This is a genomic window from Helicobacter pylori (assembly GCF_003636935.1).
Lineage (GTDB): Bacteria > Campylobacterota > Campylobacteria > Campylobacterales > Helicobacteraceae > Helicobacter > Helicobacter pylori_CH.
Genome location: NZ_MVVH01000011.1, coordinates 1 through 53,757, shown reverse-complemented (window position 1 = coordinate 53,757; position 53,757 = coordinate 1). Strand labels below are relative to the sequence as shown.

Genomic DNA, 53,757 nt, shown 5'->3' with positions numbered 1-53,757 from the left:
CTTTTTATTATTCCCTCTTTCATTAACCCTTTCATTAACCCACACCACATTTTTCAACCATTTGATTCCATAAGCCCCATTTTTAAATCAGTGGGGCTTACAGAGTTAAATTCAATACAAGGAGAAGTGATGGCAAAAGTAGAAGTGGAGTTAAAAAAACTCTATCAAATTTTAGTGGATGCTGAATATTTTTATCAGGTTCCCGATTACCAACGCCCTTATGTGTGGGATAAAGATCATTTAGGGGCTTTGATTGATGATTTGGTGGGCAGCTATACAAACAATAGAGAAGATGAGTATTTTTGCGGCTCTATTGTGATTGCTGAAAATCCAAAAGATAAAAGATGGGATGTTGTGGATGGCCAACAACGGTTAACGAGTTTTATCATTCTGGCTTGCACGATTTTAAGGCTTTATAAAGATAGTCTTGGACAAAAATCTAAAGCTTTTATTGAAGAGAGTATTTATGACAGATACGATAAAGAAAAAGAGCGTCTGAAATTCTTAACCGCTCAAAATTACAATAGTATTTTTGAAAACACGGTATTAAACCATTTGGAGTTTGAAGACAATATTAAAAAGAGCGAGTTGAATAAGAAATTTGAAGAAAACACTTATTTGCGTAACGCTTATTATTTCAAGGAGCTATTGAATGAGAGCATAAAAAATGGTTCAATAAGCGATATGGATGATTTTGTCAAGTGGTTTTATGAACACATTGTTGTAACCAGGATCATTTGTTTTGAGCAAGACAGCGCGATGCAAATCTTTCAAGTGTTAAACGACAGAGGTCAACCCTTAAGCCCTATTGATATTTTAAAATCCAGTTTAATGCAAGAAATCAAGCAAGATAGTGAAAAGCGTAAGGATTTTATAACCACTTGGGACAAATTGGTTGAAGCTTGCAAGAGCGTTGAGGGCGTGGATATTGATTTGGAAGACTTTTTTAACATGTATTTGGAATACGCCGATCCTAGCGCCTCTAAAAAGAGAGCCGATAAGGGATTAAAAAAGGTGTTCAAAGACAGCAAAAAAGACGCTTGCGGGTTCATCTATGAGATCAGCGAGTTCATGAAAGCCTATACCGCATTGCTAAAAAAACAAGATCGATACATTTATTTATTAAGATACCTTCCCTCTAGATTTTGGGCCAGTATTTTAACGACCTCCCTTTATGTCAAATACCCTGATTTTGACGCTTTGAAAAGGCTTTTAGTGTCTTATTATTACCAAACTTGGATTGCAGGAGGCACGATCACGCGCATCAAGCAAACGAGTATCAACATTATCAAAAACATTAAAAGCAATAAGAGCGTTGAAACCATCAAAGAGCTTGTATTGGATAATATAGAATCTTATAACACCTTTGACCAATACTTCTATAATTTGTGGGAGAGCTCTTCGGTTTATCTTAGCAAATGGGTGCGTCCTGTCTTAGCCCTCGCTAATTATTTCATGACGGATGAAGAGAAACCTCATTTTATCGCTATGGATGCCGAAACCCAAGTGGAGCATATTTTGCCCCAAAATCCCAAAAAAGGCAGTCAGTGGAACGCGGATTTTAACAAAGAAAAAAGAGAAGAATGGGTGAATAATATCGCGAATTTAACCCTTTTAAAGCGTAAAAAGAACGCAAAAGCCTTAAATGGGGATTTTGATGAAAAAAGAAAAATCTATGGCGGCAAAGACACAAGCAAAGCGATTAGCTGTTATGACATCACTAAAGAATTGTATAGCAGTTATAGAAAGTGGAATGAGAAGTCCCTCCCAAGAGCGATACGACTTTTTGTATGAAATTATCACGCCTGTTTTGCACATAGAAGGGCAAGAAGAGGAATATGAAGGGGAATATGAAGATGATTTTGATCTAGAATGATTGAAAATCATCAAGCATCAAAACAACAAAGGGGATAATCAATGCCTAAAAAAGAACCATTAAAGATAGCAAAGAAAAGGATTTTTAAAGACTTCTTAAAAGAAGCCAAACAACACCGCCCCATTGTTTTTTATACAGATAATGATTGTGATGGCATGTTAGCTGGCAGCGTTTTAATGTCTATGTGTTACAGACTGGGTATTAAAGATTTCTTTTTCTTTAGCCCCTTAAGGAATGCGCATGGCTATGGTTTCACCGATTTAGCTATAAATGATTTATTGTCTCAACCTTGTATCTTTAACCCTAAAACCAACCAATTAGTCCGCTTGGATTATATTAAAAACCAATTCCAAAAAGACCCCTTATTGTTTAGCGCTGATTTGGGGGCGGATTTAGTTTCTAACACAGAATTACAAAAAATCTTATTAGAACATTTTGAACAATGCGTTATTACAGACCACCATAAGAGTTTTGAAGTTGATTTGATGGATGGAAACAAAATCGCCTACATTAACCTGAATGATGGAAAAGACGCTAACTATTATAGTGGGGCTTTCACAAGCGCTTTAGCGTTTAGTCAAATCTTTCAAACGAAAACCACTCCTTTAGAAGAAGAATTGATCGCTATCACGCTTTTAAGCGATCGCATTGATTTGGATCATGGGGATAATTTGGATATGGTTTTGAATTTAGCGCCAGTTAAACATGAGCACATTCAATGCTTCTTCAAAGATAAAGATCTTTCTTTAGCCCAAGACGATTTGGATGGAATTTCTAACTTATACGGCTTTAATTGCATCAATTATATCAACGCTTTAAGCCGTTTGAGTGGGGCTAGAGAGTTTAAGGGTTGTTATGATAGCTATTTGCATTATCTGGTTTTAAAACATTTCAATCCCATAAGCGATCCGCGCTTAAGCACCTTTAACATTAAGGAATTCAAAAGATACAACGACATTAAAAAGAAAATGGTGAAAGAGAGCGAAGAAAACGCTCAAATTTTTTCTTGTAACAAAATATTAATGGCTGTCTTAGATGAAAGCTGTTCTATTAAAGTAGGTGTTAGCGGTTTAGTGGCTGATAACTTTTTAAAAAAATATTCTTTCAACCATTCTGTTTGTATCTATAAAGACAATAAAGACGGGTATAGCGGTAGCGCTAGAGGTGGTGGGAATTTTTTAAGCCAGATTAAAACCATTCCTTTAATACAAGCTGGCGGGCATGAGGAAGCTTTTGGGTTGAGCTTTGCAAAAGAGGATTTTAAAAAAGTGATCAAAAGCTTACAAGCCTTATAAAGTCAAATAACGCTAAGGCTGAATTTAAAAAAAGGACTTGACATGTTATTGGATTATGATTTTTTATTGTTATTGAATGATGAGAGCGGGAATCCAACCAGATACTACTATTTGTTACAAGATTTTGAAAAGGATTTTGTGGCTAGTAAAGTGGCTCAAAACAGAACGAAGCGATTCGTTAAGGAGATCATTGGGATAGAGAAAGCCTCTAAAGCTAAAAACAGCGCCATTGAAGTTTCTAACACGAAAGCTTCTGCTATTAAGAACGGAACGATTGGAAGCGGCGATCTTAAAAAGGTGTGTGAGAAAATCAAAAGCGGGCTACCCTTTGGGATCATCTCAGCCTTTAAACCCTTTAAAGACGCTTTTTACAGGGATTTCAATAATAATGAGCAAAAATTACTGATAGGTGCAGCTAAAAGCGGTTGCATTCAATCTAGCGCTGACAAACTGGCTCAGTTAAAAACACGCTTACTTTATTGGCAGGACAAATCCGTTAAAGTGGATTGGGATAAACCCATTGGGATTAAGGACTTCTTTAAAGGCAATAATTACCTCTATAGGAGGCTTTGTTTTTTATTGGGGAAGCATTTTATGGATAGATTTTTAAAGAATAACGCTAAGGCGAGCGTGAAAGACTTTATGTCTAGTAAGGAGTTTGTCGCTAAATACCGATACACCCCTAAGCAAAATACAGAAAGAGCGAAAAAGCTGCAATCGTATTTAGAGAATAAGCGTGATTTTATAGGGTTTATTCAAACATTTAATTCTTTAAAAGACAACCCGCAAGATCCTTTTTTACCCAATGAAGAAACGAGCTTTTTGGTGTTCGCTAATGAGCCTACTATCATCTTTAATTTAAGGGACTATTTATTGGTGTTAGCGCAAATATTCAACCAACAAGCGATCTGTTATTGTGAAAGCAAATGCCCTATAGAATTAATCAACGCTTCACCGGGTAAGGACTTTAACAAGACACAAGATAGCTTCCCAGACATCAAATTCTCAACACCCAATCAATTAGAACAATCCCTCAACGATCTTAAAAACAAGCTAAGCGCATTCTTTTCAAAACACCCTGATAAACATAACGGCATGGAGTTTAATGAAATAGCTAAAACTCAAATAGAAGCGCTTTATATGCCGCAATCTAGCGATAGTTTTGATGATTTTCGCGAGCATCTTGAAGATAGTATTAAAAGTTTTATCAGAGCGAAAAAAAATCGTTATGGTTTTCCTAAAATCTTTGATGTTACAGACATAGAACAAGAAGAGAGGGAAGTCATTGAATGGCGAGAAAAAAAGAGAGCGTCAAAACAAAGTTATAAACAAAACCTTCAAATCAACAAAATCGCTAACGATTTAAAGCGTGATAAGGTAGTGGATAAAAGAACGATTCTAAGCGTGATAGACGCTGATATGGAGCGTGGTTTTATCCCGCCTAAAGATTTGTTAAAGCAATTAGAAAAAATCAGCGCTTCTCTTTCTAAAGACATCGTAATAGCGATAAAGCAAGTAGAAAAATTAGAGCTTAACTACGCGCTAATAGACAATATCCAACACAACACGCTTGATGACACGCTTGATTTTACCTTTATTATTGGGGATTCTTTGAGCGTTCAGTCGCTTTATGTTACCTTTCATCTTGTGATTGACATGGATAAGCCTATGAGCGAGCAGTTCCTCAACCATATTGGGAAATTGGGGAGTTTTGAATCTAGAGAGCGAGCGTTAGAGGGGGTGCGATTAACACAAGCTAAACTGATCGTTGAAACGCCCAGAGAAGCACTAAAAAATGCGGAATTATCACAAATTGAAGAAATATTGACTGGCTGTATTTTTAATGGCGCTTACCGCTTACAAGACGATCTTAAAAAAATAAAGTTGGATTAAATTAAAGGAGTAAAACATGTTAAAAGGGCATAAAAAATTTTATTTTCCAAGGTATTCTAGTTTTGGTTATTCTTGCGAAATCAGACCCTTTGAAAGCCATAGAAAAGTGAAAGACTTTTTGAAGTCCTTTTACAATAAGGAATACGAAAAAATTGCCGAGCATTACCGCAAAGGCATAGGCGTTAAAAAGGATTTAAGAAAGGCTAAAAAATACTTTTTTAAAGACAAAGAACAAAAAGATTTTTTAGATAAAAAAGAGACAAAAGAGCGTGAAGAAAGCACTAAACTAAAAATTGCAACATTAAAAAACAAGCTTGAAAAAGAGCCGCACGATACAGAAATCCTTTTAGAGTTAGGGGAAATCTATGCTCGTGATCTAAAAGATTACAAACTGGCCATGGAGTGTTTCAAACAAGCTTTACCAATTTTAGAGAAAGAGCCAAAAGATGATTATAAACTCGCATGCGCTTATGAAACCGTGGCATCATATGGAGCAAAAAAGCTTAATACTAATGAGTGCGATAAAGAAAAACAACCTGATTTTAACAAACTCGCCCTAGAGCACTATCAAAAAGGGGCTGAACTCAATAATGCACCTTGCTGTGTGGCTTTAGCCAATCGTTATGAAAACACATTTTATTTTTGTGAGAACAAGCCAATCAGCGATGCGCTTAAAAAAGCCAAAAAAATGCTTTTTTACTACCATAAGGCTAGAGATTTAGGCTCTATTGAAGGGCTAAATGGTTTGATTGGCATCTATCGTTATGGCTTAATTTATGATGTTAGAAAAATAAAAAGTAAAGTTATCATTCCTAAAAATACCCCTAAAGCGATTGAATATCTTAAAGAAGCTCTTTCTCTCAGTGATAGCGAAAGAAAGGCCGATTATTACCACGCTTTAGGAAGCATCTATAGTTATAAGAAGAATAAGAAAATCCTGGATTATGACAAAGCGTTAGAATATTTTTATAAAGAATTAGAATACCGCCCTAAAACATTGCGTAGTTATTGGGATGCTTGTTTATTAGAAATCGCGCAAATCTATAGAAAAAAGGGGGATTTAAAGAAATTTTTAGAATTGAATTTAGAAGTGTTAGCTTTTTATAACACGCATCAATATTTTAAGATACTTGGAAGCAAGAGAAGGTATTTAGAAAGGTATTATTCGAACCAAAAGGGTTTTGCTAACCCACTAGGGCATACCATTAGCCTGTGCCACAAATTGGGTCAAAATACGGATACAGTCATTACTTATTTAGAGGGTGCGGCAAATCGTTTTGACTTTTTGTATCACAAGTTTTTAGGCGAGATTTTTGAATACGCTAAAGGCGTTGAAATGGATTTAAAAAAAGCGTTATTTTACTACCAACAAGGAATTAGAACGTTTTGCGAATTAAAAGAGAGAAAGAAATTACAAGCATGTGAAAAAAGGGTTCTAGAAAAAATCAAGCAATATAAAGGGCAATAGACATGAAAATTTTAAGCAAAATTGAAACCACAACAAGGAGGAACAAGCCATGCCAAAAAGATAAAAAACACTAAAAAAACATTGAACGACCGAAAGGAGCCAAAAAGGCAACGAAGCCTCATACGCTTTCAATAGCGAAAAGTTCTTAAAATGGTTTAAGGAAGTCCCTTTAAACGAAGTCGCTAAAACCCACGCTGAAAAAAGTGGAGATGACTTGTTAAAAGGGATTAAGGTTGTAACGAGCGGACCGAGTGTCAAGGAAAGGACTTCAACTCATAAAGAGAAAGAAAGTCGTTTCAAGTTGGACTTTGATTTCGCTGATGAAAACGAGGGAGGATTTCTCACTCTGGCGGAGTTTTATTCTAACGAAAAAAGGAATAAAAGACTTGGCGTGTTGTTTTCCCCTATGACTTATGGTGGTAATGGGTTTCAAGCGAGTTTAATTATCGTGCATGCTCTCTTTTATGGCTGATTTAAAGCACCATAGCGATGCGGAGTGGAATGCTATGATTGAAAATAGGGACACTGAAAATTGTTTCTTTGATACTTTTGATGATATGCAAGTCGGCGATGTTACTCTATTCTGTAAAGTGATAGAAACCTATGCTAAAAACTTAACAAGACCTGATGGTAAGAGTAGCGGTGTTACTTTGGAGGAGTGGGAGAGGTTTTTACCTAAAAACAAAAAAGAGGCGAAATTCGTTGCACAACTCTTATGCGATGGCGGTATCAATAAATACGATTTAACATGCGGAGATTTAACTGCTAATTTATTAGCCGATAATCTTTGATCTTATGGATTACGAGATGAGGATTATGATGATGAGGGTAATGTGATTAAGCCTGAAAACGAGGGAGAGGTTGAAAATTTAGAATAAACCCCCCTTTTGGGGGTCTCCTTTTTTTTTAATCTCTTTTCTTTCTCTTTTATTCTCTTATTTAATCGTGTTTCTTGCTTGTTTATTTTAGCTATAATCCATTTATAGCGTTCTTTTAAGAAATCGTGCGCAAATACCCATTTTCGCTCAGCATGACATACAAGCGCCCCATGATTTCTTTCTTTTCTTCCATGTCCAGTTGGTTGTTGTCTTCAATTTTTTGTTTTAAAAGGCGCTCAATTTCTTTAGTGTCATAGTCTAAATCGTCTAGCACGTCTAAAATCGTTTGGGCTTCGCAAATATCTTCCACTTCATAATCGCCTTTTTCATCAAAAACCACGCTAAATTCCGTAGGGTGCGTGAATAAATTGTGTTTCATGCCTAAAACTTCTTGATACGCTCCCACTAAAAAGAACGCTAGAAAGTATTCTTCTTCATCTATGTCTATATCATGCAAAAACAAGGGCTTCGTGGAATCAAAAGCGATTTCCCCATCGCTATCGCAAGTAATATCCCACAAGCTCGCGCTCCTAGTGGGCTTTTCATCTAATTTATTCAAGGGCATGACCGGGAAATTCTGTCTCAAACCCCAATAATCCGGCAAGCTTTGGAAAAACGAGCAATTCAATAAATAGCGCTCTTGGACCTGCTCTTGAATGCGTAAAATATCGTTGTGATCCTTAACATAAAGCAATTGCACCGCTTTTTTAACGATCAAATGGGCTAAAACTTCAGTATTGCTCCTGTCAATCAAATCAATATAGCCCAAATCAAAAAGCGTGAATAACGACTCGGTGTGATCAAAGCTGTCATGCAAGTATTCAATGGCGTTTTTTTCATTGATATTAGCGAGCAAGTCTAGCATTTCATCAATCAAAGGGGGGTTATTATTTTCTTTGATTTTTAGGGATTTTTCATTGTATTCATGCGAAAACAATTCTAACACCGGGGCCACTAAAACGGCATGGTTAGCGGAAATATAACGGCCTGATTCAATGAAAATATCCGGCTCTATTTCTTGCTTATTTTTCACAATTTCCCTCAATAAAAACACCACATCAGCGCTGAATTCTTCTAAAGTGTAGTTCTTGTCTTGGTGGTGTTTGTGTTGGGTGTATTCTACGGCTAACCCCCCTCCAATATTCACGCTATTAAGATTTTTAGCGCCCATTTTACGCAATTCTGCATACAAGTTACCCGCTTCTCTTAAGGCCTTTTTTAAGGGCGAAATATCGCTGATTTGAGAGCCTATGTGGAAATGTATCATGTGGAAATGCTCTAGTAAGTCGTTTTCTTCTAAAAGGCGCATCGCTTCTAACACTTCAGTGCTGCTAAGACCAAATTTAGAATTGATCCCCCCACTCTTTGCCCAAACGCCAGTGCCAGTGCTGTGCAAACGGATGCGAATGCCAATTTTAGGGCATGCTACAAAATCGTTTTGTTTAGCCACGGCGATAATGGTTTTCAACTCATTCAAACCCTCAATCGTTAAAGTGATTTCATGCTGCATGCTTTTAGCGATAAAGCCAAGTTCAATCATTTCTTTGTCTTTAAAGCCATTCACGGTGATAGGGGCTGTAGGGTTCGTGTAACTCATCGCAATGATAAGTTCGGATTTACTCCCAGCCTCTAAACCATAATCCAAGCCCTTAGCCCCTTGCACTAAAGGCAAAACAAACGAGGGCATTTGATTGACCTTTAAAGGGAAAACCGCCTTAAAAGCCCCGCTGTATTGATATTCTTTAATCGCTGAAGAAAACGCATCAAACAGGCTTTTGATTTGTTTTTGTACCAAATGGGGGAATCGCACCAACAAAGGCCCTCTATAGCCCTTATCGCGCACGCTTTGAACGATTTCTAAAAGCGAGGGGTTTTTGCCATGACAAACTTTAACCAAGCCTTTTTCTATCTTAAATTCGTTATTGCTCCAAAAATTAATCCCATAATCATGGACTTCTTGCATTTTTTATCCTTTATTACGATAAGGTTTTAAAGAGATGGGGGTTATTTTTAAAATCTCTGATCGCTTCTTCATAAACTTTTTCAATTTGAATGACTGAATTTTCTAAAGTGTAATTTAAAGCGCTTTTAGCGTATTCGTTTTGCATCCTTTCTCTTTCAAGCTTGTTTTCTAACCACCAGTCTATTTTAGCGCTCAAATCTTTAGCGTTATTGGGCTCAAATAATGATCGTTCATCTAGCGCGAATTGTCTGGTCGCGCTTAAAGGGCTATTAGCGATAACAGGCACAATCCCCACGCTAATGGCTTCCAAACACGCAATCGCTTCGCTTTCCACATTGGCTGTGTGCACATAAAGGGTGCAAGTTTTTAAAATCTCTAACAATTCATTGGAATTGACGAACCCAAACTCCGTTTTTACGCCTAGTTTTTGGGCTAGAAGTTTGATTTTTTTTTCATCAGGCCCTTTGCCTTTGAGCAATAATACAATGTCTTGTTTGTATCGGCTTAAAGCAACCGCTTTAATGAGAACGCTTTGATTTTTTTCATTAGAATAGCGCCCTACCATAGCGATTTTAAAGGGCGTGGTGTCAAAAAGGCTTTTTTGCGGGTGTTCAAATTTAAACATGGGATCAAAGCCGTTAGAGATAGCGTATTTTTTCCCTCCATAGTTGTATTTTTCTAATTCTTCTACAATGAATTTTGACGGGCAATGGATATGGTGGGTATAGCGGTAATGCGAAGATTTAAACCACGAAAAAAGCATCATGTTAAACCAAGAAAATTGCCCCAATTTCATGTTATAAGAAATATGCTCTGGCTGTAAATGGAAAGAGCCAATATAAGGCACTTGCATTTCTCGCGCGATTTTTACGGCTGTTTTTTCTAGCAAAAAAGGCAAATAAGTATGGATCATATCCGCTCCCTTAAAAGCCTTCCTTAAAATTTTTTTATCCGGTTTAGCAAAAAGAATGTGTTGTTTGTGTGAAATTTCTGTAACTAGGGGGATATAGCGCTCTTTAAGGTTGTAATACCCTTCTTCTTCACTCCCTAAATTATCCACATGAGGGGCAACCACTCTCATCACATGCCCTCTTTTTTTCAGCGCTTCAAAGAAACGAAACGCCGTCATAGAAGTGCCATTACTGGTGTCTTTAAAGCTATCCACGACTAAAACAATAACCATTTAACTACTCTTCTTTAAAATTGAATTTAAAAGGCTTTTTATCAAACACCACGATTTCTATCATTCCCTCTAAAACCTGAATGTCTAACACAAACGCCTCTATTTTTATTTCAGCTTTTTTCACGCCATCTTGAATGACTTGCGCTTTAATGAGCGCTTCTTGATTCAATTCTAAGGGAGCATAAAAATTAATGTTATTAGAAACTACTACACTGTGTCTTTTATTCAACGCGCACAAGGCCGCATAATTGCACGCAATAAGCACAAACCCAGCATGCACAAAATTTTCTTCATACACCATGCTTTCATTGCCCTTGAAACGCGCATGGGCTATATCTTTTTCTAAAACGACTAGTTCAGTGCCAACGCTTGGTTTGAAATTCTTACAAGTCTCTAAAGAGTCATAATCCACACGAACGACTGATTCTTGCACTATCTTAATCCTTTATTTAACGCTTGCTTGGTTTAAGCATTTTAAAATACCCTCTTAAAGGAGCGTCATATCCCTCTAAAGTTTTAGAGGAATCTGTTTTATCCAAAAAATCTTCTAAACTCTGCCCCAAAATAAAATCCGTTTTACGCTGTTCTTTAGGCGTGGTCTTTAAAACGCTAAGAATCTCAAAATTTTCAAACCCTACCCTTTCGCACCACCCTTTTAAAGCGCTAACGCTAGGGATAAAATAAACATTTTTCATTTTAGCATAAGTTTTTTTAGGGCAAAGGGCGATGTCTAGGGGCGAATCAATGATTAAGGTATCCAACACCAACTCTCCTCCTGTCTTTAAAGCATGATACAAGGCTTTTAAAGCCTCTAGCGGGCTTTTTCTGTGGTATAGCACTCCTAAGCAAAAAATGACATCAAAAGCGTTAGGGTATTTTTCATGCAAACCCTCTACCCCTAAAGACTCATAAATGATCTTTTTTTCTTTATCAAAAAAGGGGGCTAAAAATTCAAATTGTTTTTTGACTAAAACGCCCGGATCAAACCCCACCAAACTTTTAGGCCCATGTTCTAGCATTTTAAACAAGTAATAGCCGTTATTGCAACCCACATCAGCCACAACCTTATCTTTTAAAGGAGTGGCGTTTTTGACTAGATCCCATTTAATAGAGCTATCCCATTCGCTATCAATCTTAATTTGAGAAATTTCAAAAGGGCCTTTACGCCATGGCCTTAACGCCATGATTTCTTCTAAAAGGGTTTTTGGATTAATTTTATCGTTACAAATGAGCATGACTTACCATAGCGTAGGGGTTTTTTTAAAAAGGGGGGGGTTTAGAAGGGACTCTAAATGATGGGAGCTAATCCCATGAATAAAAGCGAAATTAAACGCTAAATTTTTTAATTGCTCTTTTAGGTTGTTTTGGGTGGTGTAAAAATAAGGGTTGGTTTTTTTAAAGAAAGCCGCGCTGTTTTTACGACAAAACACGACAATTTTCCCCCACGATAAAGTCTCAAGGGCTTTTTGAAGCATCATTTCAAACAATTCTTTTGAAGTCTCAGCGACAACCACCCTTGCCGTTGCGCCATAGGGGGCTATTTCTAAATTTTTATTCACAAAAAAGGGTTTGCAATGATCTAAAGGGTATTCTTTTTTGCCCAAAAGATTCAAATCAAACGCAATTTGTAATTTCTCGCACAATTGAATGACCCTTTTTAAAGGCTCTAAAAAGATGCATGGCATTTTTAATTCGTATTCTTGTTTTTCATAGACTAAAGCGTTGCAAAAAAAGGATTGGTTGAGAATGATTAAACGGCTTTCTTTCAAATCTTCCTTTAAATCTTCTCTCAAGCGCTCTTGCTTATAAAACAAATGGAGCCACTCCAATTTATCAAAAAAGGCTATTTTACACCCCTCCAAAATGAACAAATCTTCAAGGCTCTCTTTCAAGCACCACGCAAAACCGCTCACGATGATTTTAGAAGCGATCTCTAATTCTATAGGGCTTAACAGCACCCCGACCACACGCTCATTCAGTAAGCAAAATTTAAACAAATGATTCAAAGAATGCTCTATATCTTTAAGCTTGATCCATGCCACATCCTTATCGCTTAAAGGATACTCTCCTGTGTATAAAATCCCATAAGCCCCTAACTCTAAGGCTTTAGGAATGAGTGTGTGATCTTTAGCGACAAATAAAGAGCCTTTTTGGACTTTGTTTAAAGACAAAACAATGGAATTAAAATAGCTGATTGAGGGCGTGTTTTGCAATTCGCCCAAACTCAATTCTACGGCTTCATTCACCCCTAATCGCATTTAGCTGATCAAACTTCCTGCAATTTTTTCTTTAGTGGGGCTGATTAAAGCCAGATTATCGCTATCTCGCACCGCTAAAATCATGCCCTCACTCATTTCACCCATAAGCTTGGCGGGTTTTAAATTAGCCACCACGCACACCATTTGACCGATTAAATTTTCAGGCTCATAATCCAAAGCGATCCCTGAAATAATCTGCCTCAAACGACCTTCGCCTAAATCCACTTTCAAGCGCAGTAATTTATTGGATTTTTCAATCCTTTGAGCTTCTTTGATAAGCCCCACTTTAATCTCTACTTTTTTGAAATCCTCAATGCTGATGTAGTTTTCTTGTTGTGGCTGGGCTTTTTCTTCTGGCTTTTTTTCTTCTTCTTTTTTGGCTGGGGTTGTTTCCTCCACTTTCTCCATTTTGGAAAATAAAGGCTCGGTGTCTTGTAAAATCATATCTTGTAATTTTTTAGCTTTAAAAAAGCGTTCGTAATTATCGGGCGTGATTTCTGCATGAAAAGCGCTCGCTAATTTCATAGCGCTCTTTGGCATGAACGCATAAAGCAAAAAGCTTGATTGTAAAAGCGCGTTTGCAATCAAACTCAATAAGGCTTCTAGTTTTTCTGATTCGTTGTTTTTGTGCAAAACCCACGGCTCTTCTTTAGCGATGAGTTTGTTTAAAAAATCATAAATGTTAAACAATTCTTCTAAAGCTTTATGCAATTGCATTTTAGGCACAAAAGAATTGGCGTTGTCTAAGATTTGATGCGCTTTTTCTAGCTCTTTAGAATAATAAGCGGTGATTTTGGCGCTTTTTAGAGAATAATTGAAATATTTTTTAGCCATGCCTAGCAAACGATTCAACAAATTCCCCAAATCGTTGTTCAAATTCGCGTTAATCCTTTCTACTAACGCTTTTTTAGAAAAATCCCCATCTTGCCCAAAAGGCACTTCACGCAATAAAAAATAACGCAATTCTTCAATCCCATACTCCATAGCGAGCTTTTGAGCGTCTAAAACATTACCCAAGCTTTTACTCATTTTCACGCCCTCTATCGTCCACCACCCATGCACGCAAAGCTGTTTGAATAGGGGCAGATTCAAACTCATCAAAAAAGCCGGCCAATAAATGGCATGGAAGCGTAAAATATCCTTACCCACAATGTGCCTAGCACACTCAAAATACGCCATTTTATTGTCTAAATCATTCAAATACCCTAACGCGCTCGCATAATTCAATAAAGCGTCTAGCCAAACATACACCACATGTTTAGGATCGTTCATTTTTTTAGGCAAAGGAATGCCCCATTCAAAGCTCGTGCGCGTGATAGACAGATCCAATAAACCCTGCTCAATAAAAGAAGTTACCTCATTTTTACGATAAATAGGCAAAATCGCTTCAGGATTTTTAGCATAAAATTCCAATAAAGGCTTCTCATACGCGCTCAACCTAAAAAAATAGCTCTCTTCTTCTAAAAGCGTGGTCTCTCTCAAGCAATCAGGGCATAAGACTTTATCACTCGTATTGTCCGCTTTAGAAATCGCGCAATAACTCTCACAGCTCACGCAATAATACCCGCTATAAGTGCCTTTATAAATATCCCCTTTTTCAAACATGATTTCAAAGGCGTTTTGCACGCATTTTTGATGCTCGCTGTCTGTGGTGCGGATAAAACCATCATAATCTAAATTGAAAAAATCCCACTGGTCTTTAAAAATCGCGCTAATGCTATCGGCGTAAGCTTTAGGGCTTTGATTTCTCAATCTCGCGCTTTGTTCGATCTTTTGCCCATGCTCATCGGTGCCGGTTAAAAAAAAGACTTCTTCGCCTTGAAGGGTGTAATACTTCTTTAAAGTATCTGCAATCAAAGTCGTATAAGCATGGCCAATATGGGGAATGTCATTCACATAATAAATGGGGGTTGTGATCAGTGATTTTTGCATCTTTATAATCGTGTTACCTTAAATTTGTTTAAATCTCTTAATTTTAACATGCTTTTAAAAATTTAGAGAATAGAGGTTGAATTTATGCTTATTTGTGGGGTGTTTTTGGCTTAAAATGCATTATAATTAACGCTCAAAAAATTGAAAAATGAGTTCAAGGAATTACAGATGATTTCAAAATTTTTGCTCAAAAGCATGTTCAAGCAGTGGAAAAACGGCGATTATCAGGTCGTTTTTTGGGACAATAGCGTTTATAGGAATGGCGAACATTCGCCTAAATTCACCCTTAAAATCCATCGCCCCCTGAAATTTAGCGATATTAAAAAAGACATGTCTTTGACGATCGCTGAAGCTTATATGGACGGCGTGATTGATATTGAAGGCTCTATGGATGAGGTGATGCATTCTTTGTATTTGCAAACCAATTATGAGCATTTGCACAAACATGATAACGCTAAAGCTATCCAAAAACCCATCAAAGAAAGCTCCAACATTTCTAAACATTACGATCTAGGGAATGACTTTTATTCTATCTGGCTGGATGAAACCTTAAGCTATTCATGCGCGTATTTCAAAAAAGACGATGACACCCTCCATGCCGCCCAGCTCCAAAAATTAGATCACACTTTAAAAAAGCTCCACCTAAAACCTGGCGAAAAACTGCTAGATATAGGCTGTGGTTGGGGCTATCTCTCTGTAAAAGCTGCACAAGAATACGGGGCGGAAGTGATGGGGATCACCATTTCTAGCGAGCAATACAAACAGGCCAACAAACGAGTCCAAGAGCTAGGGTTAGAGGATAAAGTAACGATCAAATTATTGAATTACCAGGATTTAGACGGGCGGTTGTACCGCTTTGATAAAGTGGTGAGCGTAGGCATGTTTGAACATGTGGGTAAAGATAATTTACCTTTTTATTTCAAAAAAGTTAAAGAAGTGTTGAAAACGGGCGGGATGTTTTTGCTCCACTCCATTTTGTGCTGTTTTGAAGGCAAGACTAACGCATGGGTGGATAAATACATTTTTCCAGGTGGTTATTTGCCCTCTTTAAGAGAAGTGATGAGCGTGATGAGCGAATGCGACTTCCACTTGCTCATGGCTGAAAGCTTGCGCATCCATTACGCTAAGACTTTAGACATTTGGCGAGACAACTTCAACCACAATCTAGATAAAGTGAAAAGACTCGGCTATGACGAACGCTTTATCCGCATGTGGGATCTGTATTTAAGGACTTGCGCATCCGCCTTTAGGGTAGGGAGCGCGGATTTATTCCAATTGCTTTTAACCAACAGCGTGGATAACACTTTCCCCTTAACCAAAGAATACATCTACCAATAATTTTAGATTTTAGCCCCTTCTTTCAGGCTAACTTCTGGCAAACTCTCCACATACAAACTCTGTGATGGGAAAGCAAAACTCAAATGGTGCTTTTCTACAATCCCCATGATTTTTAACATCACGTCTTCTTTGACTTCTAGCCACTCTTCCCAAACCACTGTCTTAGAAAAGCAATACACTAAAATATTGATAGAGCTGTCCGCAAACTGATCTAAAAAGACAAACAAATTGTTTTTATACCCTAAAAAATCATCAATAGAAACAATATCTTTTTTAAACATGTAGCGGTAATCGCTCGCACTTTGCAAAGCACTATCGTCCCCGTTAGCGATTTTAGGGTGGTTTTCTAGCATTTCTTTAATGTCTTTCACGCAAAGCTGTAAAGCGCTTTGGCTGGAGCTATAAGTTAAGCCTATTTCCATTTTAATACGCCTTCCCACTTTACGACGGCTCCAATTCCTGATGGGTTTTCCGGCTAATTCCGAATTAGGCACGGACAAAAGAGCGTTGTCAAAGGCTCTGATCGTGGTGCGCCTTAACCCCATTTCCACCACCGTACCCTCCACTTCACCGCACACGATCCAATCCCCTTGAGAAAACGAATTGTCTAATAATAAAATGACCGAAGCAAAAAAATTTGCCAACACATCTTTAACCGCCAAAGCCACCGCTAACCCCCCAATCCCTAAAGAAGCGATGATGGCTGAAACGTTAAACCCTAGTTGTTTCAAAACCCCTAAAAGCGCGACGATAAAAATCAAAAAATACACGACTTTTAAGATCAAGTTGATCACTTCTTTTCTAAAATTGTGCGTGCTTTTGGTAGCCATATTCGTAACTAACGCTTCCCCATAGCCTTTAAAAAGCGCTATCACTAACCATGCTAAAAGCATGATATACGCCGCGCCCACCCACATAGAAACTTTAGGGGGTGATGCGTTAGGGTAGTAGAAAATATCTAAAGCCACATCGCAACTAAATAACGCTAAAAAGACAGAAACGGGCGAAACAATGCTCTTTTGCACATTGACATGCATTTTTTTATTGCGTTGCATGATTTCAAAAATCCAATCCAAGAATTTGGCTAAAAGCCAAGTGATCAACTGCCTTAAACCCAGCAATAAGGCTAAAATCGTTAAAGCAAGTACAATCTTACTCACTTGCAAGCTATGGGTTGTGAAAGGCAAGACCTTGCTGATTTTGTTTAACACAAAATCCATATTCACTTCCATGATCAAGTTTTTAGGAAGCACTTCTTTAGGGTGGTTTTTGATGTAACGCAAGACTTCAGTATAAGTGTTCAAACGCAATTCATAATCGCTAAACATCTGCTCTAATTCATGCATTTTGACATTGTCTAAATTTTTAGGAAAAGTGTAGAGTTTGAATTGCCCTAAACGCAAAAGGAAAGAATCGCTGATACTTTCCACATCTTTTTGTTCGCTAAAAATATCAATACTGCTCCTGATTTTATCTATAAAACGATACAAAATCTCATCTATCAACAAAATATCTAAAGACAATCGGTCTTTCATGAAAGTGTAGAAATCATCGCCTTTAATGCTTTTAGACAAACGCTTTTTGATTTTCTCTTGCTCTTTTAAATTTTGATTGATATCAATGCCGATCTTATCCCTTTCATTCAACACTTTAGAAGTCAAACTTTTAATCAAATCATTCTTTTGGGTGTTATACAGAGAGACTTCAGCGCTTCTTTCAGGGTTTTTTTTGTAAGTTTCAATGACTTGATTGAGCTGGTTGATTTGATTGAAAATCAAAAACAAATCCACCGCATCTGTTTCATGCTCTTCAACCGCTCTCAAAGGATTTAAAAAGAGCGATAATACCAATACCCACCACAATAATAAACGCATGCGAAACCCCACTCAAACAAGATAAAATTTTTCTCACAATTTCTAGCGATTATACCAAAAATTAGAAACGCTTCGCCCCATAAAGTTACCCATGCAATTTGAAAACGCTTTTTATTTATCCCTAAAAAGCGGGCTTTAGCTCAATTATGAGCCTCTTTTTCAGATCGCTATATTGCTTGATGGCTTTGAGTATTTTTACATTTTACGATCAAGACTCAATTAAAAACAAAGCCTTAATTTTTAACAAATCTTGCTTTATTTAATATTTTTATAGTAGGATTTCAAGGATAGGTCGTAGTCAAAAAGCTTTCCCTATCCGGTGCAATGAAGTCATGAATAATGTGCATATCTTTTATTCTTACATGTCTCTCATTTTTTGGATTTTTGTAACCGCTTTTATTAATGTTTTCGTGTAAGATTCACACTTAGAGAGTTCAATCCTATCTATTGTAATTGGGCTATGGGGCGAAAATGGTGATCCATTCTCACTTTTCTTATAGTTTTAGTTTTTAAAAACGCTTTTAGGCTTCAAAAGGGCTAAAACAAGTGTTAAAAGAAATTTTATCATCAATCTTTAGAAGAAAAAACCATAAAAACATAGTATCCTATGCCTACAAGAAAAACAAGAATCAAGAAAATGAGTAATCCCCACTCTAAAGAATCCATAACTCCTCTTTAAAGAATGTCAAAAGTGGTGCGCTTGGCAGGACTCGAACCTGCGACCTACGGCTTAGAAGGCTGTTGCTCTATCCAGCTGAGCTACAAGCGCATGATACTGGCGTTAGGTGGTGCGCCCGAAGGGAGTCGAACCCCTAACCCCCAGATCCGAAGTCTGGTGCTCTATCCAATTGAGCTACGAACGCTTACAATTCAAATAAAGGAATGACTAACATAAAACTTGGTAAAACGCTTATTTATAAGATGGGGTGGAAGATGGGAATTGAACCCACGACCCTCAGGACCACAATCTGATGCTCTAACCGACTGAGCTACTCCCACCATTCAATGAAAGAAAGCGATATTCTACCAAAGAATTTTAAACAGAACAATAAATTATGCAAAAAAGTGGTCGGGGCGAAAGGATTCGAACCTTCGACCCCTTGGTCCCAAACCAAGTGCGCTAACCAGACTGCGCTACGCCCCGAAATTTTCACATGAAGCGTTATTATAGCTAAATTTTCTAATTTTTGAGCGTAATTTTTCAAAAATACCGCTAAAATCAAAAGCGGAACTCAAAAATTGTATTAATTCCAACTCCCCCACCCTTTTAAAAAGCTACTTTTTAAAAACAGCTCTCAATGATTTTTGAGCTTTTCGTTTCTTAAAAACTACTTTCGTTTTTTCATTTCACTAGAAACTTTTTCATAATGTTCCATGTGTTTTTTGCTTAACTCTTTGGTAATATGCACCATCACTTTATGATAGGCTTGGTTCATGATTTTTCTAATGGCTTGATCATGGTCGGTTTCCTTAATCCTATGCACAAAAGTTTTGGGGACAAAACCTCCAGAATTGGTGCGCCGCAATTCCACTCTTTCAATCACAGCCTTAATCTTTGAAACATCAATACCAAAACTATGGATAATATCTTCACTCTTTGGCTCAACAAAATTCAAGTTCAAATACCCTGAAGACATGTCTATCACTCTTTCTTCGCTAAGTGCATCGCTTTCTTCTACAATATCTTCTAAGATAGCCACATTCCCGTCCATGCGTAAAACGAGCAACGCTTTTTCTTTGATGTCTTGAGGGATTTCGCTAACATCTTTAAATTGCGAAACGCTATAGCCCTTTCTCTCTAAAAAACTACTCAGTTGGAGGAACAAAGACTTCTCAAACTCTTTTTGATAATTTTCAGGGATAACTTTATTAGCCTCTATCTTAGGATCGATTAAGACAACCAAATGGTTATTTTTAGGCTCTTGTTTGCCCTTAATAGGATAGTGGAAATGCAAATCCACGGACTCGCCCATGTTATTGTACTGCTGCTTTGCAGGCATTCCATCAGCCAAAGCCGTATAAAACGCCCCACTCACTAGTAACGATCCTAAAACGATTGCCAAACTACCTTTTTTCATTAAATTCCTTTCTTTCTTTTTCTTTAAAATCAATTCCTAATCTTACCCAAAAAATCCCACTTTTAGTGCTATTTTTTAAGATAATCATTCCCATTCAATCGTTCCTGGTGGTTTAGAGGTAATATCATACACCACCCTATTGATACCATTCACTTCATTAGTGATACGATTAGAAACCTTTTCTAAAAAAGAATGCTCTAAAAATGAAAAGCTCGCCGTCATGCCATCGCTCGCGTTTACCGCTCTCAAACAAATAGCGTTTTCATAAGTGCGATTATCCCCCATAACCCCCACAGAATTGACATTCAACAGCACGCAAAAAGCTTGCCAAACCTTGTCATACAAATTGGCTTTTTTAAGTTCCTCTATAAAAATAAAATCCGCTTCCTGTAAGCATTTGATCTTACTCTCGCTGACTTCGCCTAAAATCCTTACAGCAAGCCCAGGCCCTGGAAAGGGGTGGCGCATTAAAAAATCCTGGCTAACGCCTAATTCTTTACCTAACGATCGCACCTCATCTTTAAACAATTCCCTTAAAGGCTCTATGAGTTCAAAATCCATCCATTCAGGCAGTCCGCCCACATTATGGTGGGTTTTGATCACTTTTGAAGGCCCTTTAACGCTCACGGATTCAATCACATCAGGGTATAGAGTGCCTTGGGCTAAAAATTCAATTTTGCCTTTTAAATGGTGCTTTTTGGCTTCTTTTTCAAACACTTCAATAAAGGTTTCGCCGATGATTTTTCGCTTCCATTCAGGCTCGCTCACGCCCTTTAATTTAGACAAAAAGATTTCTTTAGCGTCTATTGTGTTTAAAGGGATTTGCAAGTCTTTAAACATCGCTTGCACCCTTTCTTTTTCATTTTTACGCAACAAGCCATGATCCACAAAAACAGCGATCAAATTATCCTTAATGGCTCTGTGTAATAGCGTAGCGACCACCGTAGAATCCACGCCCCCACTCACCGCGCACAAAACCTTAGCGTTAGCAATTTTTTCTTTCAACCTTGCAACTTCTCTTTGAGCGAAATGCTGCATCCCCCAAGTTTTTTCACAGCCGCAAACTAAAAGGGCAAAATTTTCTAAAATCTTACCCCCTTCTTCGCTTTGAACGACTTCTGGGTGGAATTGCAAGCCAAAAATCTTGCCGTTTTCAATCGCACAATGGGGGGAATTAGGGCTTTTTGCAAGGGTAGTAAAGCCTTTAGGCAGTTCTATGACTTTATCCATATGGCTCATCCACACAAGGCTTTTAATCTTCACGCCTTCAAAAATCACGGAATTTTGAGCGATTTCTAAAACAGCCTTACCAAATTCCTGCTCATTCGCACAAGCCACCACCCCCCCAAAAAAATCCACCAAATACTGCATGCCGTAGCAAATCCCCAAAATCGGTAAATTCAAATCAAAGATTTTCTCGTTAGGCTTGTAAGCGTCTTTAGCGTACACGCTCGCTGGCCCCCCACTCAAAATCAAACCTTTAGGGGCTTTTTTTTGAATGTTTTCTACGCTTTCAAAAAAAGGGACTATTTCTGCATAAATCCCGCTCTCTCTCAATCTTCTAGCAATCAGCTGTGTGTATTGGCTCCCAAAATCTAATACTAAAATCATCGCTCATTCTCTATTTTTGTGGGGTCTGTGTTTTATCATACTGGCTCTTATAATCCACTCTGTGGCTTTCAGCTAACTCAGGCGCTTTTTGGACAAACCAACGCTCCAATCTTTCTAACTTGCGCCTGTAATAATTTCCACCTTTTGAGCAATACTGAGAATCAATCAGCGAAAAAACATAGAGTATTTTATTTTCTTTAGATTGGAATAAAAACTCTTTATGGAATAGCGCTTTTGTGGGTATATTACTCATTGAAGACTCCGATAACAAAAAAGCGTCAAAATCACAAAGCGCTTTTTTACTCAATTTGTTGCTTTTGGTAATCACAAAAACGATCTCTTCTTTCATGTCTTGTTTAAAAGCCATAGAAAGCACGTTCAAAAAAGGCATGCCTAAACTTTTATCCACTTTAACCTTAAAATCTTTAGGCGAACCCCCCAATAACATCTCTCCAAAAAAAAGTAATCCCACACACAAGCTCGTTTGAAACACACTCATTTTTTATCATCCTCACTCATTATCAATGCATCATTATAGACTGCATGACGCATTAGGAAAGTATTATAATATAAAGATTGAGAATTAGCCCACGCTTTAATGTGGTGAGTCGTCAAATCTTTCTTAAACAAAGACGCTTTCATGGTGGTATTTATTTTCACTCCTTTCAAGCTCCAATGATGCTTGGTGTTGAAATGGAATGATAGGGCTTGACTAATTCATACCTTCTAAGTCTTCTGATATTAACTAAGGCGGTATTGGCTGAAATGGCTTGTGTCATGCTGCTTGTGGGGCGCAAAGAAGTGAGCGTGTTCACATGCCCTGCATTGCATCGTGGGTTTCTAGCTCTCACATCTTCTGGGTCATACCACGCCCCTTTTTGGATACTCAAAACCCCTTGACGGATATTCTTAGTTACAAACGCCCCTGCTAACAATCTCCCCCTAGCGTTAAACACTTCCACGATTTCACCATGCCTAATGCCTAATTTATTAGCGTCTAGCTCATTGATCATTACAGGCTCTCTGCCTTGAATTTTATACACATTCCTAACCCAGGTGTTATCAAGCTGTGAATTGACACGGTATTTTGGGTGCGGAGAGATTAAATGGAACGGATAAGTCTCAGCCATTTTAGAGCCTAGCCACTCAGCTGGCTCAAACCAAGTTGGATGCCCTTTAAAATCAGCCAGTTTAAAATCCGCGCATTTTTGAGAAAAAATTTGAATTTTCCCGCTCTCTGTATCTAGCTTGTTAGCGATAGGGTCTTGCCTGAATTTCGCATGACGCACAAACTTTCTCGCATTTTCAGGGATTTCAAACTCCACAAAGCCATCCCTCCAAAACTGATCAAACGATTTCAAAGTAGGGCCATCGCTTTTTTCATAAAGGCCCTTAATCCATTCCATGTAACTCTTAGATTCAGTGAATCGTTGCTCTGCTTCATTGCCCCCAATGCGTAAAGCAAGTTGCCTGAAAATCTCATAATCGTCTTTGGATTCATAAACAGGCTCTACCACCTTACGCATGGCATAAATCACATTCTTAGAATAGCTCCCCCCAAAAGTAATATCATCTCTTTCCATAGTACTAGTAGAAGCAAGGACAATATCAGCAAATTTTGCTGTAGGCGTCCACCAAGGCTCATGCACGATCACGCAATCTAGAGTTCTTAAAGCGTTAATGAGTTCGTTTGTATCAGCTTCATGCCCTAATAAATCCGCCCCACAATTATAGATCATTTTGATTTTAGGCAATTGGAGTTTTTTACCCATAAAGTCAATTTCTTTACCCGGATTTAAAATCGCTTCAGAAATTCTAGATGCTGGAATAGCGCTTTTTACAGAATTATGCCCTTGTGAAATCATAGGAACAATTCTTGCCCCTGAACTTGCTTGAGCGTTTCCTCCATAATGCATAGAAAAGCCAAAGCCCCCACCCGATAAGCCCACTTGACCAATCATGCTGGCTAAAACAATTAACGCCCAATCCGGTTGCTCGCCATGCTGAGCTCTTTGCATGGCCCAATTACCCGCTAAAAAAGTGCGCTTAGAGACAAACAAATCCGCTAATTCTTTGATTTTTTCTGCACTCACTCCAGTGATTTGAGACGCCCATTCTAAAGTCTTAGGTGCATTATCGCTCTCTCCTAGCAAATAGGGTAAAAATTTATCAAAACCATCAGTGTATTTAGCGATAAACTCTTTATCGTATTGATTGCTTGTATAAAGATAATGCATCATGCCTAGCATTAGTGCCACATCAGTGTTAGGGCGAATGGGTATCCATTCAGCACTAAAGGCTTGAGCGGTTTCGGTATAAATGGGATCGATGCTAATGAATTTAATACCGGCTCTTTTATACTTAGGGTAGTAGCTGTCATTGACATGGTTTGGGACAAAATAATCAATGCGGTTGCATTTGAATAAATCCGCCCCCCACATGACATACACCTTACAATTTTTAATCATCTCTTCATGCGTGGTTTGTTGCGAATAGACTTCCATATCCCCTACAATCATAGGGTTTATTCTTGCGGCTGCACCATTGCTATACCCCCCATCAGTGTCAATAGCCCCCCCTAAAGCCATGTTAAAAAAGCGCTTCGCTAAATGATGGCAACGGTGCAAGCTGCCCGCATGCCCCCAGCCACCATAACTGGCGTTATAAATGTTTTCTTTAGGGATTTCTTTAAGCTTTTTAGCCACTAATTCTAAAGCCACATCCCAACTCACGCGCACAAACTCTTCCCTCCCGCGCAATTCTTTGTGGTTTTTCTTGTTTTCTAAAAAGCTCTTACGCACGCAAGGATACTTCACCCTGCTATCTGAATACACCCTATCAATCATCGCCTTCAACATCATGGTAGGGTTATAATCGCTCTTTTGGGGGACAATCTCTTTAACCACTCCATTTTGAACCTTTGCAACAAAGGGGCCAAAATGCGTTGCATGCGGAATGGATTCTACTTTTTCAAAAACACCAACAGCTTTTAAAACATTAGCGCTAGCGAGCGCAATGGGGATTTTTGTTAGGATACTTCTGCGTGGAATGGACATGATTCTCCTTCAAGCTTGCATTCTGTTAAAACGCCTAAAATTCTAACACATATTCACCTAAAATTACCGCTAATAAAATCCCATCATTGATGCTAATTCACTACTTTTTATTCACGCTGCTCATGTCAGCGACTTTCCCCCACATCAAGCGGTATTTCCTTTTCATAAATTCAATTTCTTCCCTCGCTTGATTGAGTTCATCTCGCAAAAGATCAATGGTTTTTTTATCTTCTTCATAGACTTCTTGCATAGAGATTAAAGCGTCTTTTAAAAACATGTTTTCATTTTTAAAGGCTGAAATCGTTTCATCTTTAGCGCTAATGACTTTATCATGCAAATTTAAAATCGTGTTAATGGTCTTTTCCACAAACACAGGCTCTAAAGAACGCCCGTTCATATCCATAGAAATCAAATTATTTTCTACCTTTTTGATTAAAGCGTTTGTCCCGCTGCTCGCGTCAATTAAAAGCTTGTTGTGGCTTATTTTGCTCTTGATTTTACCAAGATTCACTAATTCTAAGATCCTTTCTTTAGGAAGCCCTGAAAGGCGGCTAAATTCTTCTAATTCAAGCCATGCTAAAGCGCTCAAATCTTCTAAAACCACCGGCTCTTTAGACTCTTTTTCTTTATCCCCTACCTCTTGCTCATTTTGTTGCACCGCTTGTGCTTTGTTCAAATCTAAAATATCCAAATTTTTCCTTAAAAATAGTTTTAGCTTAACGCAATTTTTTAACCGCTTTTTTCAAACTGTCCAGCAAATAATCAATATCGTTTATGGAATGCGTGAAGTGTAAACTCACTCTAAGCCATCCGGGTTTAGTAGTGAAATCGCTTGACTTTTGAACGTTAAGATTCAATAAATCATGCCCATAAGGCCCCGCGCAAGAGCAACCTGCCCGGGTTTCAATAGCGTATTCATAGCTTAAAACTCTCGCTAAATCATAGGGCGAAATCCCCCCAATATTAAAAGCCACTACCCCCACCCGATGCGCTGTTAAATTCCCATAGATGTTAATAGCGGGCAAGTCTTTTAAGCCATGCATGAGTACTCTTAAAAGGTTGTTTTCTTTCTTGTAGATAAAATCCAAACCGCATTCGTCTCTCAATTGATACGCTAAAGCGCTCCTGTAAAATTGCAACAACCCTGGCGTGCCAAACTCCTCCCTCAAAGGCAATTCATCAATAAATTCATGCCGTGTGCGATTAGCGTATTTGATCACGCCCCCTGCGCTAAAACTCGGGGCGATCTGCGTGTCAATCAAATCTTTAGAAATGCCTAAAAGACCGCACCCTCCAATGCCCCCTAAAAGCTTATGAGGCGCATAAAAACCGGTTTGGTATTCGCAATCTTTAGGGTTAGCATGCGCGCTAAAATTCGCTAAATCCAAAGCCAAAGCGGCCTGATATTTCTTACACAACAATGAAACTTCTTTTAAGGGCGTAAGCAGTCCCGTTACATTAGAAGCTGCGCTCATAGAAACCAGGCTGTTAGGAGATTTTTTTAAAGTTTGCTCTAAAATTTCTAAATCCAACAAGCCATGTTCATTTAAAGGGATACGCACCACTTCACACAAGCCTTCACGCCAGCTAATTTCATTAGAATGATGCTCATAAGGCCCTACAATCACACGCTTTAAAGCCATATCTTTCAAATACGGCTCTAAATTTTTCTTCGTTTTTGAAGGGATGCACACCCCTAAAATTTCTTGAAATTTCTTAATCGCTGAGCTCGCCCCATACCCTGCGCTCAAAACGCAATGATTTTCGCTTAAGTTTAAAGAACGCTTTAACTTTTCTTGGCACTCTTTTAAAAGCATGCCCATTAAAATCGCATGCTTAGAAGCGACAGAATGAGCGTTCGCGTAATAAGGCAGTAAGGATTTCACGCGCTTTTCCACTAAAGCGCTCGCTAAACCTGAAGCCCCCCAATCAAAATAAGACACCCCTTTTTTTAAAATAATACTGGATTTAACTTGCTCTAAAACGCTCTCATTAGGGTTGAGTAAGGGAGCGAAACTCCTATTTAAAAACGCTTGCACGAAATACCACCAACGCTTTTAATGTTTATCCCCGCTTAAAATATGAAAATGCAAATGCATCACCTCTTGCCCGGCGTTTTTACCCACATTCGTTAAAAGCTTGTAACCCTTCTCTTTGATGCCTAATTTTTCCACCACTTCAAAAATAAAACTTGTCATTTGCGCCATAAGCTCTGGGGTGATTCCATTAAAATCCTGAATGCTTTGCTTAGGGATCACTAACGCATGCACTTTAGCTTTAGGGTTAATGTCATAAAAGGATAAAAAACGCTCGTTTTCTAAAATCTTAGAACAAGGGATTTCGCCTTGGATTATTTTTTCAAACACATTCATGCTTTTTTGCTCCCTTTTAAGGTTTTTCTTTTATTAAAGTTGTATTATAGCTTTTTAAAAATAAAATATAAGGATCGTTATTGCACACCTTAATAGAGCGATTAGAAAAGGTTACTAATAGCAAAGAGTTAGAAGAAGCGCGCTTGAATGCTTTGGGTAAAAAGGGGGTTTTTGCGGATAAATTCAACCAGCTCAAAAATCTAAACGGCGAAGAAAAAAACGCCTTTGCTAAAGAAATCCACCATTATAAACAAGCGTTTGAAAAGGCCTTTGAATGGAAAAAAAAGGCTATTTTAGAGCTTGAATTAGAAGAACGCTTGAAAAAAGAAAAAATTGATGTGAGTTTGTTTAACGCTATCAAAACAAGCTCTTCTCACCCTTTAAACCACACTAAAAATAAGATCATTGAATTTTTTACCCCTTTAGGATACAAGCTTGAAATCGGCTCTTTAGTGGAAGATGATTTCCATAATTTCAGCGCTTTAAACTTGCCCCCTTACCATCCTGCAAGAGACATGCAAGACACTTTCTATTTTAAAGATCACAAGCTTTTAAGGACCCATACTTCGCCCGTGCAAATCCACACCATGCAAGAACAAACCCCACCCATTAAAATGATTTGTTTAGGCGAAACCTTCAGGCGCGACTATGACTTGACCCACACGCCCATGTTCCATCAAATTGAAGGGCTTGTCGTGGATCAAAAAGGGAATATCCGTTTCACGCACTTAAAGGGCGTGATCGAAGACTTTTTGCATTATTTCTTTGGTAGCGTGAAATTAAGGTGGCGCTCTAGCTTTTTCCCTTTCACAGAGCCAAGCGCTGAAGTGGATATTAGTTGCGTGTTTTGCAAGCAAGAAGGCTGTAGGGTTTGCTCGCACACAGGCTGGCTGGAAGTGTTGGGCTGTGGCATGGTCAATAATGCGGTGTTTGAAGCCATAGGGTATGAGAATGTGAGCGGGTTTGCTTTTGGCATGGGGATTGAAAGATTAGCCATGCTGACTTGTCAAATCAATGATTTACGCAGTTTTTTTGAAACTGATTTGAGAGTGTTGGAGAGCTTTTAATGAAACTGAGCGTCAATGATTTGAATGTTTTTGTCAATACGCCTAAAGATATAGCCAAACTCTGTGAGGATTTGAGTCGCTTAGGTTTAGAAGTGGAGAGCTGTGTTTCTTGTGTTGCCCCTAAAAATGTGGTTGTGGGTAAGGTTTTAGAAAAAGCCTCTCATAAAAACGCTGAAAAACTCAGCGTGTGTCAAGTGGATGTGGGTAAGGAAGTGTTACAAATCGTGTGTGGGGCTAAAAATGCCGCGCCAAACCAATTTGCGCCAGTCGCTTTAAACGGGGCGCTAATCGGCTCAACCACCATCGCTAAAACGGAGCTTAGGGGGGTTGAAAGCTGTGGCATGATTTGTTCTAGCACCGAATTGGGATTCCCTAAAATCAATGATGGCATCTTGGAATTAGATGAGAGCGTTGGGGAGTTGGTTTTGGGGAAGGAATTAAATGAATACGCCCCTTTCAACACACATGTTTTAGAAATTTCATTGACTCCCAATCGTGGGGATTGCTTGAGCGTTTTAGGCGTTGCCAGAGAGATTAGCACCTTTTATCGCACGCCCCTAAAACCTATCAAGGCTTTAAACTTTACGCCAAAAAGCGATCTGATCACGCTTAGTGTGGGTGAAAATATTGAATCGCATCTGGCTTATTATTTGGTTTGCAACCATTCTTTAAAAACCCCTTTAAGTGTCAAGCTTTCGCTCGCTCACAACAATGCCTTGAGTGAGAACGAATTAAAGAATTTCATAGAATTTGGCATGCATTTTAGTGGGGTGGTAATGAACGCTTATAGCCTGAATAAAACCTCTATTGATTTGAGCGTGAAAAACGATGAAAACGACCTTGAAAGCGTTTATATCAACCATCAAAAACGCTCCACTATCGCTATCAAGCATCAAGATCAAAAAGATTTGAGCGAGTGTTTGCTTTTAGAGGCGAGCTATACTGACCCTATTAGCCTGTCTTTAAAATTACACGCCCTGAAAGATAAAACGCTTCAAAAAGACAACGCCCTTATTTATAGGAGCGCTAGGGGGAGCAACCCTAATTTATCAGACGGCTTGAATTTTTTAAGCGCTCATTTAAAAGTGGCGATTTTAGAAAGCAAACAGACCCAGCGTTCTTTAAAGGATCGCGCTCTCATGTTCAAAGTTGAAGACATTACCGAAATTTTGGGGCTTGTTGTAGAGGCAGAAAAAATTCAAAGCATTTTAAAAAGTTTAGGCTTTAAAGTCAGCGTAAAAGAGCCAAACTCAAAACCCCAAACTTTAGAAGTTATCGCACCAAATTTCAGGCATGACATTAAAACGATCCAAGATATTGCTGAAGAAATCTTGCGCTTTGTAGGGATTGATAATCTAGTCTCAAAGCCTCTTCATTGTGTCAGCAGTAAAAATTCAAACCCCCATTATGACACGCACCGCTTTTTTGAAAACCTTAAACACAAGGCTCTCGCTTGCGGTTTTAAAGAAGTAGTCCATTATGTATTTTATTCTAAAGAAAAACAACAAAAACTGGGCTTTGAAGTTTTAGAAGATCCCCTAGAATTGCAAAACCCTATCACAACGGAGTTAAACACCCTAAGAACGAGCCTTGTTTGCGGGCTTTTAGACGCTAGTTTAAGGAATAAAAATTTAGGGTTTAAAAGCATCGCCCTTTATGAAAAAGGGAGCGTGTATAACGCTAAAAGAGAAGAGATCCAAAAACTAGGCTTTTTAGCGAGCGGCTTACAAAAAAAAGAAAGCTACCCTGACGCTAAAGGCAAGGCTTGGGATTTTTATTCTTTCGCTGAATGCGTTTCAAAAGTTATAGGGGATTTTAGCCTGGAAAAACTAAACGCTCAAACCCCCATCAACCACCCCTACCAGAGCGCTAAAATCATTCAAAATCATGAAATCATAGGCGTAATCGCTAAAATCCACCCCAAAGTGATCCAGGAATTGGATTTGTTTGAAAGCTATTACGCTGAGATAGACGCTTCTAAACTCAAACGCCCCGCCATGCTGTTAAAACCCTTTAGCATTTACCCTAGCAGTGTGAGGGATTTGACTCTCATCATTGATGAGGATACCGCTTTTAGCGGAATTAAAAAAACCCTAAAAGACGCTCAAATCCCTAATTTAAGCGAGATTCTACCCCTTGATATTTTTAAAGAAAGCGATAACACCATAGCCTTAAGCGTGCGTTGCGTGATCCATTCTTTAGAAAAAACCCTGAATGATGAAGAGGTCAATTCAGCCGTGCAAAAAGCGCTTGAAATTTTAGAAAAAGAATTTAACGCCCGCCTTAAGGGATAATATAAAGGATAATTGTGATAGAGCTTGACATTAACGCTAGCGATAAATCGCTCTCACACAGAGCCGTTATTTTTAGCCTACTCGCTCAAAAACCTTGTGTTGTGCGGAATTTTTTAATGGGAGAAGATTGTTTAAGCTCTTTAGAAATCGCTCAAAATTTAGGGGCTAAAGTGGAAAATACCGCAAAAAATTCTTTTAAAATCACGCCCCCAACGGCTATAAAAGAGCCTAACAAGATTTTAAATTGCAACAATTCTGGCACCAGCATGCGTTTATACAGCGGGCTTTTAAGCGCTCAAAAAGGGCTTTTTGTTTTAAGCGGGGACAATTCCTTAAACGCACGCCCCATGAAAAGAATCATTGAGCCTTTGAAGGCTTTTGGGACAAAGATTTTAGGGAGAGAGGATAACCATTTCGCCCCCTTAGTGATCTTAGGGAGTCCTTTAAAAGCTTGCCATTATGAAAGCCCTATCGCTTCAGCTCAAGTCAAAAGCGCTTTTATTTTAAGCGCTTTGCAAGCTCAAGGCGTAAGCGTTTATAAAGAAAGCGAGCTTAGCCGTAACCACACAGAAATCATGCTTAAAAGTTTGGGAGCTAATATTAAAGATCAAGACGGCGTTTTAATGATTTCACCCCTAGAAAAACCCCTAGAAGCCTTTGATTTTACCATAGCCAATGATCCGTCTAGTGCGTTTTTTTTCGCTCTCGCTTGCGCGATTGCGCCAAAAAGCCGCCTTCTTTTAAAAAATGTCTTGCTCAACCCCACTCGCATAGGGGCTTTTGAAGCGTTAAAAAAAATGGGCACTCATATAGAGTATGTTATCAAGTCCAAAGATTTAGAAATGATTGGCGATATTTATATAGAGCATGCCCCTTTAAAAGCGATCAGCATTGAGCAAAATACCGCCAGTCTTATTGATGAAATCCCTGCTTTAAGTATCGCTATGCTTTTTGCAAAAGGCAAAAGCATGGTTAAAAACGCTAAAGATTTACGAACTAAAGAAAGCGATAGGATTAAAGCGGTTGTTTCTAATCTCAAAGCTTTAGGGATTGAGTGCGAAGAGTTTGAAGACGGGTTTTATATAGAGGGATTAGAAGATATAAGCCCATTAAAACAGCGCTTTTCTCAAAAAAAACCCCCCCTTATCAAAAGCTTTAATGATCATAGGATTGCGATGAGTTTCGCTGTTTTAAGTTTAGCGTTGCCTTTAGAAATTGATAATTTAGAATGTGCAAACATTTCTTTCCCGCAATTCAAACACCTACTCAATCAATTCAAAAAAGGGAGTTTTAATGGAAATTAAAATGGCTAAAGATTATGGTTTTTGTTTTGGCGTCAAAAGAGCGATACAAATCGCTGAAAAAAATCAAAACAGCTTGATTTTTGGCTCGCTCATTCATAACGCTAAAGAAATCAATCGTTTGGAAAAAAACTTCAACGTGAAAATTGAAGAAGACCCTAAAAAAATCCCTAAAAATAAGAGCGTGATCATAAGAACCCATGGCATTCCTAAGCAGGATTTAGAATACTTAAAAAATAAGGGGGTCAAAATCACTGATGCGACTTGCCCGTATGTGATCAAACCTCAACAGATTGTGGAATCCATGAGTAAAGAAGGGTATCAAATCGTGCTTTTTGGGGATATTAACCACCCTGAAGTCAAGGGCGTGATAAGCTATGCCACTAACCAAGCTTTAGTCGTCAATTCGTTAGAAGAATTACAAGAAAAAAAGCTCCAACGAAAAGTGGCTTTAGTTTCTCAAACCACCAAACAAACCCCAAAACTCTTACAAATCGCTTCTTATTTGGTGGAAAGATGCACTGAAGTGCGTATTTTTAACACGATTTGCAACGCTACTTCCTACAACCAAAAAGCCGCTTTGGATTTGAGTAAGGAAGTGGATATTATGATAGTCGTGGGCGGTAAGACTTCTTCAAACACCAAACAGCTCTTAAGCATCGCCAAACAGCATTGCAAAGACAGCTACTTGGTAGAAGATGAAAACGAATTAGAGTTGGCGTGGTTTAAGGATAAGAAATTGTGCGGGATTACCGCTGGGGCTTCCACGCCGGATTGGATTATAGAAAATGTCAAGCAAAAAATCAGCACGATTTAACACATTTTGAAATTTTTCTTTAAAAAAACCGCTTGTTGTTAGTTTTTAAACGATTTTGTAAGCCAAAAAAGGGTACAATGCCCTTAAGGATTTTATATTTATTTTATAGTAAGGCAGTCAATGAGCAAGATAGCAGATGATCAGAACTTTAATGACGAGGAGGAAAACTTCGCAAAACTTTTAGAAAAAGAAGAAGAAGCCCTAGAAAAAGGCACTATCAAAGAAGGGTTAATCGTTTCCATCAATGAAGATGAGGGTTATGCCATGGTGAGCGTGGGCGGTAAGACAGAAGGCCGTTTGGCTTTGAGTGAGATCAAAGATGAAAAGGGGCAGTTGTTGTATCACAAAAATGACCCCATTAAGGTGCATGTCTCTGAAAGAGGCGAACGCCCTAGCGTTTCTTATAAAAAGGCTATTTCCCAACAAAAAATTCAAGATAAAATTGAAGAATTAGGCGAAAACTATGAAAACGCCATTATTGAAGGCAAGATTGTAGGCAAGAATAAAGGGGGTTATATCGTGGAGTCTCAAGGCGTGGAGTATTTCCTCTCCCGCTCGCACTCTTCTTTAAAGAATGACGCAAACCATATCGGCAAACGCATTAAAGCGTGCATCATTCGTGTGGATAAGGAAAACCATTCTATCAATATTTCTCGCAAACGATTCTTTGAAGTCAATGACAAACGACAGCTTGAAATTTCTAAAGAATTGTTAGAAGCTACAGAGCCGGTGTTAGGGGTTGTGCGCCAGATCACTCCTTTTGGCATTTTTGTAGAAGCTAAGGGGATTGAGGGCTTGGTTCATTATTCTGAAATCAGCCATAAAGGGCCAGTAAACCCTGAGAAATACTACAAAGAGGGCGATGAAGTCTATGTCAAAGCCATCGCTTATGATGAAGAAAAAAGACGCCTTTCACTCTCCATAAAAGCGACCATAGAAGACCCATGGGAAGAGATCCAAGACAAGCTAAAACCCGGATACGCCATTAAGGTGGTGGTGAGCAATATTGAACATTATGGGGTGTTTGTGGATATTGGTAATGATATTGAAGGCTTTTTGCATGTTTCTGAAATCTCTTGGGATAAAAACGTCAGCCACCCTAGCCATTACTTGAGCGTGGGGCAAGAGATTGATGTGAAGATCATTGACATTGATCCTAAAAACCGCCGCTTGAGGGTTTCTTTAAAACAACTCACTAACAGGCCTTTTGATGTTTTTGAATCCAAACACCAAGTAGGAGATATTATAGAGGGCAAGGTAGCGACTTTAACGGATTTTGGGGCGTTTTTGAATCTGGGTGGGGTGGATGGTTTGCTCCACAATCATGACGCTTTTTGGGATAAAGATAAAAAGTGCAAAGACCACTATAAAATTGGCGATGTGATCAAAGTGAAAATCCTTAAAATCAACAAAAAAGACAAAAAGATTTCTTTGAGCGCGAAACACTTGGTTACTTCCCCTACAGAAGAATTCGCTCAAAAGCATAAAACAGACAGCGTGATTCAAGGTAAAGTGGTGAGTATTAAGGATTTTGGCGTTTTCATTAATGCTGATGGCATTGATGTGCTGATCAAAAATGAAGATTTAAACCCCTTGAAAAAAGATGAAATCAAAATGGGGCAGGAAATCACATGCGTGGTGGTTGCGATTGAAAAATCTAACAACAAGGTGCGCGCTTCTGTGCATAGGTTAGAGCACAAAAAAGAAAAAGAAGAATTGCAAGCTTTTAACACGAGCGATGATAAAATGACTTTAGGGGATATTCTTAAAGAAAAACTCTAAAGAGTGATTTTAAAAACATGAGAATGGCATGAGATTTAAGAGTGTTGTTGCTTTTATTTCCCTAGCTGTCGCTCTTGGCGTTTTAGCCTATTTGTTTTTAAGCGTTAAAAAAGAAATGCCCGCCATTTCTCATGCAGATAAAAGTCTCTCTCAAACAGACGCAAAAAGCCATGACATCAACCTAGAAGAAAATAGCCCCACTGAAACCTCTCATAATGGAAAAGCCCCCCATAACGAAGAAGATCGCAATAACGCCCTTTCTCAAAACCTTGATGCGCAAGAATCTATCAATTACCCCGTTATAGAGCATCATTTTGAAATCCCTTTTGAAGAAAAAAAAAGGGAGTATTCAAAGCTTATCATTAAGGATTTAAAGGACTATCAATGGTGGTGTTTAAAAGAAATCCTCAAAAAAGAACGAATTGATTACGCTTACGATAGCACCAAAAACCAACCCAACCTCATCATCTATTTAGATGAAAACAAAAAAGAACGCTTGCTGGCTGATTTAGACTATTATAAAATACGCTATCATGCTGTTTTTTAAATTCAAAGGATAAAAATGTATCAAGTAGCCATTTGCGACCCCATCCATGCTAAAGGCATTCAAATTTTAGAAGCTCAAAAAGATATTATTTTGCATGATTATTCCAAATGCCCTAAAAAGGAGCTTTTAGAAAAACTCACTCCCATGGATGCGCTCATCACGCGCAGCATGACCCCTATCACAAGCGATTTTTTAAATCCCTTAACCCACTTAAAATCCATTGTGAGAGCGGGTGTGGGAGTGGATAATATTGATTTAGAAAGCTGCTCTCAAAAAGGGATTGTAGTGATGAATATCCCTACCGCTAACACGATTGCCGCTGTGGAATTGACCATGGCGCATTTGATCAATGCGGTGCGTTCATTCCCTTGCGCGAACGATCAAATCAAACACCAAAGGTTGTGGAAAAGAGAAGATTGGTATGGCACGGAATTGAAAAATAAAAAACTAGGCATCATTGGTTTTGGGAATATTGGCTCTAGGGTGGGTATTAGGGCTAAAGCCTTTGAAATGGAAGTTTTAGCCTATGATCCTTATATCCCCTCTTCAAAAGCCACTGATTTAGGGGTCATTTACACAAAAAACTTTGAAGACATTTTGCAGTGCGATATGATCACTATCCACACCCCTAAAAATAAAGAAACCATTAACATGATAGGCACTAAAGAAATTGAACGCATGAAAAAAGGGGTTATTTTAATCAATTGCGCTAGAGGGGGGCTTTATAATGAAGACGCTCTTTATGAAGCTTTAGAAACCAAAAAAGTGCGTTGGCTTGGCATTGATGTCTTTTCTAAAGAGCCTGGCATTCACAACAAGCTTTTAGACTTGCCCAATGTTTATGCGACCCCCCATATTGGCGCGAACACTTTAGAGTCCCAAGAAGAAATTTCCAAACAAGCCGCTCAAGGGGTTATGGAATCTTTAAGAGGTTCAAGCCATCCGCATGCTTTGAATTTACCCATGCAAGCTTTTGATGCAAGCGCGAAAGCCTACTTGAATTTAGCGCAAAAACTGGGTTATTTTTCCAGTCAAATCCATAAGGGCGTGTGCCAAAAAATTGAGATCAGTCTTTGTGGGGAGATCAACCAATTCAAAGACGCCCTTGTAGCCTTTATGTTAGTGGGGGTGTTAAAACCCGTTGTAGGGGATAAAATCAATTACATTAACGCCCCTTTTGTGGCCAAAGAAAGGGGCATTGAGATTAAGGTTAGCCTTAAAGAAAGCGCTTCGCCCTATAAAAACATGCTCTCTTTAACTTTAAATGCGGCTAATGGTGCGATCAGCGTGAGCGGCACGGTGTTTGAAGAAGATATTTTAAAACTCACTGAAATTGATGGATTCCATATTGATATAGAGCCAAAAGGTAAAATGCTTCTATTCAGGAATACAGATATTCCAGGCGTTATTGGGAGTGTGGGGAATGCGTTCGCTAGGCATGGCATCAACATCGCTGATTTCCGTTTGGGCCGCAACACGCAAAAAGAAGCTTTAGCGCTCATTATTGTAGATGAAGAAGTTTCTTTGGAAGTTTTAGAAGAGCTTAAAAACATTCCTGCATGCTTAAGCGTTCATTATGTGGTTATTTAAGGTAGTTGGATGCAAGATTTTTTAAAGCTTTTAAAAAAACATGGTGAATTAGAAATCATTGACACCCCCCTTGAAGTGGATTTAGAAATCGCTCATCTGGCCTATATAGAAGCGAAAAAACCTGATGGAGGCAAAGCCCTTTTATTCACGCAACCCATAAGAAAAGAGCATGACCAAGTCAAAACCTTTGACATGCCGGTTTTAATGAACGCTTTTGGTTCTTTCAAGCGCTTAGATCTTTTATTAAAAACCCCCATAGAAAGCCTGCAACAACGCATGCAAGCGTTCTTACACTTTAACGCTCCTAAAAATTTCACTGAGGGTTTGAAAGTCTTAAAAGATTTATGGGATTTAAGACACATTTTCCCTAAAAAAACCACTCGCCCTAAAGATCTCATCACCAAGCAAGACAAAGAAGTCAATTTGTGGGATCTACCCATTTTAAAAACTTGGGAAAAAGATGGCGGGGCTTTTATCACTATGGGGCAAGTCTATACCCAAAGCCTGGATCATAAAAAAAAGAATTTAGGCATGTACCGCTTGCAAGTTTATGATAAAAACCATTTAGGCTTGCACTGGCAAATCCATAAAGACTCCCAACTCTTTTTCCACGAATACGCTAAAGCTAAAGTCAAAATGCCCGTCAGTATCGCTATTGGTGGGGATTTGCTCTACACATGGTGCGCGACAGCCCCCTTACCTTATGGAGTTTATGAACTCATGCTCTATGGGTTTATAAGAGAGAAAAAAGCGCAAGTGATGCCATGCTTGAGCAATCCTTTGAGCGTGCCAAAAGATTGCGATATTGTGATAGAAGGGTTTGTGGATTGCGAAAAATTAGAGCTTGAAGGGCCTTTTGGGGATCACACTGGCTATTACACCCCTATTGAGCCTTACCCTGTTTTAGAAGTCAAAACCATTAGCTATAAAAAAGATTCCATTTACTTAGCCACTGTGGTGGGTAAGCCCCCTTTAGAAGACAAATACATGGGGTATTTGACTGAACGCTTGTTCTTGCCCTTTCTTCAAATGAACGCTCCCAATCTCATAGATTATTACATGCCAGAAAATGGGGTGTTTCATAATTTGATTTTAGCCCAAATACACACGCGCTATAACGCTCATGCCAAACAAGTCATGCATGCTTTTTGGGGTGTGGGGCAGATGAGCTTTGTCAAACATGCGATTTTTGTCAATGAAGACGCTCCCAACCTAAGAGATACCAACGCTATCATTGAGTATATATTGGAAAATTTTTCTAAAGAAAAAGTTCTTATTTCTCAAGGCATATGCGACGCATTAGATCATGCAAGCCCTGAATACGCTATGGGGGGGAAACTCGGTATTGATGCGACTTCTAAAAGCAATACCCCCCACCCCGCGCTTTTAAACGATAACGCTCTACTAGCGCTTTTACAAGATAAAATGCAAAATATCGTTCTTTTGAAGCAATGCTACCCGCACACCCGTAACCCCATTTGCGTCATTAGCGTGGAAAAGAAAGATAAAAGCGTCATTGAACTGGCTAAAAACTTGCTCGGTTTTGAAGAGTATTTACGCATTGTCATTTTTGTAGAGCATACCAGCAACGATTTAAACAACCCTTACATGCTGTTATGGCGCATCGTTAATAATATTGATGTGCAGCGCGACATTCTCATCTCTAAACATTGTTTTTTTATAGACGCTACCAATAAGGGCATTATGGACAAACATTTTAGAGAATGGCCCACAGAAACCAATTGCTCCATGGAAGTCATAGAGGATTTGAAAAAGAAAGGGCTTTTAAAAGATTTTGAAAAATTGAATCAAAAATTCCATCTCACGCATTCTTTCAGCACGAACAAAGAAGAGCTATAAAAAAGCCATAAAGAATAGCCATGATAGCCATGTTAGATTACCGCCAAAGAATTGATACCCTCATCGCAAAAATAGAAAAGGCTCGCACCGCCTATTCAAGGCACCACATTGTCAAAATCGTGGCTGTTTCAAAAAACGCTTCCCTAGAAGCTATCCAACATTACTACAACTGCTCTCAAAGAGCTTTTGGAGAAAATAAAGTTCAAGATTTAAAAACTAAAATGCACTCTTTAGAGCATTTACCCCTTGAATGGCACATGATAGGCTCTTTACAAGAAAATAAAATCAATGCGCTTTTGAGTTTAAAACCCGCCCTTTTGCATTCTTTAGACTCTTTAAAACTCGCTTTGAAAATAGAAAAGCGTTGCGAAATATTGGGCGTAACTTTAAACGCTCTTTTACAGGTTAATAGCGCGTATGAGGAAAGTAAAAGCGGGGTGGTGCCTGAAGAAACGCTAGAAATTTATTCTCAAATCAGTGAAACTTGCAAGCACCTCAAGCTTAAGGGGCTTATGTGTATAGGGGCGCACACCGATGATGAAACAAAAATTGAAAAATCCTTTATCACCACCAAAAAGCTTTTTGACCGATTAAAGAACGCGAGCGTTCTTTCAATGGGCATGAGTTGTGATTTTGAATTAGCGATTGCTTGTGGGGCGAATCTTTTAAGGATTGGCTCTTTTTTGTTCAAAGAGTAAGATGCTAGAAACTTATGCGCTTAAAAATGGGGCTGTTTTTATCTCTGATGCACATTTTTTGCCCAAAAGCCCTTATTTAATCCATACGCTTAAAGAACTTTTAAGCGCCAAACCCACACAAGTCTTTTTCATGGGCGATATTTTCCATGTGCTTGTGGGCTATTTACCCCTAGATAAAGAGCAGCAAAAAATCATTAATCTCATCAACGCTTTAAGCGAAATTTCACAAGTCTTTTATTTTGAAGGCAACCATGATTTTTCCATGCATTTTGTCCTCAACCCTAAAGTAGTTATTTTTGAGCGCCACAACCAACCCGTATTATTCCAATATGATAACAAACGCTTTTTGCTAGCCCATGGGGATTTATTCATTACTGAAGCGTATGAATTTTACATCACGCAGCTCACTTCCACTTGGGCGAGATTTTTTTTAACTTTTTTAAATTTATTAAGCTTTAAAACCTTATACCCCCTTTTTAAAAAACTCATTTATCAAAAACCCGTCCGCCTTTGGGAATTAGAGCCAAAAGAATTAAAAGCCTTTATTGAAAAGCGCCTAAAAGCCTATCAAAACTATATTAAAGATCTCAACATTGATAGCATTGACGGCATTATAGAGGGGCATTTTCATCTCAAAAGCGGTGTAAAAATCCCCTTGAATGCACCGATTTATTGCCCACTGCCTTCCTTTTATTACGAACAAAGCCTTTTTAAGGTATCATCAAGCGTTTTAGAACCATCTCAAAATAAGGACGCCTAAATCATGGCAGAAAAAACAGCTAACGATTTAAAACTAAGCGAGATAGAACTCGTGGATTTTCGTATTTATGGCATGCAAGAGGGCGTCCCTTATGAGGGGATTTATGGCATTAATGTGGCTAAAGTCCAAGAGATTATCCCCATGCCCACCCTTTTTGAATACCCCACGAATTTGGATTACATTATCGGCGTGTTTGATTTGCGCTCCACGATCATCCCGCTTATTGACTTGGCTAAATGGATAGGGATTGTCCCGGATAAAAGCAAGGAAAATGAAAAAATCGTCATTATCACGGAATTTAATAATGTCAAATTGGGTTTTTTAGTCCATTCGGCTAGGCGCATCAGGCGCATCAGTTGGAAAGATGTGGAGCCTGCATCCTTTAGTGCATCCAATAACATCAATAAAGAAAATATCACCGGTACCACGCGCATTGAAAACGATAAAACCCTGCTCATTTTGGATTTAGAAAGCATTTTAGACGATTTAAAGCTTAATGAAGACGCTAACAAAACAAAGGATTCTACCCCTAGAGAGCGTTTTGAGGGTGAAGTGTTGTTTTTAGACGATAGCAGAACGGCGAGGAAAACCTTAAAAAACCATTTAAGCAAATTGGGTTTTAATATCACTGAAGCCGTGGATGGGGAAGACGGGTTGAACAAATTAGAAATGTTGTTCAAAAAATATGGGGACGACTTGAGAAATCATTTAAAATTCATTATTTCAGATGTTGAAATGCCTAAAATGGATGGCTATCATTTTTTATTCAAGCTCCAAAAAGACCCTAGGTTTGCTTATATTCCTGTGATTTTTAATTCTTCTATTTGCGATAATTATAGCGCTGAAAGGGCTAAAGAAATGGGGGCTGTGGCGTATTTAGTCAAGTTTGACGCAGAAAAATTCACCGAAGAAATTTCTAAGATTTTAGACAAGAATGCGTAATTCTTTTCATAAAATTGTAAAATACTCTTATCTCAAACGCTAAAAAGGGGTTTTAAAATGGATGATTTGCAAGAAATAATGGAAGACTTCTTGATTGAAGCCTTTGAAATGAACGAGCAGTTGGATCAGGATTTAGTGGAATTAGAGCATAACCCTGAAGATTTGGACTTGCTCAATCGCATTTTTAGAGTGGCCCACACCATTAAAGGCTCTAGCTCGTTTTTGAATCTTAACATCCTCACGCACCTCACGCACAACATGGAAGATGTCTTGAATCGCGCCAGAAAGGGAGAAATCAAGATCACGCCTGATATTATGGATGTCGTGTTGCGCTCCATTGATTTGATGAAAACCTTGCTCGTAACGATTAGAGATACCGGCTCTGACACTAATAACGGCAAGGAAAACGAGATTGAAGAAGCGGTCAAACAGCTTCAAGCCATCACAAGCCAAAATTTAGAGAGCGCTAAAGAAAGGACTAAAGAAGCCCCAAAAGAAGAAAATAAAGAAGAAGCGAAAGAAGAGGTTAAAGAAAACAAGGCAAAAGCCCCTACTGCACAAAACCCCGCAAACGATAACCCCTTAGCCGATGAGCCGGATTTGGATTACGCTAACATGAGCGCTGAAGAAGTGGAAGCCGAAATTGAGCGGCTGCTGAACAAGCGCCAAGAGGCCGATAAAGAACGAAGAGCCCAAAAAAAACAAGCCAAACAAGAAGTTACCCCAACAAAAGAAATCCCCAAAACAGAAACCCCCAAAGCCCCTAAAACAGAAACTAAAGCTAAGGCTAAAGCCGATACTGAAGAAAATAAAGCCCCCTCTATTGGCGTGGAACAAACCGTTAGGGTGGATGTGCGCCGATTAGACCATTTGATGAATTTAATCGGTGAGCTTGTGCTAGGAAAAAATCGCTTGATCAGGATTTATAGCGATGTGGAAGAACGCTATGATGGGGAAAAGTTTTTAGAGGAATTAAATCAGGTGGTTTCTTCTATTTCAGCGGTAACAACAGACTTGCAACTTGCGGTGATGAAAACCAGGATGCAACCAGTGGGCAAGGTGTTCAACAAATTCCCTCGCATGGTAAGGGATTTGAGCCGGGAATTAGGCAAGAGCATTGAATTGATCATTGAAGGCGAAGAAACCGAATTAGACAAATCCATTGTAGAAGAGATTGGCGATCCGCTCATCCACATTATCCGCAACTCATGCGATCATGGGATTGAGCCTTTAGAAGAAAGAAGAAAGCTTAACAAGCCTGAAACCGGTAAAGTGCAATTGAGCGCGTATAATGAGGGTAACCACATTGTGATTAAAATCTCTGATGATGGCAAGGGGTTAGACCCTGTGATGCTTAAAGAAAAAGCGGTTGAAAAAGGGGTGATTAGCGAAAGAGACGCTGAAAGCATGAGCGATAGGGAAGCGTTTAACCTCATTTTCAAGCCAGGCTTTTCTACCGCAAAAGTCGTTTCCAATGTTTCAGGCAGAGGCGTGGGCATGGATGTGGTGAAAACCAATATTGAAAAGCTTAATGGGATCATTGAAATTGATTCAGAAGTGGGGGTAGGCACGACCCAAAAGCTTAAAATCCCTCTCACTTTGGCTATCATTCAAGCTTTACTCGTGGGCGTTCAAGAAGAATATTACGCTATCCCGCTTTCTTCAGTTTTAGAAACCGTGCGCATCAGCCAAGATGAAATCTACACCGTTGATGGCAAGAGCGTGTTGCGTTTGAGAGATGAGGTGCTTTCTTTGGTACGCCTTTCTGATATTTTTAAAGTGGATGCTATTTTAGAATCCAACTCTGATGTGTATGTGGTCATCATTGGCTTGGCTGATCAAAAAATTGGCGTGATCGTGGATTATTTGATCGGTCAAGAAGAAGTGGTCATTAAATCTTTGGGTTACTACCTCAAAAACACCAAAGGCATTGCTGGCGCTACGGTGAGAGGCGATGGGAAAATCACTCTTATTGTAGATGTGGGGGCGATGATGGATATGGCAAAAAGCATCAAAGTCAATATCACCAATTTGATGAACGAATCCGAAAGCACGAAGAGCAAAAATTCCCCTAGCGATTATATTGTCTTAGCGATTGATGACAGCAGCACGGACAGAGCGATTATCCGCAAATGTTTAAAACCATTAGGCATCACGCTTTTAGAAGCCACTAACGGGTTAGAGGGCTTAGAAATGCTTAAAAATGGCGACAAAATTCCGGACGCTATTTTAGTGGATATTGAGATGCCTAAAATGGATGGCTACACTTTCGCTTCTGAAGTGCGTAAATACAATAAATTCAAAAATCTCCCTCTAATCGCAGTAACCAGTCGGGTAACCAAAACCGATAGGATGCGTGGCGTTGAATCCGGCATGACTGAATACATCACCAAACCTTATAGCGGTGAGTATTTAGCTACCGTAGTGAAACGCAGTATTAAATTAGAAGGAGACCAGTCATGAGTAACCAATTAAAAGATTTATTTGAAAAACAAAAAGAAGCTAATGCAGGTTCTAAACAAGAAGACAATGAAGAAATTTTGCAATTCATCGGTTTTATTATTGGCGATGAAGAATACGCCATTCCTATTTTGAATATTTTAGAAATCGTCAAACCCATTGGCTACACACGAGTCCCTGAAACCCCAAACTATGTGCTTGGCGTGTTTAATTTAAGGGGTAATGTCTTCCCTTTGATCAGCTTGCGCTTGAAATTCGGATTGAAAGCCGAAAAACAAAATAAAGACACTCGTTACTTGGTGGTGCGACACAATGATCAGATCGCTGGGTTTTTCATAGATCGCCTAACCGAAGCCATTCGCATCAAACAAGCAGATATTGACCCTGTGCCAGAGACTTTGAGCGATAACAACAATCTAACCTATGGCATTGGGAAGCAAAACGACCGATTGGTTACCATTTTAAGAGTGGAAGAAATCCTAAAAAAAGACTTTTAAAACTTTTAGCTTAAGCCCCCTATCATGGGCTTTGAGAAAGACTTGTTCCATTAAAAAGCTTAAAGTCTCATGTTAGCGTTTGATTCAAAACAGAGTCTTTTTAATATTTTCTTTTAAAAACAGCATGAAACTTTTTTTAAACGGATTTCAAAAGAACTTCTTATTTTTAGTCTTTATTACTAACATTTTTTAATAAGTGGGGTTTTTTGCGTTGGAATTTATTGGATTATAACCCCCTCCTTTTAAAGATTTCCTATTTCAACACTTTTAAAAGCGCCTCATAATTAGGCTCTTCTAAAATGTTTTGAACGATTTCTTTATAGATGACCACTCCCTTATCATCAAGAACAAAAACGGATCGAGCGAGTAAGCCTTGCAAAGAGCCTTTGCCCAACAGCACGCCGTAATTTTCCCCAAAAGCCTTATACCTAAAATCGCTTAAAATTCTTAGATCTTTAATGCCTTCAGCGCCGCAAATTTGTCCTTGAGAAAAAGGTAAGTCCATAGAAATAACGCTAAAACTCACAGAAGGCAGTTTGCCGGCTTGCTCATTGAAGTGTTTGGCTTGGAGCAAACAAACCGATCCGGTTAAACTGGGGAGCGCGCTAACGACTTGAAAACGCACGCCTTGCTTCAACAGATTGACTTCTTGCAGATCGCCATTGACCAATTTCACATCAGGGGCTTTATCGCCCACTTTTAAGGGTTTCCCCTCTAATTGATACGTTTCTTCTTTAAAAGTAACTTTTTGCATGGTTAAATCCTTTCTAATGAATTGCTATATTGCGTTAGAATGATAGTCCATTAAGATTAACCATCAAAAAATTCAAAAGAGATTGGTTAAAAAAATCGTTTTAACTTTAAAAAATCCCCTTAAAATCCACAAAATTTGCATAACGATCCATTTTTAAGAAAAGATTTACCAAAAAGTATTAAAAAATGATTACAATACGGCTATCTAATCACAAGGAGAAAACATGTTTACATTACGAGAATTGCCTTTTGCTAAAGACAGCATGGGAGATTTTTTAAGCCCCGTAGCGTTTGATTTCCACCATGGGAAACACCATCAAACTTATGTGAATAATTTGAATAACTTAATCAAAGGCACGGAATTTGAGAAAAGTTCTTTGTTCGCTATTTTGACAAAATCTAGCGGAGGCGTGTTCAATAACGCCGCTCAAATTTACAACCACGATTTTTATTGGGATTGCCTAAGCCCCAAAGCGACTGCCTTAAGCGATGAGTTAAAAGGGGCTTTAGAAAAAGATTTTGGCTCATTGGAAAAATTTAAAGAAGACTTTATTAAGAGCGCGACCACTTTGTTTGGCTCTGGTTGGAATTGGGCGGCGTATAATTTAGACACTCAAAAAATTGAAATCATTCAAACCAGCAACGCTCAAACCCCAGTTACGGATAAAAAAGTGCCGCTTTTAGTGGTGGATGTGTGGGAGCATGCTTATTATATTGACCATAAAAACGCGCGTCCTGTGTATTTGGAAAAATTTTATGGGCATATCAATTGGCATTTTGTTTCTCAATGCTATGAATGGGCGAAAAAAGAAGGCTTAGGCTCAGTAGATTATTACATTAATGAGTTGGTGCATAAAAAAGCTTAAGCGTTACGGCTATTGTGGTTTAAGGATTTTTAAACCACGCTTCTTTTTTGAATGAAAGACACTCTGTTTAATCAATCTCTAAACAAACGCTTTTGTTTTGATGAGAAAGTCGCTCATGTTTTTGATGACATGCTAGAGCGCTCCATCCCTTATTATCATGAAATGTTGGATTTGGGGGCGTATTTTATCGCTCAAAATTTAAAAGAAAGCGCCAATCCTAAGCCCTTGATTTATGATTTAGGCTGTTCTACTGGGAACTTTTTTATCGCGCTCAACCAACAAATCCAACAAGAAATTGAGCTTGTAGGGATTGACAATTCCATGCCCATGCTCAAAAAAGCGCAAGAAAAATTAAAAGATTTTAACAATGCCCGTTTTGAATGCATGGATTTTTTAGAGGTTGAGTTTAAAGAAGCGAGCGCGTTTTCATTGCTTTTTGTGTTGCAATTTGTCCGCCCCATGCAAAGAGAGGTGTTGCTTAAAAAGATTTATAACAGCCTTGCGTTGAATGGGGTTTTATTGGTGGGCGAAAAGATCATGAGCGAAGATCGGATATTAGACAAGCAAATGATAGAACTATACTACCTTTATAAACAAAATCAAGGCTACAGCCACAATGAAATCGCTTTCAAAAGGGAAGCGTTAGAAAATGTGCTTGTGCCTTATAGCTTGAAAGAAAATGTCGCTCTTTTAGAAAGCGTGGGGTTTAAGCATGTGGAAGCGCTGTTTAAATGGGTGAATTTCACGCTGTTAGTTGCTAGAAAAACATGAGTTTTTTGAAATAATCTATAAACCTTAAGTTTTTTAAAAAATATCCACAGGATCCATGTTCACGCTGCAAGGGATACTAGGGGCGGATTTTAAAAACGCATGCACGCTTTTGACTAGACTTAAAGGGTCTTTGGAACGCAACAAAATAAGGTAGCGGTAAGAAGAGGCGATTTTTTCAATGGGGGCTTTGAAATTAGAGAGCGTTACGCCCTTTTCTAAACACAAAGAAAGGGTTTGGGAGGCTTTTAGGCTCAATTGTTGGGCTTTTTCTTCGTTTTTATGCTTAAATTCTAACAAACACAGCCTTGAAAAAGGCGGGTAGAGTTCGCACCTTTCTTGCAATTCGTATTGTAAAAAATCTTCATAATCCTCTAAGAAATTTTTTAATAGATCGGTTTCGGTGCTTTGAATGAACACTTGGCCAGAAATTTGCCTAGCGCTCCTCCCAGCGATTTGATAAAGTAACGACACGCCTTCTTCTAAAGCCCTGTAACTATTAGATTTAATGATATTGTCTATGCCTAAAACAACCGCTAAACTCACTTTAGCGTAATCATGCCCTTTGCTTATCATCTGCGTGCCGATTAAGATATTAGTTTTTTGAGCGTTGAAATCGTTTAAAATATTGTGGAGTTTTTTTGGCGTGCTGGTGTGATCTTTATCTAAAATCGCTATTTTAGCGCCTTTCAAAAGGCCTTCCAACTCGTTCAACACTTGCATGGTGCCTATCCTTTTACCCACTAAAACTTCGCTTTGACATGCGCTGCAAATTTTAGGGATAGGGCTTGAAAAATGGCAATAATGGCACATGAGTTTGTTGGTTTTTAAATGCAAACTCATATTCACGCTGCAAAAGGGGCATTGAACGCTTTTGTAACAATTTTGACACAGCAGGGTTTTGAAATTAGCCCTTGTAGGCACAAAAATAATGGCTTGCTCGTTTTTGTCTATGACTTGTTTTAGCGCTTCTAGGAGTTTGGGCGTGATAAAACGCTCCGTTTTTTCAAAAATAATGTTTTTTTGCGTAGGGGTGTAGCGACCCTTTAAGCGCACTAAAGCCTTGTCTTTAAAGCGTTTGTAACTATTCAAACTTGGCGTAGCAGAGCCTAAAATGACTTGAATGGGGAATTTATGGGATAAATACAAGCATAAATCCCTAGCGTTATACGTGGGGCTTTGCTGAGATTTGTAAGAAAAGTCATGCTCTTCATCTACAACAATCAAACCCAACTCCTTAAGGGGTAAGAATAACGCACTTCGTGTGCCTACCACTAATTTGATTTCTTGCGAATAAAGCTTTTCTAAAAATTGTTTTTTTTGGGTTTGAGAGAGTTTGCTATGCCACAGGCCTAAATTTTCTTTAAAAACCCTTTTAAGGCGTTGTTGCATTTGAGGGGTGAGGGCGATTTCTGGCACTAACAACAGAGCGCTTTTTTTTTGCTCTAAAGTTTGAGCGATTGCATGCATATAAATCTCGGTTTTCCCGCTACCCGTATCGCCAAAGAGCAAGCTTGCTGAATGTTTTTGCAATTCTTTTAAAGCGTTGGTTTGCGTTTGGCTTAATATATTAAGAACAGGCTCAATTTTTTCTAACCCCACTAGATCACATTCTTTAAAAGGGGTGAAAAGGCTTAAGACTGAAGAAAGATTAGCCGAGTAATATTGAGCGATAAAAATAGCGAGCTCTATTTGAAAGGGGAGTAAAAAATAAGGGGTTTTTTCTAGCTCTAGGCATTCAAAAGAGGGTTTTGAAACTTCTTCAAGAACGACGCCCAAAAGCGTTTTATTCCTTAAAGGGATATTGACTAACGCTCCTTTTTGGTGTTGCTCTTTAGAAAAGTAGGTTAAAGGGGGGGTTTTATTTTTTAAAGGAGCGATCAAGTGATAGAACATGATGAGATTTTTTCTAAAAGCTTTTGGAGTTCATTATGCAAATACTCGTTTTGACAACTTTCATGCAAATAGTCCTTTAAAAGCTCTAAGGCGTTTAATTCTTGGTTATGGAAACGCTCCTTTAGAGTGCGTTTCATCTCATCGCTAAAGGTGTTATTGAGAGAGATTTTATAGCGTTTTCCTAAATAAGTGATTTCTAAGCTATCGTTTTCTAAAGACATGTTTTTAATGGTTTATGACAATAAATCAGAGATTTTGTCATAAAGACCTTGAATGCCCTTATCTTTAGCGCTCAATTCATCGTATAAAATAGCGATTTGAATGTCTTTTTCTTCATTTTGCGCATTCAGCGTGGTGTTTGCTTGGCGTAAAGCGTTCAACTCTTCTTCTTGTTTTTGGATTTTTTCAATCAATTCATCGATTTTAGCGCCCAATTGGTTTAACAAACTTAAAGATTGCATAGTAAGCCTTTCATGGTTTTTAAAAGTTATTATATCAAAGCTATTGGATTATAGCAAAATACCCCTATCCCCTTAAGGTAATGGCTTTTACTATAAAATAAAGTAACTAAAACCCCATGTTTTAAAACCATTCTTATGGCGGTATTTGGTATTTTTGATTACCATAAAGCAACAAGATAGAGAGCTTTACTTAGGAATGATAAATGCAAAAAAATATATTAAAAATGACGCTGTTGTTGGTTTTCCTCTTTTTGAGAAACGCTGTTGGTTTAGAGGACAAAAAAGCGACTACCCAGCCTGAGAGCGTTCAAAATACGCCTAAAAATTTACCCCCTATCCAATTAAGGCTCAATCAAGTCCATGAAGAACTTATAGAAATATTAGAAAATATGGGGAAAGGCACGCAGTATGAGTTCCCTAAAATCAAAGAAATCCTAGAGCAAAGCGAAGAAGAATGGCTCAAAGTCGCCCATGAAGAATGCGTGGCGTTGGTTATGCTAATAAGCCCCAAGGCTTCTATTGAAAATAGCCCCATTTATAAGAATTGCTATGAAGCTTATGTGAAGCAAAGAATCCATGATTTATATGATTTTTATATAGAAAGCAAAAAGGTGAAAAGAAAAATCAAAAAAGCCCATAAGCAAGAGACTGCTATTAACCAATCCCAGCCCTTAACAAAAGAGCCGCCTAAAAACGAGAATAAAAAAAGCTTAGTCAAACCTAGCTTAAAAGATGCAAGTATCCCTAAAGGGTATTATTTGCAAATTGGGGCTTTTTTGAACGCGCCCAGTAAGGATTTTTTGCAAACGCTCAAAACTTTCCCTTACCAAATAAAGAAAAAAGACTCTCTCACGCATTATTTTATTGGCCCTTATAAAACGAAAGAAGAAGCCCTAAAACAGCTTGAAAATGCAACTAAAAGCTTTAAAAATAAGCCCGTGTTGGTGGAAAAGTAATTTTTACTTAGTTTGATTGAATCTTATAAAGCCACATGGCTATCAGCGCGACAAACAAACTCGCGCCCAAAAACGCATAGCTTATCATTTTATAAAGGGGGATAAAATTTTTTTGAATTTCTTCTTCTGCAATAATGATTTTAGAAACCCCTAAGCGGTTAGTTGGGGCGCTGTCTGTGAGGTAAAAGCCCTGTTTTTTAAGCGCAAAATAAGGGGTTTTGATCAAGGCTTCCTTTTTAAAAGAGGCCACAAACGCCCCAATATTAGAAAACTTGACTTTATTGTGTGCATCCAATAAGACAAAAGGGGTGTTTTTGAATCGTTCTTCTAAGATTTTTAAAGGCTCTAAAGAAGAGGTATTATTTAATTCTAAAAGGCTTTTAGCGATCGCATCAGCGGTGTATTGCATGCGTATTTGGGTGTTTTCTAAAAGGTTATTTTTCGCATAAAAGAAAAATAACGCTAACAAAACCCCCACTAAAAGCAAGGTAGAAAGGGTATAAAGGATTAAAAAACGCTTTTTAAAAGAATGGGGCATGACAAACCTTTTTGTTGGTAGCGGGTTGGATAACACAGCTTTTTACTATTGAATTAAAAACGCTCAAAAATAGCCCTTTTTTTCTACCATATTTATTTAATTTTATTGTAAATTTTTGAAAAATTGTTATAATTCCCATACTTTTATTGGCAAATTAATTAAGAAAGGAGTTTAGAACATGTTTGATGTATGGATAGATATGATAATTTGTATTTTCTACTTGCTCTTTTTTACGACTCCTTACATTGTAGGCGATATTTTGCAATTGAAATTCATCCGTCAAAAGCTCTGCGAAAAGCCCGTTTTACTCCCACAAAAGGATTATGAGAAAGCGGGAAATTATGCCATTAGGAAAATGCAATTATCCATTATTTCTCAAATTTTAGACGGGATCATCTTTGCTGGTTGGATCTTTTTTGGTTTGACGCATTTAGAAGATTTGATGCATTATTTAAACCTTTCTGAAACGCTAGGTTACTTGGTGTTTGCCTTGTTGTTTTTAGCGATTCAAAGCGTTTTATCCTTACCCATTAGCTACTACACCACCATGCATTTGGATAAGGAATTTGGCTTTTCTAAGGTGAGCTTATCGTTGTTTTTTAAGGATTTTTTCAAAGGGTTATTGCTCACTTTAGGCGTGGGGTTGTTGTTGATTTACACCCTCATTATGATCATTGAACATGTGGAACATTGGGAGATTAGCTCGTTTTTTGTCGTGTTTGTTTTTATGATATTAGCTAATCTTTTTTACCCTAAAATCGCTCAGCTTTTCAACCAATTCACCCCCTTGAATAACCGGGATTTGGAGAGTCAAATTGAGAGCATGATGGATAAGGTGGGTTTTAAATCTCAAGGTATCTTTGTGATGGACGCTAGCAAGAGGGATGGGCGTTTGAACGCGTATTTTGGGGGCTTGGGTAAAAACAAGCGGGTGGTGTTGTTTGACACTTTGATCTCTAAAGTTGGGACAGAAGGGCTTTTAGCCATTTTAGGGCATGAATTAGGGCATTTTAAAAATAAGGATTTGTTGAAAAGTTTAGGGATTATGGGGGGCTTGCTCGCTCTTGTTTTTGCTTTGATCGCTCATTTGCCATCGTTGGTTTTTGAAGGCTTCAATGTCTCGCAAACGCCAGCGAGTTTGATTGCGATTTTACTCTTGTTTTTGCCGGTGTTTTCCTTTTACGCCATGCCTTTGATCGGGTTTTTTAGCCGCAAGAATGAATACAATGCGGACAAGTTTGGGGCGAGTTTAAGCTCTAAAGAGACTTTAGCCAAAGCGTTAGTGTCCATTGTGAGCGAGAACAAAGCGTTCCCCTATTCGCACCCTTTTTATGTTTTCTTGCATTTCACGCACCCGCCGCTATTAGAGCGTTTGAAAGCTTTGGATTATGAAATTGAATGACCCTTTCGCAAGCCCTAAACAAAGCCAAAAAAGGATTATCGCCAAAAGGTTTTAGGGGTGGCTTAGAGTCTGAAATTTTATTAGGCTTTGTCTTGCAAAAAGAGAGGGTTTTTTTGCACACGCATGCTTATTTAGAGTTAAACCACAAGGAAGAAACGCACTTTTTTGAATTGGTAGAAAAGCGCTTGAATGACTGCCCCATAGAGTATTTATTAGAAAGCTGTGATTTTTATGGGCGTTCTTTTTTTGTGAATGAGCATGTTTTAATCCCACGGCCTGAAACGGAGATTTTAGTCCAAAAAGCCCTTGATATTATTTCTCAATACCATTTAAAAGAGATAGGCGAAATAGGCATAGGGAGCGGATGCGTGTCTGTTAGCTTGGCATTAGAAAACCCTAAACTTTCCATTCATGCGAGCGATATTTCACCAAAAGCTTTAGAAGTGGCGTCCAAAAACATTGAACGCTTTTGTCTAAAAGAGCGTGTTTTTTTAAAACAAACGCGCCTTTGGGATCGCATGCCAACGATAGAAATGCTTGTCTCTAACCCGCCCTATATCGCTAGAAATTATCCTTTGGAAAAATCCGTTCTCAAAGAACCGCACGAAGCCCTTTTTGGGGGGGTTAAAGGCGATGAAATCTTAAAAGAAATCATTTTTTTAGCCGCTGGATTAAAAATCCCTTTTTTGGCTTGTGAAATGGGGTATGACCAATTAAAAAGCTTGAAAGAATGCTTGGAGTTTTGCGGTTATGATGCAGAGTTTTACAAGGATTTGAGCGGCTTTGATAGAGGGTTTGTGGGCGTTTTAAAAAGTTTTTTAAGATAAGGTTAAAACTTAATTACCCTTTTAGTGTTACAATAAAAACACTTAAAACAATAAAGGAATGCCGATCATGTATGTTGAAAAAATCCTCCAATCTTTACAGAAAAAATACCCTTATCAAAAAGAGTTCCATCAAGCCGTCCATGAAGCTATCACTTCTTTAAAACCCCTTTTAGACAGCGATAAAAGCTATGAAAAGCATGCCATTTTAGAGCGTTTGATTGAGCCTGAAAGGGAGATTTTTTTTAGGGTGTGTTGGCAAGATGATAACCATCAAATCCAAGTCAATCGAGGGTGTAGGGTTGAATTCAATTCGGCTATTGGCCCTTATAAGGGGGGTTTGAGATTCCACCCTAGCGTGAATGAAAGCGTGATCAAGTTTTTAGGCTTTGAGCAAGTGTTGAAAAATTCGCTCACCACTTTGGCTATGGGGGGTGCTAAGGGGGGGAGCGATTTTGACCCTAAAGGGAAGAGCGAGCATGAAATCATGCGTTTTTGCCAAGCGTTCATGAATGAATTATACCGCCACATTGGAGCCACGACTGATGTGCCAGCTGGGGATATTGGAGTGGGCGAAAGAGAGATTGGCTATCTGTTTGGGCAATACAAAAAATTAGTCAATCGTTTTGAGGGCGTATTGACCGGTAAAGGACTCACTTATGGGGGGAGCTTGTGCAGAAAAGAAGCTACCGGTTATGGGTGCGTGTATTTTGCTGAAGAAATGTTGCAAGAAAGGAACAGCTCGTTAGAGGGTAAGGTTTGCAGCGTTTCTGGGAGCGGTAATGTCGCTATTTATACCATTGAAAAATTGCTTCAAATAGGGGCTAAACCGGTAACGGCAAGCGATTCTAATGGCATGATTTATGATAAAGACGGCATTGATTTAGAGCTTTTGAAAGAGATTAAAGAAATCCGTCGTGGGAGGATCAAAGAATACGCTTTAGAAAAAAAGAACGCGAAATACACCCCAACAGAAAATTACCCCAAAGGGGGGAATGCTGTATGGCATGTGCCTTGTTTTGCGGCTTTCCCTAGCGCGACTGAGAATGAATTGAGCGTTTTAGACGCTAAAACCCTCCTTTCTAATGGGTGTAAATGCGTGGCTGAAGGAGCGAACATGCCCTCAAGCAATGAAGCGGTTGAATTGTTTTTGCAGGCTAAGATTTCTTATGGTTTAGGCAAGGCGGCTAATGCTGGGGGGGTGAGCGTGAGCGGCTTGGAAATGGCGCAAAACGCGAGCATGCACCCTTGGAGTTTTGAAGTGGTGGATGCGAAATTACACCACATCATGAAAGAAATTTATAAGAATGTCTCTCAAACCGCTAAAGAGTTTAAAGACCCTACTAATTTTGTTTTAGGGGCCAATATCGCTGGTTTTAGAAAAGTGGCGTCTGCGATGATAGCGCAAGGGGTTTGATTACCCCCCAATTTTACAAACCCAATTTTTTAACCAACTTTCTCATTGCACGCAACAAGGGTAAGGATTTTTGATAAGCTTTGCGATAGATTTTAAAAGTGGTGTTTTGAGAGAGTTCCAATAAAGGCGAGGCGTTTTGTAAAAGCCGGTCATAATTGGCTCTCAAATCATCATAATTAACCCTCA

42 protein-coding genes, 4 tRNA genes and 4 pseudogenes are annotated in these 53,757 nt (G+C 38.6%); 26 read left to right on the top strand and 24 right to left on the bottom strand.

Annotation, left to right across the window (positions count from 1 at the left end):
* The 6 genes and pseudogenes from EAL87_RS08270 to EAL87_RS08265 form a co-directional block, all read left to right on the top strand.
* A pseudogene (locus EAL87_RS08270) lies at positions 1 to 185 on the top strand (hypothetical protein); the annotation flags it as partial.
* Positions 130 to 1,876 (top strand): annotated as a pseudogene (locus EAL87_RS06680) (DUF262 domain-containing protein). The pseudogenes EAL87_RS08270 and EAL87_RS06680, both read left to right, overlap by 56 nt.
* A 41-nt stretch (positions 1,877 to 1,917) precedes the next feature.
* Positions 1,918 to 3,171: a DHH family phosphoesterase gene (locus EAL87_RS06675; protein ID WP_120913886.1), complete on the top strand. Its 1,254-nt coding sequence runs from the start codon at positions 1,918 to 1,920 to the stop codon at positions 3,169 to 3,171.
* A gap of 42 nt (positions 3,172 to 3,213) precedes the next feature.
* Positions 3,214 to 5,064, top strand: a complete 1,851-nt coding sequence (locus EAL87_RS06670) for a hypothetical protein (protein ID WP_120913884.1) — start codon at positions 3,214 to 3,216, stop codon at positions 5,062 to 5,064.
* A 16-nt stretch (positions 5,065 to 5,080) separates the two neighbouring features.
* Positions 5,081 to 6,532 carry an SEL1-like repeat protein gene (locus EAL87_RS06665; protein WP_120913882.1) on the top strand — a complete coding sequence of 484 codons (1,452 nt, stop codon included), beginning with the start codon at positions 5,081 to 5,083 and terminating at the stop codon, positions 6,530 to 6,532.
* 88 nt (positions 6,533 to 6,620) lie between these two features.
* A pseudogene (locus EAL87_RS08265) lies at positions 6,621 to 7,410 on the top strand (hypothetical protein); the annotation flags it as partial.
* A 115-nt stretch (positions 7,411 to 7,525) separates the two neighbouring features.
* On the opposite strand, the gene speA reads toward EAL87_RS08265, so the two are convergent.
* Genes speA through metG form a run of 6 tightly spaced genes read right to left on the bottom strand, consistent with a single transcriptional unit; the run spans position 7,526 to position 14,746 of the window.
* A complete protein-coding gene (gene speA, locus EAL87_RS06655) occupies positions 7,526 to 9,373 on the bottom strand; it encodes an arginine decarboxylase (protein ID WP_120913880.1) in 1,848 nt (615 codons plus the stop codon).
* Between the two features lie 13 nt (positions 9,374 to 9,386).
* Positions 9,387 to 10,556, bottom strand: coding sequence for a glycosyltransferase family 4 protein (locus EAL87_RS06650; RefSeq protein ID WP_120913878.1), 1,170 nt, complete (start codon positions 10,554 to 10,556; stop codon positions 9,387 to 9,389).
* A gap of 4 nt (positions 10,557 to 10,560) precedes the next feature.
* Complete coding sequence (locus EAL87_RS06645; protein ID WP_001158316.1) at positions 10,561 to 10,989, bottom strand: hotdog domain-containing protein; 429 nt, start codon at positions 10,987 to 10,989, stop codon at positions 10,561 to 10,563.
* Positions 10,990 to 11,005: 16 nt separating this feature from the next.
* Complete coding sequence (gene cmoB / locus EAL87_RS06640; RefSeq protein WP_120913876.1) at positions 11,006 to 11,791, bottom strand: tRNA 5-methoxyuridine(34)/uridine 5-oxyacetic acid(34) synthase CmoB; 786 nt, start codon at positions 11,789 to 11,791, stop codon at positions 11,006 to 11,008.
* Between the two features lie 3 nt (positions 11,792 to 11,794).
* The gene (locus EAL87_RS06635) at positions 11,795 to 12,814 is read right to left on the bottom strand and encodes a ferrochelatase (protein ID WP_120913874.1); all 1,020 of its coding nucleotides are present in this window, start codon (positions 12,812 to 12,814) and stop codon (positions 11,795 to 11,797) included.
* Entirely contained in the window at positions 12,815 to 14,746 is a 1,932-nt protein-coding gene (gene metG, locus EAL87_RS06630) for a methionine--tRNA ligase (RefSeq protein WP_120913872.1), read from the bottom strand. It lies immediately after the preceding gene.
* A gap of 168 nt (positions 14,747 to 14,914) precedes the next feature.
* Here metG and cfaS point away from each other — a divergent pair, with 168 nt between their 5' ends.
* Positions 14,915 to 16,084: a cyclopropane fatty acid synthase gene (gene cfaS, locus EAL87_RS06625; protein WP_053575442.1), complete on the top strand. Its 1,170-nt coding sequence runs from the start codon at positions 14,915 to 14,917 to the stop codon at positions 16,082 to 16,084.
* A 2-nt stretch (positions 16,085 to 16,086) separates the two neighbouring features.
* On the opposite strand, the gene EAL87_RS06620 is transcribed toward cfaS, so the two are convergent.
* The 12 genes from EAL87_RS06620 to EAL87_RS06560 all read right to left on the bottom strand — a co-directional run bounded on the left by EAL87_RS06620 (position 16,087) and on the right by EAL87_RS06560 (position 27,075).
* Positions 16,087 to 17,907 carry a mechanosensitive ion channel family protein gene (locus tag EAL87_RS06620; RefSeq protein ID WP_240444243.1) on the bottom strand — a complete coding sequence of 607 codons (1,821 nt, stop codon included), beginning with the start codon at positions 17,905 to 17,907 and terminating at the stop codon, positions 16,087 to 16,089.
* A 743-nt stretch (positions 17,908 to 18,650) separates the two neighbouring features.
* Positions 18,651 to 18,727 (bottom strand) — tRNA-Arg (locus tag EAL87_RS06610).
* A gap of 17 nt (positions 18,728 to 18,744) precedes the next feature.
* Positions 18,745 to 18,821 (bottom strand) — tRNA-Arg (locus EAL87_RS06605).
* A gap of 59 nt (positions 18,822 to 18,880) precedes the next feature.
* Positions 18,881 to 18,957, bottom strand: a tRNA-His gene (locus EAL87_RS06600).
* A 67-nt stretch (positions 18,958 to 19,024) separates the two neighbouring features.
* A tRNA-Pro gene (locus tag EAL87_RS06595) sits at positions 19,025 to 19,102 on the bottom strand.
* 184 nt (positions 19,103 to 19,286) lie between these two features.
* Positions 19,287 to 20,036, bottom strand: a complete 750-nt coding sequence (hpaA2, locus tag EAL87_RS06590) for an HpaA2 protein (protein WP_120913868.1) — start codon at positions 20,034 to 20,036, stop codon at positions 19,287 to 19,289.
* 84 nt (positions 20,037 to 20,120) lie between these two features.
* Positions 20,121 to 21,647 (bottom strand): glutamine-hydrolyzing GMP synthase, encoded by a 1,527-nt coding sequence (gene guaA / locus EAL87_RS06585; protein WP_120913866.1) that lies wholly within the window; start codon positions 21,645 to 21,647, stop codon positions 20,121 to 20,123.
* Between the two features lie 10 nt (positions 21,648 to 21,657).
* Entirely contained in the window at positions 21,658 to 22,146 is a 489-nt protein-coding gene (locus EAL87_RS06580; protein ID WP_120913864.1) for a hypothetical protein, read from the bottom strand.
* Between the two features lie 166 nt (positions 22,147 to 22,312).
* The gene (locus EAL87_RS06575; protein WP_120913862.1) at positions 22,313 to 24,703 is read right to left on the bottom strand and encodes a molybdopterin guanine dinucleotide-containing S/N-oxide reductase; all 2,391 of its coding nucleotides are present in this window, start codon (positions 24,701 to 24,703) and stop codon (positions 22,313 to 22,315) included.
* Between the two features lie 100 nt (positions 24,704 to 24,803).
* The gene (locus EAL87_RS06570; protein WP_120913860.1) at positions 24,804 to 25,394 is read right to left on the bottom strand and encodes a DUF3972 domain-containing protein; all 591 of its coding nucleotides are present in this window, start codon (positions 25,392 to 25,394) and stop codon (positions 24,804 to 24,806) included.
* 25 nt (positions 25,395 to 25,419) lie between these two features.
* The gene (locus EAL87_RS06565; protein ID WP_120913858.1) at positions 25,420 to 26,742 is read right to left on the bottom strand and encodes an aminotransferase class V-fold PLP-dependent enzyme; all 1,323 of its coding nucleotides are present in this window, start codon (positions 26,740 to 26,742) and stop codon (positions 25,420 to 25,422) included.
* Positions 26,743 to 26,760: 18 nt separating this feature from the next.
* Positions 26,761 to 27,075 (bottom strand): histidine triad nucleotide-binding protein, encoded by a 315-nt coding sequence (locus EAL87_RS06560; RefSeq protein WP_001100349.1) that lies wholly within the window; start codon positions 27,073 to 27,075, stop codon positions 26,761 to 26,763.
* Positions 27,076 to 27,155: 80 nt separating this feature from the next.
* Here EAL87_RS06560 and pheS point away from each other — a divergent pair, with 80 nt between their 5' ends.
* The 13 genes from pheS (at position 27,156) to cheW (ending at position 43,690) form a co-directional block, all read left to right on the top strand.
* On the top strand, positions 27,156 to 28,142 hold the full coding sequence (pheS, locus tag EAL87_RS06555; protein ID WP_120913856.1) for a phenylalanine--tRNA ligase subunit alpha: 987 nt from the start codon (positions 27,156 to 27,158) through the stop codon (positions 28,140 to 28,142).
* Entirely contained in the window at positions 28,142 to 30,436 is a 2,295-nt protein-coding gene (gene pheT, locus EAL87_RS06550) for a phenylalanine--tRNA ligase subunit beta (protein ID WP_120913854.1), read from the top strand. Before pheS ends, pheT begins: the two co-directional genes overlap by 1 nt.
* A 14-nt stretch (positions 30,437 to 30,450) precedes the next feature.
* A complete protein-coding gene (aroA, locus tag EAL87_RS06545; protein WP_120913852.1) occupies positions 30,451 to 31,740 on the top strand; it encodes a 3-phosphoshikimate 1-carboxyvinyltransferase in 1,290 nt (429 codons plus the stop codon).
* Positions 31,730 to 32,554: a 4-hydroxy-3-methylbut-2-enyl diphosphate reductase gene (locus EAL87_RS06540; RefSeq protein ID WP_000403575.1), complete on the top strand. Its 825-nt coding sequence runs from the start codon at positions 31,730 to 31,732 to the stop codon at positions 32,552 to 32,554. The genes aroA and EAL87_RS06540 overlap by 11 nt, the downstream gene beginning before the upstream one ends.
* 120 nt (positions 32,555 to 32,674) lie before the next feature.
* The gene (locus EAL87_RS06535) at positions 32,675 to 34,336 is read left to right on the top strand and encodes a 30S ribosomal protein S1 (RefSeq protein ID WP_120913850.1); all 1,662 of its coding nucleotides are present in this window, start codon (positions 32,675 to 32,677) and stop codon (positions 34,334 to 34,336) included.
* Positions 34,337 to 34,364: 28 nt separating this feature from the next.
* Positions 34,365 to 34,883: a hypothetical protein gene (locus EAL87_RS06530; RefSeq protein WP_120913848.1), complete on the top strand. Its 519-nt coding sequence runs from the start codon at positions 34,365 to 34,367 to the stop codon at positions 34,881 to 34,883.
* A gap of 15 nt (positions 34,884 to 34,898) precedes the next feature.
* Entirely contained in the window at positions 34,899 to 36,473 is a 1,575-nt protein-coding gene (gene serA / locus EAL87_RS06525; RefSeq protein ID WP_120913846.1) for a phosphoglycerate dehydrogenase, read from the top strand.
* 9 nt (positions 36,474 to 36,482) lie between these two features.
* Complete coding sequence (locus EAL87_RS06520) at positions 36,483 to 38,333, top strand: menaquinone biosynthesis decarboxylase (protein WP_120913844.1); 1,851 nt, start codon at positions 36,483 to 36,485, stop codon at positions 38,331 to 38,333.
* Positions 38,334 to 38,362: 29 nt separating this feature from the next.
* A complete protein-coding gene (locus tag EAL87_RS06515; RefSeq protein ID WP_120913888.1) occupies positions 38,363 to 39,031 on the top strand; it encodes a YggS family pyridoxal phosphate-dependent enzyme in 669 nt (222 codons plus the stop codon).
* Between the two features lies 1 nt (position 39,032).
* On the top strand, positions 39,033 to 39,791 hold the full coding sequence (locus EAL87_RS06510; RefSeq protein WP_120913842.1) for a UDP-2,3-diacylglucosamine diphosphatase: 759 nt from the start codon (positions 39,033 to 39,035) through the stop codon (positions 39,789 to 39,791).
* 3 nt (positions 39,792 to 39,794) lie between these two features.
* Positions 39,795 to 40,733 (top strand): chemotaxis protein CheV3, encoded by a 939-nt coding sequence (gene cheV3, locus EAL87_RS06505; RefSeq protein WP_120913840.1) that lies wholly within the window; start codon positions 39,795 to 39,797, stop codon positions 40,731 to 40,733.
* A gap of 57 nt (positions 40,734 to 40,790) precedes the next feature.
* Entirely contained in the window at positions 40,791 to 43,196 is a 2,406-nt protein-coding gene (gene cheAY2, locus EAL87_RS06500; RefSeq protein ID WP_120913838.1) for a chemotaxis histidine kinase/response regulator CheAY2, read from the top strand.
* Positions 43,193 to 43,690 carry a chemotaxis protein CheW gene (cheW, locus tag EAL87_RS06495; protein WP_120913837.1) on the top strand — a complete coding sequence of 166 codons (498 nt, stop codon included), beginning with the start codon at positions 43,193 to 43,195 and terminating at the stop codon, positions 43,688 to 43,690. Before cheAY2 ends, cheW begins: the two co-directional genes overlap by 4 nt.
* A 253-nt stretch (positions 43,691 to 43,943) precedes the next feature.
* Here cheW and tpx read toward each other — a convergent pair whose 3' ends face one another.
* A complete protein-coding gene (gene tpx / locus EAL87_RS06490) occupies positions 43,944 to 44,444 on the bottom strand; it encodes a thiol peroxidase (RefSeq protein ID WP_108302705.1) in 501 nt (166 codons plus the stop codon).
* A 223-nt stretch (positions 44,445 to 44,667) separates the two neighbouring features.
* On the opposite strand from tpx, the gene sodB reads away from it, so the two are divergent.
* Both sodB and cmoA read left to right on the top strand, forming a co-directional pair.
* Positions 44,668 to 45,309, top strand: a complete 642-nt coding sequence (gene sodB, locus EAL87_RS06485) for a superoxide dismutase [Fe] (RefSeq protein ID WP_000494639.1) — start codon at positions 44,668 to 44,670, stop codon at positions 45,307 to 45,309.
* A 51-nt stretch (positions 45,310 to 45,360) separates the two neighbouring features.
* Complete coding sequence (cmoA, locus tag EAL87_RS06480) at positions 45,361 to 46,080, top strand: carboxy-S-adenosyl-L-methionine synthase CmoA (protein WP_120913834.1); 720 nt, start codon at positions 45,361 to 45,363, stop codon at positions 46,078 to 46,080.
* A 33-nt stretch (positions 46,081 to 46,113) separates the two neighbouring features.
* On the opposite strand, the gene EAL87_RS06475 is transcribed toward cmoA, so the two are convergent.
* From EAL87_RS06475 to zapB, 3 genes are read right to left on the bottom strand one after another with little or no spacing between them, the layout of a single operon-like run.
* Positions 46,114 to 47,973 carry a primosomal protein N' gene (locus EAL87_RS06475; protein WP_120913832.1) on the bottom strand — a complete coding sequence of 620 codons (1,860 nt, stop codon included), beginning with the start codon at positions 47,971 to 47,973 and terminating at the stop codon, positions 46,114 to 46,116.
* A complete protein-coding gene (locus EAL87_RS06470) occupies positions 47,958 to 48,194 on the bottom strand; it encodes a hypothetical protein (protein ID WP_000051172.1) in 237 nt (78 codons plus the stop codon). The genes EAL87_RS06475 and EAL87_RS06470 overlap by 16 nt, the downstream gene beginning before the upstream one ends.
* Before the next feature lie 12 nt (positions 48,195 to 48,206).
* Complete coding sequence (gene zapB, locus EAL87_RS06465; protein ID WP_001191194.1) at positions 48,207 to 48,434, bottom strand: cell division protein ZapB; 228 nt, start codon at positions 48,432 to 48,434, stop codon at positions 48,207 to 48,209.
* A 203-nt stretch (positions 48,435 to 48,637) separates the two neighbouring features.
* On the opposite strand from zapB, the gene EAL87_RS06460 reads away from it, so the two are divergent.
* The gene (locus EAL87_RS06460) at positions 48,638 to 49,390 is read left to right on the top strand and encodes an SPOR domain-containing protein (protein ID WP_120913830.1); all 753 of its coding nucleotides are present in this window, start codon (positions 48,638 to 48,640) and stop codon (positions 49,388 to 49,390) included.
* Between the two features lie 7 nt (positions 49,391 to 49,397).
* Here EAL87_RS06460 and EAL87_RS06455 read toward each other — a convergent pair whose 3' ends face one another.
* Complete coding sequence (locus EAL87_RS06455; protein WP_120913828.1) at positions 49,398 to 49,928, bottom strand: hypothetical protein; 531 nt, start codon at positions 49,926 to 49,928, stop codon at positions 49,398 to 49,400.
* Positions 49,929 to 50,106: 178 nt separating this feature from the next.
* Between EAL87_RS06455 and EAL87_RS06450 the strand changes: the two genes are divergently transcribed.
* The 3 genes from EAL87_RS06450 to gdhA all read left to right on the top strand — a co-directional run bounded on the left by EAL87_RS06450 (position 50,107) and on the right by gdhA (position 53,571).
* Entirely contained in the window at positions 50,107 to 51,330 is a 1,224-nt protein-coding gene (locus EAL87_RS06450) for a M48 family metallopeptidase (protein WP_120913826.1), read from the top strand.
* Positions 51,327 to 52,157 carry a peptide chain release factor N(5)-glutamine methyltransferase gene (locus tag EAL87_RS06445; protein WP_120913824.1) on the top strand — a complete coding sequence of 277 codons (831 nt, stop codon included), beginning with the start codon at positions 51,327 to 51,329 and terminating at the stop codon, positions 52,155 to 52,157. The genes EAL87_RS06450 and EAL87_RS06445 overlap by 4 nt, the downstream gene beginning before the upstream one ends.
* A gap of 67 nt (positions 52,158 to 52,224) precedes the next feature.
* Positions 52,225 to 53,571, top strand: coding sequence for an NADP-specific glutamate dehydrogenase (gdhA, locus tag EAL87_RS06440; protein WP_120913822.1), 1,347 nt, complete (start codon positions 52,225 to 52,227; stop codon positions 53,569 to 53,571).
* Positions 53,572 to 53,584: 13 nt separating this feature from the next.
* Here gdhA and EAL87_RS08260 read toward each other — a convergent pair.
* Positions 53,585 to 53,757: pseudogene (locus tag EAL87_RS08260) on the bottom strand (glycosyltransferase family 10 domain-containing protein); the annotation flags it as partial.

Excerpts from the sequence above, each read along its gene's own strand:
- cheAY2 (WP_120913838.1), top strand. The coding sequence starts at position 40,791 with ATGGATGATTTGCAAGAAATAATGGAAGACTTCTTGATTGAAGCCTTT.
- tpx (WP_108302705.1), bottom strand. The coding sequence starts at position 44,444 with ATGCAAAAAGTTACTTTTAAAGAAGAAACGTATCAATTAGAGGGGAAA.
- serA (WP_120913846.1), top strand. The coding sequence starts at position 34,899 with ATGTATCAAGTAGCCATTTGCGACCCCATCCATGCTAAAGGCATTCAA.
- EAL87_RS06530 (WP_120913848.1), top strand. The coding sequence starts at position 34,365 with ATGAGATTTAAGAGTGTTGTTGCTTTTATTTCCCTAGCTGTCGCTCTT.
- gdhA (WP_120913822.1), top strand. The coding sequence starts at position 52,225 with ATGTATGTTGAAAAAATCCTCCAATCTTTACAGAAAAAATACCCTTAT.
- EAL87_RS06470 (WP_000051172.1), bottom strand. The coding sequence starts at position 48,194 with ATGTCTTTAGAAAACGATAGCTTAGAAATCACTTATTTAGGAAAACGC.
- cmoA (WP_120913834.1), top strand. The coding sequence starts at position 45,361 with ATGAAAGACACTCTGTTTAATCAATCTCTAAACAAACGCTTTTGTTTT.
- hpaA2 (WP_120913868.1), bottom strand. The coding sequence starts at position 20,036 with ATGAAAAAAGGTAGTTTGGCAATCGTTTTAGGATCGTTACTAGTGAGT.
- cfaS (WP_053575442.1), top strand. The coding sequence starts at position 14,915 with ATGATTTCAAAATTTTTGCTCAAAAGCATGTTCAAGCAGTGGAAAAAC.
- EAL87_RS06635 (WP_120913874.1), bottom strand. The coding sequence starts at position 12,814 with ATGCGATTAGGGGTGAATGAAGCCGTAGAATTGAGTTTGGGCGAATTG.
- cmoB (WP_120913876.1), bottom strand. The coding sequence starts at position 11,791 with ATGCTCATTTGTAACGATAAAATTAATCCAAAAACCCTTTTAGAAGAA.
- EAL87_RS06450 (WP_120913826.1), top strand. The coding sequence starts at position 50,107 with ATGTTTGATGTATGGATAGATATGATAATTTGTATTTTCTACTTGCTC.
- guaA (WP_120913866.1), bottom strand. The coding sequence starts at position 21,647 with ATGATTTTAGTATTAGATTTTGGGAGCCAATACACACAGCTGATTGCT.
- EAL87_RS06675 (WP_120913886.1), top strand. The coding sequence starts at position 1,918 with ATGCCTAAAAAAGAACCATTAAAGATAGCAAAGAAAAGGATTTTTAAA.
- cheV3 (WP_120913840.1), top strand. The coding sequence starts at position 39,795 with ATGGCAGAAAAAACAGCTAACGATTTAAAACTAAGCGAGATAGAACTC.
- EAL87_RS06455 (WP_120913828.1), bottom strand. The coding sequence starts at position 49,928 with ATGCCCCATTCTTTTAAAAAGCGTTTTTTAATCCTTTATACCCTTTCT.
- EAL87_RS06670 (WP_120913884.1), top strand. The coding sequence starts at position 3,214 with ATGTTATTGGATTATGATTTTTTATTGTTATTGAATGATGAGAGCGGG.
- sodB (WP_000494639.1), top strand. The coding sequence starts at position 44,668 with ATGTTTACATTACGAGAATTGCCTTTTGCTAAAGACAGCATGGGAGAT.
- EAL87_RS06665 (WP_120913882.1), top strand. The coding sequence starts at position 5,081 with ATGTTAAAAGGGCATAAAAAATTTTATTTTCCAAGGTATTCTAGTTTT.
- pheT (WP_120913854.1), top strand. The coding sequence starts at position 28,142 with ATGAAACTGAGCGTCAATGATTTGAATGTTTTTGTCAATACGCCTAAA.
- EAL87_RS06540 (WP_000403575.1), top strand. The coding sequence starts at position 31,730 with ATGGAAATTAAAATGGCTAAAGATTATGGTTTTTGTTTTGGCGTCAAA.
- EAL87_RS06515 (WP_120913888.1), top strand. The coding sequence starts at position 38,363 with ATGTTAGATTACCGCCAAAGAATTGATACCCTCATCGCAAAAATAGAA.
- EAL87_RS06475 (WP_120913832.1), bottom strand. The coding sequence starts at position 47,973 with ATGTTCTATCACTTGATCGCTCCTTTAAAAAATAAAACCCCCCCTTTA.
- EAL87_RS06560 (WP_001100349.1), bottom strand. The coding sequence starts at position 27,075 with ATGAATGTGTTTGAAAAAATAATCCAAGGCGAAATCCCTTGTTCTAAG.
- EAL87_RS06580 (WP_120913864.1), bottom strand. The coding sequence starts at position 22,146 with ATGAGTGTGTTTCAAACGAGCTTGTGTGTGGGATTACTTTTTTTTGGA.
- metG (WP_120913872.1), bottom strand. The coding sequence starts at position 14,746 with ATGCAAAAATCACTGATCACAACCCCCATTTATTATGTGAATGACATT.
- EAL87_RS06535 (WP_120913850.1), top strand. The coding sequence starts at position 32,675 with ATGAGCAAGATAGCAGATGATCAGAACTTTAATGACGAGGAGGAAAAC.
- EAL87_RS06460 (WP_120913830.1), top strand. The coding sequence starts at position 48,638 with ATGCAAAAAAATATATTAAAAATGACGCTGTTGTTGGTTTTCCTCTTT.
- speA (WP_120913880.1), bottom strand. The coding sequence starts at position 9,373 with ATGCAAGAAGTCCATGATTATGGGATTAATTTTTGGAGCAATAACGAA.
- EAL87_RS06445 (WP_120913824.1), top strand. The coding sequence starts at position 51,327 with ATGACCCTTTCGCAAGCCCTAAACAAAGCCAAAAAAGGATTATCGCCA.
- zapB (WP_001191194.1), bottom strand. The coding sequence starts at position 48,434 with ATGCAATCTTTAAGTTTGTTAAACCAATTGGGCGCTAAAATCGATGAA.
- EAL87_RS06520 (WP_120913844.1), top strand. The coding sequence starts at position 36,483 with ATGCAAGATTTTTTAAAGCTTTTAAAAAAACATGGTGAATTAGAAATC.
- cheW (WP_120913837.1), top strand. The coding sequence starts at position 43,193 with ATGAGTAACCAATTAAAAGATTTATTTGAAAAACAAAAAGAAGCTAAT.
- EAL87_RS06650 (WP_120913878.1), bottom strand. The coding sequence starts at position 10,556 with ATGGTTATTGTTTTAGTCGTGGATAGCTTTAAAGACACCAGTAATGGC.
- EAL87_RS06510 (WP_120913842.1), top strand. The coding sequence starts at position 39,033 with ATGCTAGAAACTTATGCGCTTAAAAATGGGGCTGTTTTTATCTCTGAT.
- EAL87_RS06575 (WP_120913862.1), bottom strand. The coding sequence starts at position 24,703 with ATGTCCATTCCACGCAGAAGTATCCTAACAAAAATCCCCATTGCGCTC.